This window comes from Rhodococcus sp. 06-221-2 (assembly GCF_002258365.1).
GTDB lineage: Bacteria > Actinomycetota > Actinomycetes > Mycobacteriales > Mycobacteriaceae > Rhodococcoides > Rhodococcoides fascians.
In genome coordinates, this window is the sequence record NZ_NOYJ01000038.1 from 54,962 (window position 1) to 110,511 (window position 55,550).

Here is a 55,550-nt window from a genome sequence, read left to right on the forward strand (position 1 = left end):
AAGAACGATTCGTGGCGACTCGGCGATACTGCCGGCTCGTACTCGGGCAAGCACGGCGATCCTGTTCGCTTCGTCCAGATGTGGGTCGTGCCCGACGAGCAGGGCATCACCCCGGGCTACGAACAGCTCGAGATCGACAACGAATTGCTCAGCGGCGGTCTGGTTCCCGTCGCATCCGGCATGCCCGACCATGCCGATCACGCCGCCATTCGCATCCAGAACAAGTACGCCGCCATGCACGTGGCGCGCCTACAGCCCGGGCAGGCTCCGGTGGAGATTCCCGATGCACCGTTCGTACACATCTTCGTGGCCGAGGGTGAGGCGATGCTCGAGGGAGTCGGACCCCTCGCGCAGGGCGACGCCGTGCGCGTCAGCGGAGGCGGCGGTCAGAAACTGAGCACTGCCAGCGGTGCCGAAGTGATCGTCTGGGAGATGCACGCCGCGATCGCCGGTTAATCGGTCTCTCGGTGTGGGCGGAACGAATGCTCCTCGTGGTCGAGTTCGTGTTCGAGGCTGCGCATGCTGTTGTCCGGTAGCCGGCCGGCATCGCGCCAGCAGAGCAACTCTTCTCGCTCCACATCGAGGATTCGGCGGCGCGTACTCATCGCAGCAATCTGTTCCGGTGAGATGACCGCGTCGCCGACGTCCGTCTCGTCGAGATGATCGAGTCGACGGTGGTACCGGTCGATGCGATGCTCGAGCTCGCTCCGCAGGATCTCCCGGCCCTCGTCGTCGAGGTTCTCTTCGTCGGCGATGCGATCGAGCTGTGACAGTGCAGCTTTGGCCGATCCCTCACGTGCTTCGTTTCGCAGACGCGCCTCAGCGGCGGGGTCCGCGACGACGTTCAGCTTGCGCACCAGTGGAGCGAACGTGAGGCCCTGTCCAAGGACCGTCACCAGCACGACGAGAAATGCGCAGAACAGCAACAGGTCTCGGCTCTCGAACGGCTCGCCCGAGTCGATCGTCAGAGGGAGCGTGAACACCGCGGCGACGGTGATGACGCCGCGGGTGCCGGCCCAGCTCATCACCACCGCCTCGCGTGGGGACAGCCCGGTCGTGAGCAACCACAGCGGACGCAGTAGGAGCACGCCGGCCAGAGTGACCGTGACCGCGAGGGCGATGGTCGTTCCCGAGTAGGCCGAGAGGCCGCCGACCACGGTGGGCAACTGCTCACCGATGAGCAGAAATACGAAGCCCTCGAGCAGCAGATCTATCAGTCGCCACACGGCGCTGGTCTGCAGTCGGCTGGCCCCGGAGATGGCGTGGCGGGTGTGGTGCCCGATCACAAGAGCCGCGACGACCACGGCGAGAACACCCGAGGCGTGAACTTCCTCTGCCGCCAGGTACGCCACGAACGGCGTCGCCAGCGACACGATGTTGAGCAGCAGCGAATCGTGAACGTAGCGCTGTACGAGGCGAATCAGCAGGGCGACGACCAATCCGACGACGATGCCGCCGGCCGCCGCCAACACGAACAACCCACCCGCGTGGACGAAGGTCATGTCCTGACTGGATATTGCGGCGATCGCGACGGTCAGCATCGTCAGCGCCGTCGCGTCGTTCAGCAGTCCCTCACCTTCGATGAGGGTGACGAGTTTCGGTGGGATACCGGCGCGACGGCCAACCGCAAGGGCGGCGACCGGGTCCGGCGGCGCAACCGCGGCACCGAGCGCCATACCGGCGGCCAGGGTGATGCCCGGAACGAGCAACCACATCCCGACGCCCACGAGGGCAGCGGTCGCCACCACGAGGGCGACCGACAGACTCAGGATCGTCCAGACGTTGCGGCGGATCGCGATCAACGAGGAGTTCAGCGCGGCGCTGTAGAGCAGCGGCGGAATCACCAGAGTCAGCACGACTTCGGGGTCGAGAACGATGTCGGGCAACGCCGACGCCGAGACGGCCAGGCCGGCCAAGGTCAACAACGCGGCCGCGGGCAGCGCCGTCTTCTTCGAGATCACCTGCGCGGCGACGATCAGACCCGTCGCCGCCAGGACCAGGCCCAGAGTTTCTATCACCCGGCTGTATTCCACCAGGTCAGGGGTTCAAACTATCTCTTCAGCCCGAACATCTTCGCAATCGTCTTCTCCATGAATGTCGCCGGCAGCAACCGTCGCGCCAGAAACACGACCGGTGCGTTGCTTCCCCTGGCGTACAAGGGTTTCGGCTTGTCGGCCTCGATGGCCTTCAGCACCACTTCGGCGACGTCCTCGGCGGAGATTCCGGTTCCCTCCTTACGATCCAATGACGAGATCGCTGTGTGGAAGTCATCTCGGTGGACCGAATCCGCTGCGATGTACTTGGTGCGGCGTTCGCTGATTCCGGTGTTGATCGATCCCGGCTCCACGGTGGTCATCCACACGCCGAACGGAGAGAGTTCCAGCCGCGCGGCGTCGGAGAATCCCTTGATGGCTGCTTTCGTCGACGCGTACGAGGAGCGGTAGGCGAGCGGAAAGCTCGCAAGCATCGACCCGACCATGACGATGCGGCCGTACCCGCGCTCACGCATGCCGGGAATCACGTTCTGCGACAGCGTCACTGCGCCGAACACGTTCAATTGGAACAATCGCTCGATGGCGTCGGTCGGCAGTTCCTCGAAGGGCCCGGACTGGCTCTCGCCCGCGTTGTTGACCAGAACGTCGACGGCGCCCAGCTCGGCAACGAATGCGCCGATCGACGTGGTGTCGGTCAGGTCCAGAGCTCGATACTCGACGCCTGCTGCCCGTTGATCGGAGGTTATCGAATCCGGATTCCGAGAAGTGCCGATAACTCGGTAGCCGCGGGCAACCAGCGCCGACGCGACGGCCCTTCCGATGCCCGACGAAGCTCCGGTGACCACTGCGGTGCGATTCATGCCCAGATGGTACCGATGCAGTCGGTTCGTAGCGCATGACGAAACCGCCCATACCGGCTAGTCTGTTACCCATGCAAACGAATCCTCCCGCTTTGCTACTCGAGCACATGTGCATGGCCTTCGGCCCCAAGATTGCGGTCGACGACCTCTCGTTGATGGTTCCGCCCGGGTCGATGTTCGGGTTGGTCGGCCCCAACGGTGCTGGTAAGACGACATGTCTGTCCATGGCGGTCGGGCTGCTCAGACCGCAGTACGGCCGAAGCCTCGTTTTCGGGCGTGACGTCTGGGCCGATCCGATCGCGGCGAAGGAGCTGCTCGGCGTGCTGCCCGACGGACTGACATTGCCTTCCCAGTTCACCGGCCACGAGCTACTGACCTATATCGGTCGACTGCGCGCGATGCCGGAGGACGTCATCGCGCAGCGTCGCGACGAGCTGCTGAACGCGTTGGGTCTCGCCGATGCCGGCGGAACCGTCATCGCCGACTATTCCGCCGGAATGACCAAGAAGATCGGACTGGCGTCGGCGCTGTTGCACGGGCCTCGCCTCTTGGTGTTGGACGAGCCCTTCGAAGCCGTCGATCCCATCTCGTCGACGACGATCCGCAACATCCTGATTCAGTTCGTTCGCTCCGGTGGCTCGGTGATCCTGTCCAGTCACGTCATGGCCCTCGTCGAACGGCTGTGCTCCCACGTCGGTGTCATCACCGGTGGTCGAGTCGTGGCGGCGGGAACGGTCGACGACGTCCGCGCCGGTGGCACCCTCGACGACGCCTTCGTGCGCCTCGTCGGCTCCCGAGACCAGAACCCGGACGGCTTGTCCTGGATGCGCTCGTGAAGTCGGTCGGTCGCACCGTCCTGCAGATGCGAATCACGCTCTACCGCAGGCAGTTCAAGGGCGGACAAGCAGTGGTCAAGACCGTGTTCGGGTTGCTGGGGCTGGCCCTCGCGGTTCTCGCATGCGTGATGGCGGCCCGAACCGACGCGTCGCAGGTATTGGTGGGCGGCACCGCAAGCCTCGGACTGACCCTGACGGGCCTGAGTTGGGTGCTCTTCCCGGTGCTGTCGGGTATCTCCGACGACAACATCCAGCCCCGCCACTTCCAATTGCTGTCCGTCGATCCTGCGCGACTGGCCCGTGCGCTGCTGACCACGTCGGTGATCGGCATGGTGGTTCCGCTGACAATCGTCGCGACGGCATCCATTCCGATCTACGCTCTGTCGCGGTCGGTTGCCGCAGTGCCTCTGGCGCTGGTGGCCTGGCCCGCGACGGTGGTGTTCTTCGTGACGCTGTCACGGGTGGTGACACTGGCCATGTCGCAACTACTCAAGAGTCGCCGCAGCCGCGAGTTCGCGTTGCTGGCGTTCGGCGCTGTCTTCGGAGGCCTGTACTTCCTGCAGTTCCCCATCACGCAGAATCTCGATCGTGTGCTGTCGGGTGAGGTGACGTGGCCGCTCACACTGGCCCATTCGATTCCCTTCGGCTGGGGTATCACCGGCGTCGATGCTGTGCTGGAGGGCAATTGGCTGTTGGCGATCGGCGCGGTGGTGGGATTGCTGCTGCTGGACGTCACACTGGTGTGGGCCTGGCAGCGACTGGTTCTACGCCACTTCGAGGGGCGAGTCTCGACGTCGTCGGGATCGACCCGTAAGCAGACCGCAGAGAAGGGCCGCGACGGTGCAACAGGGTGGCGGGCAACGCGCGTCGGCGCGGTAGTGACGCGAGAGCTGTCTCTGTGGCGCGGTGACATGCGTCGTCGGAGTCAGCTGCTGTCGGTGCTGATTTTCGCGGTGCTGGCCGGCATCGGCCCGCTGGTGACCGACTCGATTCCGTTCAGCGCAGCCTGGGGTGCGTGGATCGCGATCTTCATGGCGATGGGTGCGGGATCGAATTCGTACGGTCTCGACGGTGGTTCGATGTGGCACCTGGTGATGATTCCGCAGGCTCTCCCCGACGACATCCGTGGTCGGCAGATCGCCTGGTTGCTGGTCGCGACCCCCTTCGCGATCGTGCCGGTCGTGGTGGTTCGAGTGTTCGGTGATCTCGGGCTCGACCGATGGGAGATCCCTGTTGCCGTGACGATCTCGATGCTCGGAGTCAGCGCCGGTCTGACCGCCGTGAACTCCGTACGCGGTGCCTACCCGGTGCCCGAAGCTACGAAGTCGTTCTCGATGAACACCCGAGGGTCGTTCACCGGAAATGCATTCGTATTCCTCATCCTCGGGATAGTGGTCCTGGCCGTGTCGGTCGTACCCGCACTGGTTCTCGCACTGCTCCTTCCGGGAGCGTGGACGTATCTGTCGATCCCGGTGGCCGTAGCGATCGGCTGGCTGGGGATGTGGTGGGGCGCGCGAATGGCAGTCGGCACGCTGGTTCGTGACTCCGACAGAATCCTGAACTCGGTGATCTCACGGTAGTGCGCGGATCGCCCGACACGGGTTGCCTGCAGCGAACGTATGCGGCGGTACGTCGCGGGTGACGACACTTCCGGCTCCGATCACCGAGTTCTCTCCGATCGTGACTCCGGGACAGACGATGACGCCTCCGCCCAGCCAGACATTGTCTCCGATGGTGATGGGAAGGGCGCTCTCCCAACGAGATCGACGAGCGTCATGGTCTTCCATGGGATGCAGCGCAGTCAGTAGTTGCGCACGTGGACCGATCGAGACGTCGTTCCCGATGGTGATGGGCGCGCAGTCCAAAAGAATGGCGTCGTAGTTCAGAAAGCTGTTGGACCCGATGGAAATGTATGTGCCGTAGTCGCATTGGAAGCGCGGCATGATCCACGAGTCTGATCCGATGGAACCGAGTAGCTCGCCGAGCAGTTCACGTCTTTCTGCGTCCTGGTCTGCCTCGGTTGCGTTGAATCTGTCGAGCAGCTTTCCACACGACACCCGAGACGCCACCAGGTCGGGATCACTGTCTCGATAGAGTTCGCCGCGCAACATCCGGTCCCGATTCTCGCTCATGGACCCGACACTATCGAGCGGTCGGCTTCTCGAACAGCGCCACGCTGAACCACGAACTGCCACCGTCGAAGTCGCGACGGCCGACGTGCTGGAAACCCTGCCGAACGTAGTAGTTGCGTAGATCGGTGTTGGTCTCGGCGCAGTCCAGCCGTAGCAGCCCTCGCCCTTCCTGTCGGGTCCGCTGCGACGCCCACTCGAGCAACGACGTCCCCAGTCCCGTACCGGCTTCGCTTCTGTCGATCACCAATCCGTGCACATAGCCTGCGTCGTCGTCCGGCTCCGGCCAGATGGCAGGATCGGCCCAGATCAGTCGTAGGGCTCCGACAATCGGGCCACCGGGGTGGCGTCGGGCGATGTGGAACTGCCCTGCCTCGATCTGGGCCGCAACAGTCGACAGCGGTACCTCGCGCGGTGCCCACTGAGCGATTCGCCGGGCGGCCAACCAGTCCTCGGCGGCGTGCCGGAGGTCGAGTATCGTTGCTGCGTCGGCGGCAGACGCGAGTTCTACGGTGAGCACCCTGCCATCGTACGGAGGTGACGAGTCCTATGGTGAACGTGCTTGTGGTCGAAAGTGATTCGGACCGTAAGGCCTTCCCGTCGATCGGCGGAGTCCACTTCCGGAGCTGCACGATCCCCGAACTCGTCGATGCGGTGTCGTGGGCGGAGGTTCTACTGTTTCGCACGTTCGAGGCAGTCGACCTGCAGGATGTGTGGCCGCACGCCGACAAGCTTCGCTGGATTCATGTGTCGAGCGCCGGGGTCGATCGGGTGCTGGATCCGGTGCTGCGGGACAGTCCGTGGGTGCTGACCAACTCCGGCGGCATTCTCGACCGTGCGATCGCCGAATACGTCGCTGCAGGCGTTCTGGCGTCGATGAAGAAGCTGCCCGAAGCGCTTCGGCGACAACGTGAACGGGTCTGGGAACATCGCCTCACCAGTGGAATCCACAATCGGAGGGTGCTGGTCGTCGGTCCGGGTTCGATCGGCCGCGCCATCGGTCGCGTTCTCGGGGCACTCGGCATGCGTGTCGACGCGGCCGGCACATCCGAGCGGCCGGGAGATGCGGAGTTCGAGAGAATTCGTTCGGTGTACGAGTTACCGTCCTACGCAGGTGAATACGACGTGGTGGTGCTGTCCGCGCCGCTGACCGAGAAGACTCGCGGGCTCGTGAATGCAGAGGTCCTCGGGGCGATGCGTCACGACGCGGGGCTGGTCAACATCGCCCGTGGGCCCGTTGTCGACGAACAGGCCTTGTGCGAGGCGTTGAATTCCGGGGCGATCGGATGGGCTGTGTTGGATGTCTTCGAGGTCGAGCCACTCCCGGCGTCGAGTCCGCTGTGGGAGCTCGACAACGTGATTCTGACGGCGCATCTGGCCGGTGACGCCGACGACTTCGCCGATCGGCTGTGGACGCTGTTCGAGGACAATCTCGATAGGTACCGGCGGAACGAGTCCCTGGTCAATGTGGTGGACAAGCAGGCGGGCTACGTCCGCCGGTAGAAGCCGACGTCAATCTATGTGTAACACGCCGTCGCGTGTATTAGTGTCGGTGGAATGCGTGAGATAAACCACTCGGCGGTCGCGTCGACACCCCGCGATGCGGCTTTCGCCTACCTCGACGACTATCGAAACGTCCCGCGGTGGATGTTCGGGATCACGCGGTTCGAGCCGAGGAGTGAGACCACCTCCGGTCTCGGGGCGACATACGACGCAACCATGCAGATCGGCCCCAAATCGTTGAATTCGATCGTCCGCGTCACCGAATGGGTCGAGAACGAGCGACTCACGCTCGAATCGGTCGAAGGCCTGTCCAACTCCTCGACCTGGTCTTTCACGGACCTGGATGAGGGCCGGACCCGCCTCGATGTCATCTTCCGTTACAGCCTGCCCGGGGGCATCGCCGGTAAAGTTCTCGGGGCCGTCGTGGAGCCCGTCGTCGGGCAGGCGATTCGGCACACCGAGTCCACTCTCCGATCGCAGCTGGAAGCGGCCGAACATCGGTAGTCCCGGATAATCGGTACTCTGGCTAACGTGACGGACGAGCCGAAGCGACCCCGCGGATTGACCTTCGGCAGAGTCGCCGAGGAGTACGACCGGGCTCGCCCTGGATACCCGGCGGCGCTGTACACGGATGTTCTTGCCGGCGGTGCGACCCGCGTGTTGGAAGCGGGAGCCGGCACCGGAAAAGCCACCGTCGCGTTGGCCGAACGCGGCGCTTCGGTGGTTGCGGTCGAGCCGGATTCGGGTATGGCCGAGGTGATCCGACGCCGCACCGAGAACATGGACGTCGATGTTCAGGTCTCCCGGTTCGAGGACTTCGTCGGTGCGCCGTCATTGTTCGACGTCGTTGTGGCCGCTCAGGCGTGGCACTGGGTGGACCCCGATCGAGGAGCCGCGGTGGCGGCTCGTGCGTTGGTCCCCGGGGGATCACTTCGGTTGTGGTGGAACATGCCCGGTCAGCTCGACGGACCGGTGTGGGAGTCGGTACGGGCTGCGTACATCGCCACCGAGCCGGACGCCGCACCGCTGTTGGCGCACTCCCTCGGCGTGCAATCCGAGACCGCGGTACCCCGCGCGGCCGGCTTCGGCCCCTGGTCCACGTCGACGTACGAGTGGGTTCAGCGTTACTCCGCGGACGAATTCTGCGCCATGGCCGCGACGTACTCGAGTCACCTGATTCTCACCGACACACGTCGGCAGGAAGTGCTCCGAGCGGTTCATGCGGCTATCGACAGCCACGGCCACCTCGATTATCAGTACGTCACACAGATGATGACGGCGACTCGAGGCTAGGCCACCGTCGTGGTGCAGACGACGAATTGCCGTGCTTCGTAGGCGAATCCGCCTTCGGGGCAGTCGTTGGGGTCCGCGGTACCGGTCTTGATCTCGGTGACCTTCTCGACGCTCGTCGCGCTGGGGTCTGCGCAATCGACGCGGGCGGGCTCGTCCATTCCGGTACTCGGCACGCTCATGCAGCCGTCGATCACCCAGTCGACGTCGAGGCACAGTGCGCCCTGCTCGACACCGTTCAGAGTCTCGTAGTACGTCTGATTGACGTCGGTGGGGCACTGCTCGTTCTCTGCGGCTTTGGCGATGACCTTGTAGTTGGACTCCATGCTGCCGCATTCGGCGTTGTCGATTTCGGCGGCCGTCATCGTGCCACCGAGCTTGACGCACTGGCCGATCTCGACGTCGATGTCGGTGGAGCCACCGGCGTCGATGCCTTCCTGGCCGGACACGTTGTCGGTGGTGGTGGTGGGGGCTGCGGAGCTGCTGGAGGCGGTGGTGTCTGCGGCAACGGCAGTGCCGGCGTCAGACGACGAACAGCCCGCGGCGAGCATCAGCGTGAGGGCTGCACCCGCGGCGAGAAGGCCTCGAGATAGTGCGTGCATCGTGGCATGACCTTTTGGACTCGTCCAGGCGAAGGAGCATTCCTTCGTCGGCAGCCCCGCGGGCCACCGATGAAAGATTCTCGACCATCCGGGCGGTTTTGCAAAGTCACGAACGGAACACGATGCGCGCCACCCACTTGGTGTTGTGCACACCGGGAAGTGCGGGAACGATGACGCGTGCCGGGTAGCCGTGATCGAGCGAGAGATCGACGCCGTTGACTTTCAATGCCAACAGTGAATCGGGATGGAGCGCTTGATTACCCTGCAGCACAGCACGACCGAATGGGCCACCCTGTTCTATCGAGATGACTTCCGCGGACCTGGGTGCGGGTACACCTGCCAATGCTGCGAGTTCGGCCAACGGAACGCCCGTCCAACTCTGCGTGGTCGACCATCCTTCGACACAGGCGATGGGAAGTTCGGCGGTGTGCTGAGTCATCGACAGCAGCCTGCCGCGGGAGAGAACCACCGGTTCCATGTTCTCCGAAGTACTTTCGACGGACAGTGTCCAGTCTGCGCCCGTCTGTTCTTCGGTGACCCCGGCCGCCTCGGCAGTGCGATTGATCTGAAAGTCGTTGGGCCCGTCGCCGTACGACCGTCCCCGCGGAAGGAGAATTGCTGCCTTGCGTAGGACGCCGCCGACGGTCTGCCCCACCGTCAACACGGCCACGAAACCCATTCCGGCGGCGACCAATCCGATCGCACCGCGTCGGCTCATGGTCTGGTGTGGCCGGCTCGGCGCTTCGTTGCGGGCGCGCAAGACGTCCATCAACGATTCCGATCGAAGGGTCCGCCACATCAGCGGCACCTTGAGGCCGAGGTGCACCAGGAATCCGGCGATGAACACCCAGGCACCGAAGTAGTGAGCGGCGTAGAAGTCGAAGCCGAACACGTAGTCGTATTGGATGTTCAGCACGCCGGTCACGATCTCGAACAGCAGGCCTCCGACGAGTGCCAGCAGCGACAGTCGTTCGAGTGCATGTGCCGGCGACCGCACCGGCGGCAGTTCGACGAGCTTGGGCATCACCGACCAGAGCTTGGCGATGACGAGCGGGACGATGATCAGGCCCAGCCCGACGTGCAGGCCCTGCGTCAGCTGGTACAGCCAGGCCGGGTTCGTCGGCCAGTCGAAGAACGGTAAGCGCAACCACCCGACGGCACCTGGTTTGGCCTGGCCGAACTGCGGCCCGTACGCACTGTAGGACAGTAAGCCCGTCAGAATCACGATCGGCAGCGCAATGAGCAGCACCGCGCCGAACACCGACGTCAACCACGTGCTGCGCAGCGGACTGCGAAAGCGCGCGAGCGGGTTGGGTGCGTCGGCCATGTATGGCATTCGCTGCCCGACCCGTCCCGGATGTGTCGCGGCGAGTTCCCCTTCCTGTTCCATGGCTCGGTAGAAGGCCTCGGCATCCTCGGCCGTCGACACCTTGGGGCGGCTCGACGCCCATCGGCGGAACAGCATTTCGTATCGGTCGCCCAACGCCGAGGGCAGTGCCGGATAGTGTGCCGCGATCTCGGCCGCTCGTTTGTTCAGCAACGCCGCTCGGACGGTGTCCACTGTCGCAGAATCGAATTCGGCGGGCAGTGGCCCACCTGCCACGAGAGCGCGCACCAACTCTTCTTGACGGCGCGCCAGGTCGTCGTTCACCTCGCGTACCCGGACGTCCGTACCCCGGTGATGCGATCGAGTCCCGCGGCATCCGCGATCGCATCCAGTTCTGCGAGTAGCTCGGCCTCGGGTGGATAGTGACCGTCGCGTTCGAGCATCAGGGGCGTGCGATGCCCAGCCGTCGCAAAGGTTCGTAGTAGTTCGAGGACTTCGTCGGGCACCGGCGCAGTGTGGGTGTCGTGGTAGATGCCGCCACGGACCGTGCCACCGGCGATGTGGCAGTAGGCAATTCGATCCAGCGGCAGGCGTTCGAGTTCGGTCCACGGGTCGCGGCCTCGATTGAGTGCGTTCGCGTACACGTTGGCGATGTCGAGCACCAGGCTCACGCCGGTCCGCTCGACGAGTTCTGCCAGGAACTCACTCTCGGTCAATTGGTCTTCCGGCCAATCGAAGAGGGCTGCAATGTTTTCCACCGCCAGCGGAACCGGCACACCATCCTGCGTTCGTGCGATGTTTCGCGCGAGCGCCGTCAGGGCTTCGTGGGTGCGTGGTACCGGAAGCAGATGACCGGCCTCGATGCCGTCGGCGCGGACGAAGGCGATGTGCTCGCTCACCAGCGGGGATCCGAGCATGGATGACACTCGTGCCAGTCGGTCGATACGGTGCTGTTCCACCGGCTCGGCACCGCCCAAGGACAACGAGATTCCGTGCGTGACGACGGGAACTCCCAATGCGACGAGGCGATCGGGTGCCTGCTCACCGATCGATTCGGCGATGACCTCGCAGAACGCCAGCCCCGGGAGTTCCGAGACGATGCCGGATATCTCCGAGCGCCAACCGATTCCGAGCCCGACGGGCACTGTGTCGCTGTTCAACCTCCACACCCTCCGCCGCCGCATCCCCCACCGCCACCGCCGCAACTGCTACTGCCGCCGTCGCCTCCGCTGCCTCCGCTGTCGCCGCCGAAGCCGAACGACGCGGCCCCACCGGCCTGGGCGGTGCCGTAGCTGAGTGCACCGGCCATCGCCGGATCGAGCATCAGCAGGGCCCCTGCTCCGAAAATGGCTGCAGACATTCCGGCACGAGTCGGCCCGTAGGCGGTGAAGGACGGTCGCGCGCGGGGTGAAAGGTAGTCGTTCTCGGCGCGGAGCCGGCGTAGTTCGGTATCGCCCGCAGCTGTCCGACGGCGTCGACGAAGCAGAACCGGCACCGCCGCGAACAGGACGAGCACGATCGCGACGAGAAACCAGACGGGCTTGCCGTTCGCGGTGCCGGCGACGATGCGGGCAATTCCGACTGCGATGACGAAGAGCACCGGGAATACCCGTGTGACAGCGGAGCCGCGTGCGCCGTGCAGCAAACCCTCGTCGACGAGAGTGCTCCGCAGTTGCGCGCAGGTGCCGGACATGTTCGCCACCAGCCTGGAGCGAACCAGGGGTGCTTTACCGCTACCGAGGCGTTCGAGGACGGTGCGGGTGAACCAATCCAGTTGGGAGCGCTCGGTGCCGCTCAGATCGCGGCGTTTCCGCCCCTGCGAGTCGATGATCTCGGCACCGCGAAGTATCGCCAACGACGCCATCACCGCCTGGGAGTCGCTGGTGAGCACACCTACTTCGGGGGGTGTGAGCACGCGGCCTGCCGACGTCACCGGGGTCGATCGGTGAGCGGCTATCCAGTTCCCCGCCATCGTCAGGAGTATCGCGAGAACGGCCGCGAGCAGGTACCAGCGGAGAAAATCTGTGCTGGGGATGCCCCAGGTGTCCGAACCGCTCATGGCCACACCCACTTTCCGTCGGATCCAGCATCTGCTGCTCAGTATCGGGCCCGTGGGCGAGAAAGCAACCCCGACGACGTCCCCGCGGGGACGGGTGCACCGGTTTCCCGCCGTTCTTGTCGGCGCCTCGTCGTACTGTCGTCGAACATACATTCGACGAGTGGGGGCATTCATGGTCGAGACTGCAGACATCGAGACGGAGATATGCGCGCTGGCGGGCCAGATCGCGGCTGCATCTGCGCAGTATCTGATCCTGGTCGGTGAGTTCGATGCTCGACGTGGGTGGGCCGCGTGGGAGACGAGGTCCTGCGCGCACTGGTTGTCCTGGCGCGCCGGAGTCGATCTGCATACTGCCCGTGAGCAGGTGCGGGTGGCCAAGGCGATGCGCGAGCTGCCCCTGATCACCTCTGCGTACCTGAGCGGCACGGTGTCGTACTCGAAGGTGCGCGCGATGACCCGTGTCGCTACTGCCGACAACGAAGCGTCTCTGTTACAGAAGGCGCTCGATGCACCCGCCGCGCACATCGAACGTCTCTGCCGTGGTCTGAAGAAGGCGATGAGGCCGACCAGGGCCAACGGCGTCGACCTCGATCCGTGTGTGGGACGGTGGCGCTGGGACGACGAGGACGGCTCGCTCGTGGTGACGGCGCGCTTTCGGCCCGAGGACGGCAAGCGATTTCTGGCCGCCGTGACCAGGGCCGAGTACGAGCGCACTCGCACGGAGGTGGAATCCGAGGGTGACCGGTCGGCCCCGGCACCGCCGAACCCCGTTCCTGCGCTCGTCGCAATGGCGGAGATGGTGTGTGACGCCATCGATTCTCCGGTCGTCTCACCTGCCGCGGAGGTGTTGGTCCACCTCGGCGACAGCACCGAAGCAGGGTGCGATCATGCTCATTTCGACGACGGACCTGGTCTGGACGACGAAACTCTCGCCCAGGTGTTGTGTTCGTCGGTGATGCGAGTCGTCGGTCACGGTCGGCTGGGAAAAACTGTGCGGTGGAGTACCACGGCCAAAGCTCCGAGTCGAACCCAGTTGCGTCAGTTGATCATTCGCGATCGATGCTGCTCGGTGCCCGGGTGCAGGCGCACCCGGTTTCTGCATGCTCACCACGTCACCTACCGCTCGCGGGGAGGTGCGACCTCGCTCGACAACTTGGTCCTGCTGTGCGGCGAACACCATCGAGCACTGCACGACGGCTACTTCCTCATCGAATCCCTCGGCAACCAACGATTCACGTTCCGGCACCCATCGGGAGCAGAGATGGTTCATGCGCCGGCGCTGTCCGGAGACGCGGAGGTCCTCCGGCGGCAATATCAGCACATCGAACCCGACGCCATTGTCCCGAACTGGGGCGGGGAAGGCCTCGACCTCAGCTACGCGACCGACGTTCTGATCACCAACTGGCAGCAGGCTGCATGAAAAGGGGCCGTTCAGGGCAAGTTAGTGTGACGAAGAGACTCGGACAAGAAGCGGTGGGATATGAGCGTCGACAGATCGATGGCGGACGAACAGTCCTGGCCGGTGGAACAATGGCCGAGCTGCGAGGATGCAACCAGGCCTGAGAACGACCCGTTCTACGCCGCGCCCGAGGGCTACGAAACGGCTCTACCGGGGACGATTCTCAAGGTGAGGCCGGTCGAGGTCGCGATGTTCGGCCACGTGCGACAGCGAGTCGACGCATGGCAGCTGCTCTACCGAACCGCCGATCTGGGCGGTATACCGCAGGCCAGTGTGACGACGGTGCTGCGACCGCAGAATGGCGAACCGGTGTTGCTCTCGTACCAGTGCGCCATCGACGGCGTCGCGTCCTCGTGTTTTCCGTCCTACGCGCTTCGACGCGGCTCGAAGGCCCTCGGCGCAGTTCCTCAGTTCGAGTTTCTGCTGGTTCTGCATGCCCTGCGCCGCGGATGGGCCATCTCGATCCCCGACCACGAGGGACCGGACGGACATTGGGGGTCGCCGCAGGAACCAGGATTCTGCACACTCGACGCGATCCGCGCGGCGCTGTCGTTCGAGTCGTTGGAACTGCACGAGAGCACACCCGTCGCATTGTGGGGATATTCGGGCGGCGGGCTCGCGACGTCGTGGGCCGCAGAAATGGCCCCCGAGTACGCGCCGGAGCTCGAACTCGTCGGTGCCGCCCTCGGCTCCCCCGTCGGCGATCCGGGTTCTGCGTTTACCAGGCTCAACGCGACGCTGCACGCGGCTCTGCCGACGCTTGTTGTCGCGGGACTGCGACGCACCTACCCCGATCTCGATCGCGTGGTGCGTCAGTACGTCAGCGAGGACGGAATGCGCATTCTCGATTCCGTCGAATCGATGACGACCGTTCGCGCCGTCAGACGGCTGGCTCGGCACGATCTCGACAACTACATCGACATTCCGCTCGCCGACCTGCTCGCCCTACCCGAGATCGTGCAGGTGTTCCAGGACATCCAGCCCGGTCGCACCGCTCCGTCGGTGCCGTTGCTGGTCGTGCAGGCCGTGCACGACCAGATCATTGCCGTCGACGACGTCGACGGCCAGGTCGATCGGTATCTCGAAGCCGGCGCACACGTGACCTACCTGCGAGATCGGCTGAGCGAGCACCTGTCGCTGCATCCGCTCAGTGCGCCCCTGACCCTCGATTGGCTGGCCGATCGATTCGCCGGCCTTCCTGTTGCCGAACCGGCGACCAGAACGGTGTGGTCGACGGCGTTCTCGTTCGCGGCTGTACGGGGCTTGATGTCTCTGACCTGGACAACCGTCCGAGCATTGACCGTCGGCGTCAGGGCGTAGCTACTCTCGGTGCGATGCAGCGAACCTGGGTACGGATTCTCACCGGAACGATCGCGACGCTGGGCATCGTCACCGGACTCGTCGCGATGGGGGCGTACTACACCGACACCCGCATCAACGTTCTGATCGCGCTGGCATCGTTCGTTCCCCTGATGCTCGTCGCTGTCGTGGTCGGTGCCGTCGTCGCGTTGATCGGTAGGCAATGGATTCTGGCGGCGGTGTCCGCGGTCGTGTTGGCAGCAGCCGCAGTGGCGTACGCACCTCTGTACGTGGCCGACGCGGCATCTCAGGACGAGGCGAGCGGCGATGCCGTCCGGCTGCGGGTGATGCAGGCCAACCTGATGGTGGGCAGCGCCGATCCGTCGGTCGTCGTCGGATCGGCACGCGACAACGCCGTCGACGTCGTGACGATCCAAGAGCTGACCGATGCGTCGGTGCTCGGGCTACGGGATGCCGGCATGGAGCAACTCTTTCCGTACAGCTACCTGCGAGCGTTGCCGACGGGTGGTGGAGGTGCCGGAATCTACAGTCGCACACCGCTGTCCGACAACCGCGAACTGGATGGCTTCGGGCCGGTGAACCTGGCCACCTCCGTCGATGTTCCCGGATCGGAGCCAGTGACGCTCCTGGCCGTCCATCCCGGCCCGGCATACGTCACCCCGGCCGATATCTGGACTGCCGAATTGGACACGCTCCGTAGCGATCTCGAGGCGGTGTCTGCGAGCGGTCCCGTCATCGTCAGCGGTGATTTCAACACTACGTATTCGCACAAGAAGTTCAGGAACCTACTCGATGCCGGATATTCCGACGCTGCAGCACAATTGGGGATGGGGCTGATACCGACCTATTCCACGGACAAAGGCACTCCGGCCGTCGTCGGCATCGACCACATTCTCACCAATTCCGGGCACGCCCGATCGCTGGAAAGAATCGACCTCCCGGGATCGGACCACCACGGTCTGATCGGGGAGATCGAGTTCTCCGGAGTCAGCTGACGCGCGCCGACTGCTTGCGAGACTTGCCGCACTGCAACAGAATTCGCACCTTGGCTGGAGTTCCGTCGAGTGAGGTCACGATGTCGTCACGGGTCCGTGCTGCGGCGTCGGAGACCTGCTCGAGGGACGTGACGGCTGGGTCGAGCGTCGCGACGATCTCGACCACGCGCTGTCCCCTGTCCGAGACAGAGCGACCGGAGGCCGAGACGATTCCGTCGTGACCTGCCAGCGACTTGGCTGCACTACGGGCGGCGGTGCCGAGGTCGACGCTGAGCCTGCCGTCGACCTGCTCTCCCTCCACGTTCGTGACGTCGGCCGACGTGGATCCGAAGGCCACGGTCCCGACCGATCGGCGCGGCAGGTGCGCGAGCAACCACCACAGACCCAGCAGGATCAGCACGACAGCGGCGACGCCGAGAGCCCAGGGCCACCAACCGGCGTCGACGGCGGTGTCGACGAACGCGGCGTCCAGCCGCTCGCGGCCGGGAAGCTCGCCGCGTTCCCACGCGATGGCTCCGCCGCCGAGAGCGATCAGAGCCAGCCCGACGACGGCTGTGCCGGTGCGGTCGAGCGATGCGGTTGCACGTTTCACAGCTGCTGTCCTTTCATGAGGCCTGTCCTGTCGTTCGCACTCGGGTGCGCACCTTGGGTGCCGACGCGAGTGGGCGGAGGGCGTCGTCGACCGACGTCACGACCGCGGACTTCAGAGCCGAGGTGTCGGTACCGGCCACGGTGGATACGGCGACGGTGACCTTCTTGTTGCCTGCCTTGGCGGACGCGGTGTCGACGCCGACACTGTCGAGGGCGGCAGATCGCGCGACGGCAGCGACGTCGCCCTTACGAAGCCAGACGCCCTGCTCGGTGAGAGCACGGTGGGTGCGACGACGTGGGCGAATTGCCACGAACACGAGAACGAATCCGACCACGACGGCGGCGATACCTGCGGGCAGCATCCACTGCTGCGCGGTGAGCCCGTCGAGGTTCGACGCGGCCGGGCCGACCCACTCGGAGCCGTCGAGAGCGCCCAGCTTCAGCAGCGCCTCGCGGCCGAGTACGACTCCGGCGGCGATGAGAACGAGAGCGAACAGGACGGCCGGAACAGCTGCGGTGGGGTTGGCCACCGGCTTCTTGCTTGCTTGCTCTGTCACTGCACTCTCCCTTCTTCGCTGGTGGGCTCGGCCGGTATGCATTCGACGGTCACGTCGACTCGGTCGACGGTGTAGATACCGAGTTCGGACAGGTCTCTGGCCACGGCGGCGCGAACGTTCGCAGCCACTTTCGCCAACGGGGAGGGCCAGGTGACTCCGACGGAGACCTTTGCTCGCACGCGCTCGCCGGTGATCGTCACATCGGCTTTCGGCAGATCACGCCCACCGAGGAGGTGCAGTCCGGGCTGGCGGTCGGTGACGGAGTCGGTGCCGCGGGCCGCCAGAATGGCCAGGCGCTCGACTGCCTTGTGCTTGATCTCCAGGGAACCGCGATCGCCGGGGTCCGCGAGTGACCCCGGGGTTGCTGCCGGTGTCCCGGGGGTCGTGGGGGCTGCTGCTGTGTCAGTCACGACCGCGACCACGCATGATCGAGTTCAGATCCAGTTCACCGTCGATGTAGCGGCCGACGAAGAAACCGAGTCCGCCGAGGACGATGGCGATGAGGAAGCCGGTGAAGCCGCCGGCTGCTGCGGCGATGGCCAGCAGAAGTCCCACGAACAAACCGATGGTTGCAGTGGTCATGGTCTTGATCTCCAGTCAGAGTGTTCGGATGTCGAGAGTTCAGATGTCGAAGTAGTTGCGTCGAGTGACGCGTTTGCGGAGCCGGGCGATGCGTTTCGGCAGTGTGCGCAGTGGCGTCGGTACCGAGGACGAGCGGAACGCTGTCGGTGCGCTGGCAGTGTTGATCGGAGTCGACGGAAGTACGGCGAACCGGCGGTCGACTTCCGCGAGCTCTGCCATGTACCGGGCGGGATCACCACCGATGTCGGGGTGGTGTTCTCGGGCCACAGCGCGCCGGGCCGCCTTGTACGCGGCGGCCCGGTCGCGCGCTGAATGCTCGTTCACCTGGTCAGACTCGCACAATTCAGACCCGCACGACATCCTCGACTGTGACGTGCACGGGCCCGTCGACCATTGCCGCGACGGTGCTACGCACTGCCTCGGCGGTCTCCCGTACGGCGAAGCCGAACTGGAGAGTGACGTGTACCTCGGTGCCGTCGTCTGCGATCCGGATGCCGGCGACGCGGCGTCCGGGTAGATAGGTCGCAGCCTCGCCGAACATGCCGCCGTGCAGCCCGACGACACCGTCGATCGCCTGCACGGCGTCGGCGATGTCCTCGGACTTGTCACGGTCCGTCGGGTTCGGGTCGGTCACTGCACTCGGGTGGAGGCGGTCTCGGTGGTCTCCTCTTCGTCCGAGCCGTCGTCCAGGTAGATGTCGTGAACGACGATGTTGACCTCGGTGACCTCGAGGCCCGTCATGCGCTCGACGGCGTTGATGACGTTGCGACGAATGCCTGCTGCGAGGTCTGCGATCGAGACGCCGTAATCGGCGACGATGTCGATGTCGACCGCTGCCTGACGCTCGCCGACCTCGACCGAGACGCCCTGCGACTGGTTGACGCGGGCACCCGGGATACGCTCGCGCAGGGCACCGATCGCGCGGCTCGCTCCGCCGCCGACGGCATGTACGCCCTGGACCTCACGGGTGGCGATGCCGGCGATCTTCGAGACGACGGTATCGGCAATGGTGGTGCGGCCCTGCGAGCTGACGAGCACGGAATCCGACTTCGTGGTGATGTCGGTCTTGCCTTCGCCTGCTGCGGATACGGTTGCCTTGGTGTCCGTCGTGGAGCTCATGACTGCCTCTCTTCGCTGAGTAGTGGTGCACAGTGTGTGTCAGGAGTTGGTCGTAGCTCGATCACCGAAACGCACGTACAAATAAAGTGACCTACGTCATAGATTATGTCTGGGGGCCCGATGGAGTGGAGAGATGCGTCGGACCGCGTACTCGTCGGCGCAGCCGCGCTCGGCGAGACGGATGCGTTCGAGGAGATCGTGGGCCGATACGGACCGGAGATGTTTCGGTACGCCCGAAACATGCTGTCCGATCAGGGTGCAGCAGAGGAGGTGGTGCAGGACGCGTTCGTCGCAGCGTGGAAGGGGCTCGACAACTTCCGGGGCGATTCGGCTCTGCGCACCTGGCTGTTCTCGTTGGTCTCGCACAAAGTGATAGATCATCGCCGGCGTCGCAGCGTTCCTCCTGCGGAAGACTGGGTATTCGAGCGCAAGAGCACGGGCGCGGGCAGTGATCCCGAGGCGGACGTCGAAGCAGACAGCTTCATGGCCGAATTGGGTGTGGCACTGGCGGAGTTGCCCTATCGGCAGCGGGCCTGCTGGTTGCTTCGGGAGGTCGAGGGCCTGACCCATCCGGAGATCGGCGCGATCATGACGTTGTCCGCAGGAGCAGTACGAGGTCAATTGACCAGAGCACGAGCAACATTGAGCGAAAGGTTGGCGACATGGCGAACCCGGTAGAACCGAATGCGGTTCTCGCGCGTGCTGCCACCGAGCTTCGGGAGGCACCGCAGGAACCGAACTGGGTGGACATCAGCTCGTCCATCCTCGCGAAAGTGCGCAATACGACGCGTCGCACCTGGCCGATCGACAGCGCCTTCCCGGCCGGTTCAGCGGCCGATCCACGGGACTCACTGCGGATCAGCGATCACATCGTCAAGACGACGTTGCGCCGTGCTCTCGCGGGCGTACACGGTGCACAGCCCACCGAGATCGACCTCGACCTCGACGATCACGCCTGCACAGGTCTGTTCGTCGCGGTGATCGGCGTGTACGGCGACGATCTGCAGGCGGCAGGCGAAGAACTGGCATCGATCGCCATCGACGTGGTCGCGGACCTGCTCGGCGTCACCCTCGGCAGGGATGCGGTCGAAATCCGCGTCGACGACATCGAGGAGCGCTAGCGGATCGCGATCGGCCGAGGAGCGCTAGCGTAAAAACTCCGTCATGACCGCAGGTCGTGAGCGTAGGAAAGCGTAAGGAACGCGTTTTCGTTCGCTGGTGGGATCCAAGATCGAGCAATGACCGAATTGCTCTGTCTCACGGTGGCCGCGTTCGTCGCGGTCTACCTGTTCGTCGCTCTCCTCGATCCGGAGAGGTTCTGACGGCGCCATGAATCCTGCTCTGCTTGCCGGTCTTCAGATCGGCATCGTGATAGTCGTGTTGGCGGCGGCGTACGTGCCGCTCGGTGACTACATGGCCCGAGTGTTCGGTTCTACCCACGACACTCGCGTCGAGAGTCTGCTCTATCGGGTGGCCCGGGTGAACTCGTCGTCGGAACAGACCTGGGTCGGTTATTCCACCAGCCTGCTGGGGTTCTCGTTCGCCGGGGTCGTATTCCTGTTCGTACTGCAGCGGATTCAGGGTGTGCTCCCGCTGAACGGTGGCCTGTCGGGGGTGAGTCCGGCGATGGCGTTCAACACTGCGGCGTCGTTCGTCACCAACACCAACTGGCAGTCGTACGTTCCCGAGACCACGCTGTCGAATCTGACGCAGCCGCTGGGGCTGGCGGTGCAGAACTTCGTCTCTGCTGCAGTCGGTCTCGCGGTGGCGATCGCCGTCGTGCGCGGCTTCGTTCGGGTGTCGACGGGCGGTGAGCTCGGCAATTTCTGGGTCGACCTCACGCGCGGGACGCTCCGTATTCTGCTGCCGCTCTCCGTGCTCGTCGCGGTGATCATGCTGACTCAGGGCACTGTGATGTCGTTCTCGTCCGGCTTCACCTCCACCGGTCTCGATGGGCAGACGGTCACCAATGCGCTTGCGCCCGTTGCCTCGCAGGAGGCGATCAAGGAGATCGGCACCAACGGTGGTGGCATTCTGGCGGCCAACTCGGCGCACCCGTTCGAGAACCCGACACCACTGACCAACATCGTGCAGATCATCTCGTTGCTGCTGATTCCGGTGGCCCTCACTCGTACGTTCGGCACGATGATCGGCAACCGCAAGCAGGGCCTGACTCTGTTGGCGGTGATGGCGACGCTGTGGGCGACGCTGTTGGCGGTGACGTTGTTCGCCGAATCCGGTACCCGTGGAGTGGCAGCAACGGCTGCGGGCGCGATGATGGAAGGCAAGGAAGTTCGCTTCGGCATCCCGGCGTCTGCGCTGTTCGCGGTGTCGACGACCGGAACATCCACCGGCGCAGTCAATTCGGCGCACGACAGTATGTCTGCGCTGGGCGGCGGAGCGGTGTTGCTGAACATGCTGTTCGGCGAGATCGCGCCGGGTGGCGTCGGCACCGGTCTGTACGGATTGCTGGTGCTCGCGGTCATCGCCGTCTTCGTCGGTGGTCTGCTCGTCGGCCGAACTCCGGAATTCCTCGGCAAGAAGCTGGGTCGACGGGCCATCACGATGGCCGCGCTCTCGGTTCTCGTGATGCCGATCCTCGTGCTCGTCGGCACGTCGATCACGGTGATACTCGAATCGACGACGAGCTATCAAGGCAACCCCGGCATCCACGGATTCACCGAGGTGCTCTACGCCTATGCATCGGCATCGAACAACAACGGCAGCGCTTTCGGCGGCCTGACGGTGACGAGCGACTGGTTCCAGATCTCCCTCGGTATCGCGATGCTGCTCGGCCGCTTTCTGCCGATCGTCTTCGTATTGGCCCTGGCCGGTTCGCTTGCGACGACCAAACGCAGCGCGCCCAACGCGGGCACGCTGCCCACCGATGGACCGTTGTTCGGCACGCTGCTGATCGGTACCTCCATCCTGGTCGCGGCCCTCACCTTCTTCCCCGCACTTGCTCTCGGACCCATAGCAGAGGCCATGCAATGAACCTGTCACTGAACACCGCTCTACCCGGCGCGTTCCGCAAACTCGATCCGCGTCACCTGGCCCGCAACCCGGTCATGTTCGTCGTCTTCCTCGGCTCGATCGTCACGACGATCCTGTCGATCGCTCAGCCGTCGGTATTCGCCTGGTTCGTCACCGGCTGGCTGTGGTTCACGGTGCTGTTCGCCAACCTCGCCGAATCCGTCGCCGAAGGCCGTGGCAAGGCACAGGCAGCCAGCCTGCGAAAGGTGAAGCAGGACACCACTGCTCGACGACGCACGGCGTCGGGTGCCGAGTTCGTGATCACCGAGGTGGCCGGTGCCGAATTGAAGGTCGGCGACGAGGTCGTCGTCTCGGCCGGTGAGGTCATTCCCGGCGACGGTGACGTCATCGAGGGCATTGCAACCGTCGACGAATCTGCCATCACCGGTGAGTCGGCTCCCGTGGTCCGTGAATCCGGCGGCGATCGGTCGGCCGTCACCGGCGGCACCATCGTGCTCTCCGACGAGATCGTCGTGAAAATCACTGCAGCGCAGGGCGAGACGTTCGTGGATCGGATGATCGCCCTCGTCGAGGGCGCGGCGCGGCAGAAGACGCCGAACGAGATCGCCCTGAACATCCTGCTCGCGTCGCTGACCATCGTGTTTCTCTTCGCTGTCGTCGCCATCGGTCCGATGTCGAATTACGCGGGACAGCAACAGGATCCAATCGAGCTGATTGCCCTGCTCGTCTGCCTGATCCCCACGACCATCGGGGCACTGCTCTCGGCCATCGGTATCGCGGGCATGGACCGGTTGGTGCAGCGCAACGTACTGGCAATGTCCGGCCGGGCAGTGGAGGCGGCAGGCGACATCGACACCTTGCTGATGGACAAGACCGGGACCATCACTTTCGGTAACCGCCGCGCCACCGGCCTGCATCCGGCGACGGGCATCGACGCCGCCGAATTGGCTCGCGCAGCTCGGCTGTCGTCGCTGGCCGACGGCACCCCCGAGGGACGCAGCATCGTCGAACTGGTCGAGCGAGACTTCGAATCCGTCACGGCAGAAGGTGAATCCGAGCGCGGGGAGTTCGTGGCGTTCACGGCGCAAACTCGGATGAGCGGGTTGGATCTACCGGGCATGGAGATCCGCAAGGGTGCAGCGGATTCGGTCTACAGTTGGATTCGCGACGGCGGCGGGACGGCCGATCTGGACGGCACCGTGCACGACATCGCGCAGAACGGCGGCACTCCGCTGGTGGTCGCGGTACGTGAAACCGGTTCTGCTGCTCGCGCTCTCGGTGTCGTCGAACTCTCGGACGTCGTCAAACCCGGCATTGCCGAACGGTTCGCTCAGCTGCGGGCCATGGGCATCCGAACCGTGATGGTCACCGGTGACAATCCGCTGACCGCCAAAGCCATTGCTGCCGAGGCAGGCGTCGACGACTACCTGGCCGAGGCCACTCCCGAGGACAAGCTCACGCTCATCCGGCAGGAGCAGGAAGGCGGCAGGCTCGTTGCGATGACCGGCGACGGTACCAACGACGCCCCGGCTCTCGCCCAGGCCGACGTCGGCGTCGCGATGAACACCGGCACCTCGGCCGCCAAGGAAGCCGGCAACATGGTGGACCTCGATTCCGATCCGACCAAACTCATCGAGATCGTCGAGATCGGCAAGCAGTTGCTCATCACGCGCGGAGCTCTGACGACGTTCTCGTTGGCCAACGACCTGGCGAAGTACTTCGCGATTCTGCCGGCGATGTTCTCCACCGTCTATCCCCAGCTGGGCGGGCTCAACATCATGCACCTGGCGACCCCGGAATCGGCGATCCTGTCCGCGGTGATCTTCAACGCGCTCGTCATCGTGGCGCTGATTCCGTTGGCACTCAAAGGTGTTCGATACACCCCGGCATCCGCGGCTGCGTTGCTGCGGCGGAACCTACTGGTCTACGGCGTCGGCGGCGTCATCAGTCCGTTCGTCGGTATCTGGCTCATCGACCTGCTCGTTCGACTCATTCCAGGGATTGGCTGACCATGCGTTTCGTACAGGGATTTCTCCGTCAGGTCGTCGCCGGCTTCGCAGTGCTGCTGGCGCTCACCGTGATCCTCGGCATCGCGTACCCGGCTGTGGTCTGGGGCATCGGCCGCATCGGCACCGACTCCGCCGAGGGGTCGCCGCTGCGTGACGCACAGGGGTGCGTCGTCGGCAGCTCGCTGATCGGCGTCGATCCGCAGGTGGATCCGGGAGAGCCGGATCCGTTCTTCCACACCCGCGTCACGGGCTCGGTATCGGACGACGACGCGTTCGCGCCCGGTGATCCGGCCGCGGCGCTGCCGACCAATCAGGGCCCGTCGAGCGAGGTACTCGCGTCGTTCGTCGAACAGCGCCGAGCCGCCATCGCAGCCCGGGAGAACGTCGACCCGTCCACCATTCCGGCCGACGCCGTCACCGGCTCCGGATCCGGTGTCGATCCCGATATCAGTCCCGCCTACGCGGCCCTCCAGGTCGCCCGGGTGGCCCAGGTCAACGGAGCGCCGGTGAGCGAGGTGGAGGCTCTGGTCGACGAGTACACCCGCGGCCCGCAGTACGGTGTACTCGGTGCCGAAGCGGTGAATGTCCCGGAGTTGAACCTGGCACTGCGGGACGCATACCGGCCGGGTGAGGAGACAGGCTGTGGCGGACAGGGGTGAGCTGCGGATCTATCTCGGTGCCGCGCCCGGCGTCGGCAAGACCTTCGCCATGCTCGGCGAAGCTCGTCGGCTGCAGGATCGCGGACGTGACGTGGTCGCGGCCGTCGTGGAAACGCACGGCCGGGCGCGAACCATCGAGGCACTCGAGGGCATCGAAGTTCTGCCGATGGCCACCGTCCGTTACCGAGGAGCCTCGGCGCAGGAACTCGATCTCGACGCGGTCCTGACGCGCCGCCCCGAGGTGGTGCTCGTCGACGAGCTGGCGCACACCAACACTCCGGGCAGCGTCCACGACAAGCGGTGGCAGGACGTCGAAGTGCTGCTCGACGCGGGCATCGATGTCATCTCCACACTCAACGTGCAGCACCTCGAATCTCTGAACGACGTGGTGCAGCAGATCACCGGTGTTCCGCAGCGAGAGACGGTTCCCGACAGCGTGGTTCGGGCCGCGGACGAGGTCGAGCTGGTCGACATCACACCGGAGGCGTTGCGGAGCAGGCTGCGGCACGGCAACGTCTACGCCGCCGACAAAGTAGACGCCGCGCTGAGCAACTACTTCCGCGGCGGCAACCTGACGGCTCTGCGTGAGCTAGCACTGCTGTGGATCGCCGACCAGGTCGACGCCGCATTGGTGAAGTACCGCAAGGACAATCGCATCACCGACACCTGGGAGGCGCGCGAGCGGGTGGTGGTCGCGGTGACGGGCGGCCCCGAGTCGGAAACCCTGCTTCGGCGGGCGAGTCGGATCGCCTCGAAGTCCAGTGCCGAACTGATGGTGCTGCACATCGTTCGCGGAGACGGCCTCATGGGCGTGTCCGCACCGCAGATGGGTTCCGTGCGCAAGCTCGCCGCCGGCCTCGGTGCGAGTGTGCACAGCGTCGTCGGGGACGACGTGCCCACCACTCTGCTCGATTTCGCGCGCGGAGTGAACGCCACGCAGTTGGTGATCGGTACCTCGAGAAGGTCACGCGCCGCCCGCATTCTCGACGAGGGTATCGGCGCGGCCGTGGTGCAGAACTCGGGAAAGATCGACGTGCACATGGTCACTCACGCCGAGCAGGCCCGTCGGCGGAGTCTGCAGGTCGATTCGGGGCGTCGACGGGTGATCGCCTGGCTGGCCGCGGTTCTCGTGCCTTGCTTGGCCGCTGCAGTGCTGAGCACGGTCGGTCCCGATTTCGATTCCAGCGGTGAGAGCGCCCTGTTCTTCATGGTGGTGCTGTGTGTGGCGCTGCTCGGAGGTGTTGCCCCGGCAGCACTCTCGGCGCTGATCGCAGGATTTCTGCTGAACTATTTCTTCACCACACCCAGATACAGCCTGACGATCGCCGAGCCGGACAACTTCGTCGTGACAGTCGTACTGCTGCTGGTCGCTGTCGCGGTCGCGGCCCTGGTGGATGCGGCCGCTCGGCGGACGCGTCAGGCACGCCGGGCGACGCAGGAAGCCGAACTGTTGACCCTGTTCGCGGGGTCCGTCCTGCGCGGTGCCGATCTGGGTGCGCTGCTCGAGCGCGCACGGGAGACGTATCGGCAGTCCGGCGTCGCATTGTGGGACAACCAGTCCCGATCCATCGTGGGCAGCTCGGGCGAACACCCGCCGACCGATCGCAACGGGGCCGACACCGAAATCGACGCGGGCGATTTCACGCTGCTGCTCGTCGGCGAACGCACCCGCGCCCACGATCGCCGCGTCCTCGCAGCCGTGGCCAACCAAGCCGCGGGCATGGTGCGCCAAGCCCGTTTGGCCGAGGAAGCCAGCCGCGCCAACGCACTGGCCGAGGCCGACGCGTTGCGTCGAGCATTGCTCTCGGCGGTCAGCCACGATCTGCGAACGCCGCTGTCGGCGGTCAAGGCAGCCTCGTCGTCGCTGCGCAGCACCGACGTTCAGTTCTCGCCCGAGGACACCGACGAACTGCTCGCCACCATCGACGAGTCGGCCGACCAGTTGACGGCATTGGTGACCAATCTGCTCGACTCCTCGCGGCTGCAAGCCGGTGTGGTGCAACCCAGTCTGCGTCCCGTCTTCGTCGACGACGTACTGGCAGGCGCGCTGGTGGGGGCCGACGAGCGGGTGCGGGTCGAGGTGGGTGACGTCGAAGTGCTCGCCGATCCGGGTCTGCTCGAACGAGTGCTCGCGAACCTGGTGGCGAACAGTGCCCGCTACGCCCCCACCGGCGAGATCACCGTGCGCGCCGCAGTGCACGGTGACATGGCCGCCATCTCCGTCGTCGACCACGGCCCCGGCATCACCGCCGGGGCCGAAGCGACCATGTTCGACGCGTTCCAACGCCTCGGCGATCGCGACAACTCGGTGGGGGTCGGACTCGGCCTGTCGGTGGTGCGAGGATTCGTGCGGGCCATGGGCGGTACCGTCACGGCGTCGGACACCGTCGGCGGAGGGCTGACGATGACGGTCGAGTTGAAGGCGGCGAGCAGGTGAAGGTACGGGCGCTCGTCGTCGACGACGAACCACAGATCGTGCGGGCGCTGCGGATCAATCTGAACGTCCGCGGATTCGAGGTCGTCAGCGCGGCTACGGGTGGGGAAGCACTGCGGGTGGCCGCGAACTTCCACCCGGACATCGTGATTCTGGACCTCGGTCTGCCCGACATCGACGGTATCGACGTCATAGCAGGTCTGCGCGGATGGACCGATGTGCCGATTCTGGTGCTCTCGGCGCGCACCGACTCGGCCGACACAGTCGAGGCACTCGATGCCGGAGCGGACGACTTCGTGACCAAGCCGTTCGGCATGGACGAGCTGTTGGCGCGGCTCCGCGCGGCCCTGCGCCGCGGTCCGCAATCGGTGCCGGACCCCGTCGTCGAGACCGCGGACTTCACCGTCGACCTCGCTGCCAAAACCGTTGTTCGGCAGGGCGAGAACGTGCACCTGACGCGCACCGAGTGGGGGGTGCTGGAGTTGCTCGTCCGCAACGAAGGAAAGCTGGTGTCGCAGAAGGAGATTCTGCGTACCGTGTGGGGGCCCGGGCATGAACGCGAAACGCATTATCTGCGAATCTATCTCGGCCAACTACGGCAAAAGTTGGAACGAGACCCGGCGGCACCGGTACATCTGATCACCGAAACCGGCATGGGCTATCGATTCGTGAGCTGAGCGCTACCCGCGCCCGCACCTATCCACCCAGTACCTCACCTTCGCGGCGTGGGTCCGCTCCGCCGATCCAGCCACCGTCGGTGCGTTGCAGCGCGCTCAGCCCGCTCGACTGGTCGGCAACCGAGACCTGGTGGCCCTTCTCGCGCAGCGTCACCACGACCGGATCGTTCTCTCCGGTCACGTTGGGATGTTCGCCGCCGTAGTTGGTGGACGGGGTGTTGGCCGCCCCGAAGTCGACCATCGACACCGCCTGCTGCGGGTCCATTCCCCAATCGAGCAGTCCTACCAGTGTTTTGACGACGAACTGGATGATGACAGACCCGCCGGGTGAGCCTGCGACGAGAACGAGATCTCCGCGTGTGCCGTCGTCGCCGCGGTCGAACACCAGGGTCGGGGCCATCGAACTGCGCGGACGCTTGCCGGGCTCGACACGGTTGGCCATGGGAGTTCCGTCCTCGGCCACCGGCGCGGCGGAGAAGTCGGTCAGCTGATTGTTGAGCAGGAAGCCGTCGACCATGTGGAACGAGCCGAAGGCCGACTCGACAGTTGTCGTCATCGAGGCCGCGTTGCCCTCGCCGTCGACGATCGAGATGTGGCTGGTGCCGTGCTCGGGATCGGTGGACGAGGCGAACTGCACCGGTCCGAAGTCGCCCGGTTTCGCGGTACCCATCGACTTGCCTTCGTCGATCAGTCCTGCTCTGCTGCTGAGGTACTCGGGGTCGAGCAGGGTGTCGGGCGAGCCGCCGGGTAGGGGTACGAAATCCGGATCGGCGACGTACTTGTCGCGATCGGCGTACGCCAGACGCTCGGCCTCGGAGATCAGATGCACGGCCTCGGCGGTCGGCTTGCCGCCGTTGGCATCCATATCCGTCGGGGCGTACTGCGCCAGATCGAAGTTCGACAGAATGCCCATCGTCGACGCCACCGCGATGCCGCCGGAGGACGGCCCCGGCATTCCGCAGATGTCGTGATCGCGGTACGGCGTGCACACTGCGGTACGGGTCTTCGGCTCGTAGCCGGCGAGGTCGTCCACCGTGATCTGCCCCGGGGTACGGCCGGCGGTGGTATCTGCTGTCGCGTCGACGATCGCCTGGGCGATGTCGCCGGTGTAGAAGGCATCGGCACCGTCGGTTGCGATGGTGGACAACGTCTTCGACATCGCCGGATTGTTCAGCACCGTGCCGGCAGGCTTACCGGTTCCGTCGGGCTGCAAGAAATAGTCCTTGGACGCCGGGTCGAGCGCGAGCTTCGGTGCCGAGTCCGCGATGGACGAGGCCATGCGCGGGCTGATCTCGATTCCGTTGTCGGCGAGCTCGATCGCGGGTCGGAACAGATCCCCCCACGGCTTGTCACCGTGATCCTCGTGCGCCTGCTCGAGCATGCGCACAACGCCCGGCACGCCGATCGATCGGCCACTGGACCGCGCATCGGGTTGCGGCACAGTGCGGTTGACGTCGTCGATGTACCGCAGGTAGTCGCCGGTGGCACTCATCGGCGCGGTCTCGCGGCCGTCGTAGCTCTGCACCTCGCCCGACGCGGCGTCGTAGTACATCAGGAAAGCGCCGCCGCCGATTCCCGACGACTGGGGTTCGACGAGCCCGAGCACGGTCTGCGCCACGATGAGGGCGTCGGCCGCGGTGCCGCCGTCGCGTAGTACCTCGCATGCGGCCTCCGTGGAGACCGGGTTGGCGGTGGAGACCGAGTACGACGGCGTCTCCACCGGAGTCATGTTCGACCGATATCCGGTCGCCACTTCCGGATTGGTGGAGATGTCACCCGAGCCGGTGCTCGGGGTCTTTCCTACCGGGGTGCCGCCACTGGCACCGAGTACGCAACTGTCCGCCGCGGCGGTGTCGGTACCGGCGTCGTCGCTACTGCTGCACGCGACGAGCGGCACCAGCAAGAGAGCACAGGCGAGGGCGGTGTAGCGAACAGGGCGCATTCCGGTTGCAGACACCGCTCGACGCTAACACCGTGGTCACCGTTGCTGCGCGGATTCGAGAAGCCAATGCGCGATGGGGGCGGGCCTGCCGTACAGATAGCCCTGCGCGAAACGGCAGTCGAGTTGCTCGATGATCGCGGCCTGTTCCTCGGTCTCGACCCCCTCGGCGACGGTCGTCACGGAAAGCGCGGACGCCATGGCGGTGATGGCGCGAATCAGCTGGACGTCGGAATCGGAGACGCCGATCTCGTGGACGAAGGACTTGTCGATCTTGAGCAGCGCAATCGGCATCTTGCGCAACCGGTTCAGCGAGGAGTAGCCGACACCGAAATCGTCGAGCACGATGAGTACGCCCATGGCGGCGAGCCGATCGAGCACGGTCTTCGCTGCGCCGACGTCGTCGATCAGAACACTTTCGGTGATCTCGAGCGCCAGGTCCGCACCGGCGACGCCGAAGGTATCGAGCACCCGTTGGACGATGCCCGGCAGCGAGTCGTCGCGCAGCTGCATCGGCGAGACGTTGACCGACATGGTGACGTCCTGCCCGTTCGCGCGCAGTGTCACCAGATCGGAGATCGCGGTGCGCAGTACCCACTCACCGATCTCCTCGATGAGATTGGTCGATTCGGCGATCGGGATGAACTCGTTCGGCGTCCGTACTCGGCCCTGCCAGTTCCAGCGCACGAGCGCCTCGTAGACAACGGTCTTGCGGGACTTCGTCGCGACGATCGGTTGGTAGTAGACCTCGAGTTCTCCGCGCCGGATCGCGCCGCGAAGTGCGGTGGCGGTCTCGATCGCCGATGTTGCTCGCGCACGCAAGGACTCGTCGAAGAACGCGTAGCGAGACGCCCCGAGAGATTTCGCGTGATACATCGCGGTGTCGGCCTCGCGGATGGCGTCGTGCAGTCGTTCGGCGTCGGCGATGCCCACCGAGGCCGAGACGTAGGCGGTGGCAGCACTGAGCGGGAACGGCTCACTCAGTCGTTCGATGATGCGGCGCGCCAACAGTTCCGAACCGGAACGGTCGCGGCGGGTGAGCACCACGAACTCGTCGCCGGCATAACGAACGACGGTGTCGGCGGCACCGACGGCCGCGCGGATGCGACGTGCCGCGGCGACGATCAACTCGTCTCCGACGCGGTGGCCGTACGAATCGTTGACCATCTTGAAGTTGTCGAGGTCGACGAACAGAGTGCAGGTGCGTCCGGGTCGCTGAGCGCGTTCGTGTCGGGCGTACTCCGCGTCGAGCGTCGTGCGGTTCGGCAGTCCGGTGAGCAGGTCGTGTGCCGCGAGGTAGCGGGCATGCTCTTCGCCGGTCTGCACTCGGGCCAGGGCGCGTTCGCCGCGGAGGAAAGCGCCGACCAGGATCGAGGCGAGCAACAGCGAGCGGACGATCAGGTCGCCGGTGGAGACCGCCGAACCGAGCAGCGGCACGGTCGCGCAGACCACCAACAACAACACCACGAAGACCACCCGACGGCTGCTGTGGGCGGGTGCGGGGGTCTGCCGGTGCGACACCGTGCGCATCGACGGGTCGAGCGCTGCCATCGCCAGCGACAGGTACGCGAACAGGTAGATGCCGTCGAGCAACCCCGAGGACGGAGCGTCGTCGGTCGTCGCCGCGAAGGCGTAGGACACGTCGCCGACGAATGTCGCCACCAGGGCGAGCAGCGCCCAGAACAGCGCGGCGGAGCGGGGTTTCGAGGAGAAGAGCAGATATGTCGTCAACGTGATCAGCGCCGCGTCGATCGCCGGATAAATCCCGTTCACCACCGTCGACACGGACGAACGCGGCAGGTCGAGGGCCGGAGAGATCAGCAGCAACCACGACAGGAACAGTGTGCCGAGGAAGATCAGGCCTGCATCGACGAGTGGGGTGATGTCGTCGATCGATCGGCGGTCTCGGATCCACCGAGACAGGGCGTATCCCACCAGGGCGTACCCGGTGAGAGTGAACAGATCCGGAAGCAGCGAGAACGATCGATCCAGCGCGTTCGGGTCGCTGCGAAACGAGACTCCGAACATGAACAGCACCGAGGCTCCGAACAGAGCCCACCAGCATCGGGCGTCGCTCGGGCGGTAGCGACGAATTGCCGCACTGATCGCCACGACCGATCCGACGGCGACGACAGCCAGAACGCCGGCACGCACGTCGGCACTGCCCTGGACGAACACCGTCACCGCGACGACGGCCACAGCAGCCAAGAACGCGGTCCGCACCGACGGCACGGCGAAAGGTGCAGCGGCCTTCGCATTCATCGAAGGACCCCACTTCCCCTCGCGTGCGGACTCGCACCGTCCCGACTGACGCCATCATCGGTGAATATACGTCTTTGCCTGCACAAACGGTGATCAGGGTCACTATTTGCCCTCGAACAAACCGCGACTCCACCGACCCTCGGGGAACAGGCGTCAACCAAGGGTTGACGATCGACGACCGTCAACCTAAAGTTGACGCATGACAGAATCGACGAAGATCACCAATCCAGTCCGACTCGACGACCTGATCGCCGCCATCGAGAAGGTGCACACCGACGCACTCGATCAACTCTCCGACGCGGTGATCGCCGCCGATGCGCTCGGCGACATCGCCGACCATCTGATCGGCCACTTCGTGGATCGAGCGCGTCGGTCCGGTGCGTCCTGGACTGCCATCGGCGCGTCCATGGGCGTCAGCAAGCAGGCGGTACAGAAGCGGTTCGTGGCCAAGGGCGGCGACGACCCTGCCGAGCTCGACGCCAGCCAGGGCTTCTCTCGCTTCACTCCGCGCGCACGAAATGTGGTGGTGGGGGCGCAGAACGAAGCCCGGGCGACGAGCAACGACCACATCACCACGGGCCACTTGATCCTCGGCCTGCTCGGCGAGCCCGAGGGCTTCGCCGCGAAGCTGCTGGGTGCGCAGGGGCTCACCGACGAGCAGATCCGCGCCGCGGTGACGGCGACGCTGCCCGCACCGGCCGATCCCCTGCCGGCGCTGATTCCATTCGACGCCGGTGCCCAGAAGGCACTGGAATTGACCTTCCGTGAGGCGCTTCGGTTGGGACACAACTACATCGGCACCGAGCACATCCTGTTGGCGTTGCTCGAGAACGAGGATGCCACCCTGACCGAGCTCGGGGTCCGCAAAGACGCCATCGAGAGCGGACTGGCAACCGCGCTGGGAAGCTGATGAACCGCCGTCAGGAGGCCATTGCTTCGGCCTGCTCGACGGCGAACCGAACGTCCTCCTCGATGAGATCACCGTTGATCGCGGCACCGGCCTTCACGCCTGCCGCAGATGCCGCGACGACGGTGTCCATGGGTGCCGCTACGTTGCCGGCCACCCACACTCCTGGCACGGACGTCGCCCCGACCGGGTCGGCCTCGATGTAGGTGCCCAGGACGTGCCCGTTCATCACCATCTCGGTTGTCTCGAGTCCCAATGACTCGAGAACGTCCGCGCGGGAAGTGAAGTTGGGGCCGACGACCACGGCGTCGAGCGCGACGGCGACGCCGTTCGCCAACGTGACGCCGACGATGGCGTCGTTCTCGACGTCGACTCGCGTGATCTCTTCTTCGACCACGACGATCCCGCGGGCGCGCATCCGCGTCAGATCCTCGGGGCTCAGTTCCGTTGCAGTGTGGGTGAAGACGGTGACGTTCTCGGACAGCTGACGCCACATCTGGGCCTGGTGTCCGGACATGACGCTGCCGATGATGCCGATCGCCCGGTCTCGGACCTCCCACCCGTGGCAGTACGGGCAGTGCAGTACATCGCGGCCCCAGCGCTCGGCGAGCCCCGGAATGCTGGGAAGAATGTCGGTGAGACCGGTGGTGACCAGAACGCGACGGCCTCGAACGACGGTGCCGTCGGCGAGGGACACGTCGAACCCGGAGTCGGTCCGCACCGCCGACGTCGCGGTGCCGTCGACGATGCGGACGCCGTAGTGCTCGGCCTCGATACGGCCGAGGCGAACGAGCTCGAGCGGAGATTCGCCGTCGCGCGTGAGGTAGTTGTGCGAATGGGCGGCCGGAGCGTTGCGCGGATCGCCGGCGTCGATGATCGTCACGGATCGGCGCGAGCGTCCGAGAGCTACCGCGGCGCTGAGCCCGGCGACTCCGCCGCCGACGATGATCGCATCGACGCGGACATTCTCGGTGGGCGCTGGGGCGTTATCTGAAGTCATGTCTGCAGTGTGCAGACGGGACTACCGCCTTGGCAAGATAAATTGCCAAAACAGCAACTCGTGAAAGACGAAAGTACCTCCAGGCGGTGCTCGCACTCGAAACGAGGTAGCTACCCCGTTTTTCGGCGCCTTGACAACGTCACCGGTCGCCATCGCCAGCCGTAAGCGCGGATCCACCGCTTGAACAGGCTGTTCGGTTGCGGTGTACTGGTCGGCAGGAACAAGTTGGGGGCGCTATGGGGAATTTCCACATCGGGGATACGGTCGTCGCTATCCGAAATCTGGGCCGCGTGCGGTGGCGAAGCGGCATTCCCAAGGGAACCGTGGGGATCGTCGTAGGCATCGACTGGCTCGGCGACGCTCGAGTGGACTTCACCGCCGACGCATCGATGCGAGCGCGCGGAGAAGCGCTGGAACACATCGTGGCCGACGGTGACGTCCGAACGGTGCGCGCCGCGCCTCGCCGCTTGTTCGGCTAGTTGCCGTCGGTTCGCTCGTCGTCGGTGGCCGGTCCGGTTTCGATGGCCCCGCCCTCGCTGGACCAGTCGTTGGTGTCTGCGCCCGCAGCCGGGTCGGACTGCACGTCCTTGTCGGCGTCGGGGGCAGAGTTCTCGTCGTGCTTCGGATCAGTCATGTGTGCGGTGTACCCGTGCGGTGCCGGACGAACCGTCGGCACCGCACGGATGGCAATCTGCCGGTCCTACAGTCCGAAGGGCAGCGTTCCCGGTGCCAGCTCGAAGCCGCTGCTACCAGCAGAAATGGAGCCGAAGCCGGCCAGGATCGCGTTGATGAAGTTGGTGATCATGCGATGTTCCTTTCCTTCGATGTGTAGACGTACTCGTGGGACAACCCGGTCGAGGTTACCGGCCGCGGTAGCGTCGAACCTGTGAGGAACCCTGGGATCTACGTCGGGATTGCTGTTGCCGTGAGCCTGCTTGCGGCGTGTTCTTCGCCCAGTGCACCGGACGCCGACGTCCCGGACACCCCGGCTTCGGTGCCACTGAACTATGTGGCGCTGGGTGATTCCGCGGCGTCGGGGCCACGCATCCCGGAGCAGGTGGGTGTGCCGGGCTGCGAGCAGTCCGACTCGAACTACCCGCACGTCGTCGCGGCTCAGCTCGAGGTCGCGTCGTTCGTCGACGTCACGTGCGGCGGGGCCGTGACCGAGAACCTCGTCTCGACGCCCCAGAGCACCTCCAGCGGGGATCAGCCCGTCCAACTCGACGCGGTGACGCCCGAGACCGATCTGGTCACGGTGACGATCGGTGGCAACGACATCGGGCTCGTCTCGACCGCGGTGGGTTGCTTGACGTTCGCGAATTCCTCGACAGGCAACGTCTGCAAGGACCGGCTCACCGCCGGCGGCGTCGACACCGTCGCCGCCGCCATCGCGGACAAGGCTCCGGGTTGGGGCGCGATGCTCGACGCGGTGGCCGAGCGTGCGCCCGACGCGCGGATCCTCGTCGTCGGATACGGAACGTATCTCCCCGACGGCGGCTGCTTCCCGACCCAGCCGGTTCTCCCCGAGGACGCCGACTACATCCAGAGCAGCATCACCGCCATGAACCAGGCGCTGAAGACACAGGCCGAGGAGCACGGGGCCGAGTTCGTCGACACCGAGGCGCTCAGCGTCGGCCACGATGTCTGTGCGGCAGTCGATCAGCGGTACTTCGAGGGCGTCATCCCGGAGAACCCCGCTGCGCCACTGCACCCGACGGCAGCCGGCATGGCCGCCATCGGTGACGAGGTCGCCTCGATCGTGCGAAGCGAATAGGTGTCCACGGGAAGGTAACTGGCTCTACCCAGGCGGTCGACTATCGGGAAGTGTCGACCGTATGGTCTCGTGGTCTGCAGTATTCGGCGTGTTCGCCGTCGCCCTCGTGTTGGTTCTGACACCTGGTCCCAACATGATCTACCTTGTCTCGCGCAGCATCTCGCAGGGGCGGCGGGCGGGAATGGTGTCCCTCGCAGGTGTGGCTGTCGGCTTCCTGGTCTACCTGACGGCGACCAATCTCGGCTTGGCTGCAGTGTTCACGGCCGTGCCTGCGCTGTACGTCTCGGTCAAGCTCGCCGGTGCCGCCTACCTCGGTTGGCTTGCGGTGCAGGCCCTACGCGGAACAGTCTCCGCCTTCGAGCCGACTGCGCTGCAGCAGGATTCGAACCGCAGGCTGTTCATGATGGGGCTGGTGACCAACCTGCTGAACCCGAAGATCGCCATCATGTACATCTCGGTCATTCCGCAGTTCGTCGATCCTGCTGCCGGACCCGTTCTGCTGCAGGGTTTCGCACTCGGCGGCGTGCAGATAGCTGTAGCGGTTGTGATCAACCTGGCCATCGTGGTGCTGGCCGGATCGATCGCCCGATTTCTCGCCGTCCGGCCGACGTGGCTGAAGGTGCAGCGTTACCTGATGGGCACAGTGCTCGGGTTACTGGCGGTCCGTGTCGCTACCGACGGCGGGCGACCGCTCCCGGCGTGATCGACGCGTGGCACGCAGATCCGGATCCAACCGTCGCCGTATGCCTTCGGATGCAGCCGGCCCCGGAAGGAACTGCGCGTGGCTCTCGCGCAGAGTCCTTCCTGTCTCGCGGTCGACGAGGACCGGATCGATCGGTCGGCCATCTCCGTCCACCAGCACCACCCGCCGATCCCGTTGCGGCACATGCTTGTTTCCCCATGCATACAGAGCGACGATGACCGTGCTGAGTTCACGGGCCCGCGCCGTCGGTACGTACTCGTGGCGCGGGGGGTGCTCACTGTATTGCACCTTGGTCAGCATCCCGCCGTCGACCAGGCCTTTGAGTCTGCGCGCCAACATGTTCGGAGCAATACCGAGATTGGACTCCAGCTCGTCGAAGCGAGAGAAGCCGTCGAGCACATCCCGCAGGATCAGCAGCGTCCACCATTCGCCGACCTGCTCGAGCGCCCCGGCGATGGGGCACTCCATGTCCGCGAAACTACGGCGTTGCATTGCTACTTTCCAGGGATGACGAGCAAGGAACTCGTCCCGGTCGCGACGACCCTGCCGGTGTTGTCGACCACCGAACCCTCGGTGAAGATCACTCGCGAGCCGCTCTTGACCACGGTCCCCGTGGCCGTCAAAGGTCCGCTGTGAGAGTGCACCGGGCGTTGGTAGCTGACGTTGATGTCGATGGAGGTGTACCCGGTGCCTGCCGGGAGCGTGGTGTGGGCCGCGCAACCGAGGACTGTGTCGAGAAGCGTGCACACCAGACCGCCGTGCACCATGCCGATCGGGTTGTAGTGCGCCTCGGACGGTTCGCACTCGAACACCACTTTGCCGGTTTCGACCAAGACCGGGGAGAACTGCATGAGGGCGGCGATGGGCGGAGGTGGCAGCTCGCCACTGACCAGCGCACGCATGGCGTCGAGACCGCTCATGGTGGACGCAGTCTTCAGCACCTCGGCGGGGTCGACCCACGAGAAGGTCTGCGATCGTCGTTGCTCATCAGTGATCATGTGTCTCGCCTGTCCTCGAGTAACTATCACCATGATAGTCAGCTGCTCAGGATAGTAACCCCTGATCGCGGTAGGCGCGCCAACCGCCGTACTCGGTGATGTCGGCGCCCTTCTCGGCCGCGTCGTGGGCGCAGCAGAACCCGGTGACCCAACGTCCGTCCGACAACTCGACGGGACCGAGGCCCATCGGCGCGGGCAACCCGGCGAGGAAGGTGCCGAGCGCGGCGGCGGACATCCGGTACAGCTCTCCGGCTATGGGTGCGCCGTCCCCTTCCCGCCGCACCAGACCGGGCTTGGGCGGTGTGGTGTGCAGATCCACGAGTCGATAGTCCGCAGACGTGGTCACCTCGCCGCTGAACCGTGCGCCCCGATCGGTCAGTTGGCTGTGCACCGGGAACCCGCGCAGGTGTGCCCCGACGGCCAGCACCTCGATGCCGTCGTCGATCAACGAGGGTGACGGCGCTTCGCTCAGCCGAGCAGCGAGGTCGACGGCGATCTGATCCTCGAATGCAGGCACGACGAACATCACTCCGAATGGAGTGCCGTCGGGCGTCGGGGCGCCGGGAACGGCCACCGCAGCCATGTCGAGCAGGTTGCAGAAGTTCGTGAACGTGCCGAGGCGTCGGTTGATACCGATCGGATCCGCCTGCACTGCAGCGATACTCGGATGTTCGGTGGTGGTGGGCAGCAGCAGACCGTCGACGTCTCGTAGCATTTCGCGGGCAGCCGTCTTGGCCTGGGTGAGCGTGCCCAGATCGTCCACGTACCGGTGCGCGGACGGGCCGGCTGCAGAGCGGACGATGGCAGCGACCGTGGGATCGGCACCGTCCGGAGCGGTGTCGAGAAATTGCCCGACGGCCGAATAGCGCTGCGCCACAATGGCTCCGTCGTACAGCAGTGTCGCCGCATCGAGCAGCCCCGAGATATCGACCTCGATGTGGGTGAAGCCCTTCTCGGCCAGGCCTGCGACCGTCTCCTCGAATGCCCGACGGTATGCCGGGCTCAGCGATACCAGATCCGTGGCACGCGGAACGGCGACCCGGGGTTCCGGCGACGCGGCCAGTCGTACGTCGGCGGGCCAGGCCCGGCTGCGTGGATCGGTGGTGGTCGGACCGGTCATCACTTTGATTGCTGCCGTGGCACTGTCGAGATCGTGGGCCAGAACGGTGACGCAGTCGTAGTCGGCGCAGGCGGGAACGACGCCGGTGTTCGGCACGATCCCCAGTGTCGCCTTGATGCCGACGAGTCCGTGGAACGCGGCGGGAACTCGCCCGGATCCGGCTGTGTCGGTGCCGATTCCGATGTCCGCGATCCCCAGTGCCACCGCCACTGCCGAGCCGGAACTGGACCCGCCCGAGACCAGCGTGGGGTCCCAGGCGCAGCGCACTGCTCCGTAGGGGCTGCGGGTGCCGACCAGTCCGGTGGCGAATTGGTCCAGGTTGGTCTTGCCGAGTATCAGAGCGCCCTGGCTCGTCAATCGCTCGATGGCGACGGCGGAGACTGCTGGTGTGTAGGCGAATTCGGGGCACGCCGCAGTAGTGGGCAGACCGGCGACGTCGATGTTGTCCTTGACCGCAACCAGCACGCCGGCGAGCGGCAGATCTGCACCTGCCTCAAGTGCGCGTTCGAGCGCCACCGCCTCGGCCAGTACGTCGTCCTCGTCGCGCAGGGTGATCCACACCTCGGGTCGGTCGACCTCCGCGATTCGCTTGTACGCCTGCAGAACTCGTTCTCGTACCTCAGGCAGCATCGATCTTGCCTCTCTTGTCGAATTCTCCGGCTGCCGACCACGCGTCCCGCTCGGCGCCGAAGGCCACGGCCTGAGTCGCGCGGAACTCCGCGATGGATTCGGCGTTGGACTCGAGGAAGTTCTCGTGCTCGGCGAGCGAGAACTCACCGTCGGTGATCTCGACTCCACCGCCTCGGCCTGCCGCGAGATCCGCGCGCAGGTCCATCAGCTCCTCGGGTTCGACCGAGTACCAGGAGATTCGGTCGAAGAACCGCAACAGCCACGGGGTTCCTTCCTCGAACGGGCCTCCGCTGTACGTGGCACTGTGGTTCCACACCTGCGTGGTTCGGCCGACGAACTGGTATCCGCCGGGACCCTCCATGCCGTAGATGCAGAGGTATGCCCCGCCGATGCCGACGGCATTCTCCGGCGTCCACGTGCGTGCCGGGTTGTACTTCGTCGTCACCAGGCGGTGACGCGGATCCAGCGGAGTCGCCACCGGGGCACCGAGGTACACGTCACCGAGCCCGAGCACCATGTAGTCCGCCGCGAAAACGGTATCGAAAACGTCTGCGACGGAACCGAGTCCGTTCATCCGCCTGATGAATTCGATGTTCCAGGGACACCACGGGGCGTCGGCACGCACGCCGTGCATGTACCGCTGAATTGCTTCGCGGGTCGACGGGTCGTCCCACGAGAGCGGGAGCCGAACCTGACGGCTGGGGACCACGAGTTCCGAGGCGGCAGGAAGATCATCCTCGACCTCGGCGAGCAGACCCATCAGCGAATCGATCGACAGCACATCGGGATTCACCTTGACCTGCAGTGAGCGGATGCCGGGGGTCAGATCCAACAGGCCTCGGGGCGCGATGGCTTCGACACGCTGATGCAGCGCGTGCACCCGTGCTCGCAGGGTGAGGTCGAGTTTCATGTCGCCGTATTCGACCAGCACGTTGTCGTCCCCAGATCGCCGGTAGGTGACGCAGGTATCGGCGTCACGCCGAGCGATGACGCCGTCGTCCCCGTCACCGCCGGCGGAGAAGACCGCGGGTAGTGATGCGCGCCGAGCGAGGCCGAGCGATCCCAGCGGCGCGGTGGCTGCAGCCCGGACCGGCACGAATCGGATGGTGTCACCGGGCCGAAGCTGGCCGAGCTTCCAGCGTTCGGCCGCGACAACGGTGACAGGACAGACGAATCCGCCGAGACTCGGGCCGTCGGGGCCGAGCAGGATCGGGGTGTCGCCGGTGAAGTCCAATGCCCCGACGCTGTAGGCGTTGTCGTGGATGTTCGACGGGTGCAATCCGGCCTCGCCGCCGTCGGCGCGAGCCCACTGCGGCTTGGGTCCGATCAGCCGAACTCCGGTGCGATCGGAGTTGAAGTGGACCTCGTAGCGGGTGGCGTAGAGGGTGTCGATGTCGTCGCGGGTGAAGAACTCGGGTGCTCCGTGTGGGCCTTCGGTGACGGCGATGTCCCAGTTGGACGTCAGCACCGGCAGGTGTTCCATCGGGATCGGTCCGAGGACGGCTGAGTTGTCGGAGCGGCCGGCCAGTCCGATGATGTCTCCCTCGCCCAGGATGCCGCCGCGATGTCCGCCGAACTTACCGAGCGTGAATGTCGCTGCGCTGCCGAGGTAGTCGTCGACGTCGAGGCCGCCCTGGATCAGGACATACACCCGCAGACCGTGTCCGGTGGTGGTGCCCACATCCAGTGTTGCTCCGGCAGGTACCAGAACCGGTCGCCACTGCGGGGCCGGTCGGCCGTCGATGCGCACCGGCACTGCGGCACCGGTGACGCAGACGTAGGTGTCGGCGTCGAACGTCAATGCCGGTCCGGCCATGGTCGATTCGAGGCCGGGTGCGCCCTCGGGATTGCCGAGCGCGGTGTTGCCGAGCCGGAACGACAGATCGTCCATCGGTCCCGACGGCGGCACGCCCACCTTCCAATATCCGACGCGTCCCGGCCAGTCCTGCACGGTCGTGATCATGCCGGGCCGCTGCACGGTCATCTTGGCGGCCTTACTGTTCACAGCGGTCATGATCGCGTCACGATCATCTGCACTGCGGTGGGCTCGAACCCGTTGCAGGGGTTGTTGATCTGCGGGCAGTTCGAGACCAACACCAGGGTGTCGATCTCTGCACGCAGCGAGAGCGTCTTACCGGGGGCCGACAGACCGTCGACGATGCCGAGGGTGCCGTCGGCGTCGACGGGGACGTTCATGAAGAAGTTGATGTTGGGGGCCAGATCTCGCTTGCCGAGTCCCCACTTGGAACCCTCGATGAGGAAATTCTCGACGCACGCGTGCTGGTGCTGGGTGTGATGGCCGTAGCGCAGGGTGTTCGATTCCTTGGAGCACGCACCGCCGACGGTGTCGTGGTTGCCGACCTCATCGTCGATGATCGTCATCAGCGGTGTCGAATCATCGCTGCGGAGAACGGTTCCGGTGGTCAGGAACAGGTTCTGTTGCGCGGTGACGGTCGCGGCCGCGGAGTATCGCAGTGAGTGATCGTGTGCGGCGTACAGCAGGGTGTCCACGGCCTGATTGCCGTAGAGATCGACGATGGTCAGGACGTCACCGGCCTCGACGATTGCCGACCAGGGGCCGAACGCGGGAGCGATCTCGTCTCTCACTGTCACCGTGTTCACTGTGCTGGTAGTCATTGCGCTGCCTTCCATGCGTTCTCGGTGTTCTGCACTGCGCGCTGGTATTCCGGCTCGGTGTTGTCGAGTGTGAGCAGCTCTTCCGGTGCGCGCCAGGCCAGTACGTCGAGTGTCGTCGTGTCGTACTCGGGACTGGGGTTCAGTGGGTGAGCGGTGTTGGCGAGCAACACGATCACCGGCAGGTGGATCAGCAGATCCACCGAGCGGCCCGGTCCGGCCGAGCCGGTGCTGACGAGGCTTCCGTCCGCGGCGACGGTGACGCCGTGGAAGAACGACAGTGACGGTCCGACGTCGCGCGGCTCGAGTCCGTGCTTGGCCGCGGCAAGGGTGAACAGCTCGCGGCCTGCCGGAGCGGACGAATGCGGTCCGCTCACTCCGTATTTGGCGATGTTCGTCGCCGTGGACGTGGTACCGCACAGCGCGTCGTGGTGACCGGAGGTGTCGGCGACGATGGTCGCCAGCACGCGGCCCTGATCCGAGAGCAGGGGGTGGCCCGCGCTCAGGTACGCCTGCCACGGAACCTTGACGGTGTCAGCGGTGTTGAGACGCTCCCACGGTGCGTCGACGCGAAAGAGCAGCAGGTTGGCACAGGCGGCACCGTCGACGTCGACGAGGCGCAAGCGGGTTCCGCGAGCCAGAACCTTCGTGGTGTAGCTGCCGCCGGGCACCGATTCTGCCCACGTCAGTTCCGACACGCCCTCCGGTGCTGTGGGGGCCGGTGCGAGGGTCGCCTGGGACCGCGCGTGTTCCTTGGCCGAATGGGTGGTTGCTGTGCTCATGGTGGTTCAGGCTCCGATCGTGACGGGCTTCGGGTGGGCTTTGCCGCGGGGCAGGCAGGCGATGCCCACGACGATCACTGCGAGGACGGTCAGGGGTGCGGCCCAGCGCAGCAGCGGGAATTCGCCGGTGGGGTCGAAGATTTCGGCTCGTGGCCACGAGAGGTTGACCACCATGAGCCCGCCGTAGAGAACTGCGGCGATGTTGACCGGCAGGCCGAGTCGGCCGAGGGTGAAGAGCTTCTCGCCGTCGGCGTCGTGCATGATGCCGCCGTGCGGCCAGCCCTTGAGTCGCTGGATCAGCAGCGGGACGGTCACCATCATGTAGGCGAGGTAGATGAGCACGATGCAGACGCTCGACAGGGTCGTGAAGATCGCGGAGTTCCCGACGTTCACGGCGAGGATGGCTACGCAGGCCAGGCCGATCAGCACCGAGGGTGCGATGGGAGTTCCGGTGCGCGAGTTGACCTTGGCCAGTGCAGCGGATGCCGGCAGTCGTCCGTCGCGGGCCATGGAGAACATCAACCGGGAGGCTGCGGTCTGGATGGCGAGGGTGCAGATGAACACGGCGATGGCGACGTCGACGAGCAGGACCTTGCCCCACGGCGAGGTGAGAATCGAATCGATGACGTACGGAAGTCCCTGCGTCGCAAGTTGACCGTCGGTGAGACTGGGTGCGGCCATCAGTGCGCCGACGATCATCAGGCCACCGCCGAGTGCCGATGCCGAGAGGGCCAGGCGGATGGTGCGCGGTGCGACGCGTCGGGGATTGCGGGTTTCCTCGGCGAGCTCGCCCGCCGAGCCGAAGCCGACCATGACGTAGGCGGCCATCAGACCCGAGACGATCCAGGCCCCGATGTAGCCGGGATCGGCTCCGGCACTGCCGGTGTCGAAGACCACCTGCGGGCCGCGCTCGGCATGGGTGAAGAACACCAGCACGAGAGCGATGACGCCGACGATCTCGCAGGTGACGCCGATGCTGTTGATGCGCGACATCCAGTTCACGCCGATGCAGTTGATGGTGGTGGTGAGTACCAGCAGGATCGATCCCAGCACAACGGCATTCGCGGCTCCGCTCGAGGAGGTGAGCGCGGTGTCCTCACCGATGAACTGGAATCCGCCCCAGATGCTGGGGAGTACGACCTGCAATGCGATGGCGGCGGCGGAGGCGGTGACGATCTGCGCGATGATCATGAACCACCCGGCGAACCAGCCGACCAGTTCACCGCCCATGCGCCGGGACCAGTGGTAGATGGCCCCCGAGATGGGATAGCGCGCGGCGAGTTCGGCGAAGTTCAAGGCGACCATGAACTGGCCGAGGAAGACCAGCGGCCAGGTGAGGAAGAAGGCCGGGCCGCCGAAGCTGAACCCGAGGCCGAAGAGTTGGAAGATGGTGGTGAGGATCGAGACGAACGAGAAGCCGGCGGCGAACGACGCGTACTTGCCGAGGCTACGGTGCAGCTGCTGGTCGTACCCGAGGGCAGCAAGATCCGAATGGTCCGTCGTACGAACCGGTTCCGATCCCGCGCCGGGGGCCGGCAATGTTGTCGAGCTCATGTTCACTCCTACGGGCGAGGTGGGTGGTGAGTGACCGCCCGCTGCATCGCCGAGGCGGGTTTCTGTCAGTTGATAGTTTTCGGCACCGCCGTTCCCGGGCGGTGTCCGTCGTGAAACAAGCTCGTTTCGTCTATTTCGATCAGATGACAGAAATCTCACCGTCACGTGGACCTGACAAGATGCAGTCATGACCGGCGCAGGCAGACCACGGCTGAGCACAAAGAAGCGGGCAGGAGACACCGCTCGCGAGGAAATACTCGACGCGGCAGCCGAGCTGTTCACCACTCGGGGCTTCACCAACACCTCGACTCGCGTCATCGCCGACGCCGTCGGATTGCGTCAGGCCTCGCTGTATCACCACTTCGCCACCAAGGACGACATCCTCGACGCACTTCTCAGCGGCACCGTCGACGCGCCGTTGGCCCTTGCGCAGCGAATCCGTGATTCCGGGGCCGAGGCCTCGACCCAGATGTACGCGCTCGCCTACTTCGACGCCGGGCAGCTGGCTGCGTCCACCTGGAATCTGGGTGCGCTCTATCTGCTGCCCGAGTTGCGCAGCGAGCGCTTCGAGACCTTCCGCGACCACCGCTACACGCTCATGAGCCTGTATGCGGCCATCGCGTCGGACACGCTGGTTGAACTCGGCTCCGAGCGCCGACCGGGCACGGAAGACCTGCCGTTTCGTCTGGTGGAGACCGTGGTGAACGCGCGTGCTGACCGCGAGAACGGACGGCGCGACCCGACGGTGGATGCGGCGGGGATTGCCGAGGCCGCCCTGCGGGTGCTCGGCTGGACCGCGGATGTCAGCGCGTTGCACGAGAGTGCGGAAGCCCTGCTCGAGGCGGTCGTCGGAATAGTCGAGGATTCTCGCTCCTTGCATTCGACATGACATCGATAGCAATAGTCGGAGCAGGTGCAGGTCTCGGAGCAGCAGTGGCGCGTAAGTTCGGCGCGGAGGGCTTCTCGGTCGGCCTGATATCCCGCAACCGGTCCCGTGTCGACGCACTCGCTGATCAGCTCGCTGCCGACGGTGTATCCGCCAAGGGATTCGTCGCCGATGTGCGCGATCCGGCCTCCATCGCCGCAGCGCTCGAGCAGGTCACCGAAACCCTCGGCCCCATCGAGGTGCTGCAGTACAGCCCGCTTCCGCAGAAGGACTTCATGCGGCCCGTGCTCGAGACCACCCCGGCCGACATGGTCGGTCCGGTCGAGTTCTCCATCTACGGACCCATCGCCGCCGTTCATCAGGTGCTGCCGGGAATGCGCTTCCTCGGCGAGAACAAAGGCACCATCCTGTTCGTCAACGGCGGTTCCGCAGTCAAGCCCGGTCGTACGGTCACCGGCACGTCCATCGCGTTCGCCGGCCAGGCCGCGTACGCGCAGCTGCTCAACGAGGAGTTGGCCGACGAAGGAATTCAGGTGTCGCAGTTGATCATCGGCGGTGCCATCGACGGCAAGGATCCGAAGAAGAGCCCCGAGGCTCTCGCCGAGCAGCTGTGGAGCCTGCACACCAAACGGGATCGCTTCCGGGTTCAGGTCGCCACGGATTAGGGTTGCGTCCATGACGTCGCTGCCCGACTGGGCTCAGAGCCTGGACCTTGCACCCCATCCGGAGGGTGGTTGGTTCAAGGAGACCTGGCGCAGCGAGGTCACGATTCCACACGCGTCTCTGCCCGACGGCTACCCGGGGTCACGTGCGGCAGGGACGGCAATTCTGTTCCTGCTCATGCCCGGTCAGCAGTCGGCCTGGCACACCGTTCGCGGCACCGAGATGTGGCTCTATCACCGGGGCAGTCCGGTGCAACTAGACCTGGGCAGTGATGGAACCCAGCCGGGTGAGGTGACCACGCTGCTGGTTGCGCCCGAGTCTCCGCAGCAGATCGTGCCACCGTCGGTGTGGCAGCGGGCGCGGCCGGTGGGCGAGGAGCCGAGCTTGGTCAGTTGCATCGTCACCCCGGGATTCGATTTCGAGGACTTCCGGCTCGAGGACTCCCATGGGTAGGAAGCGTGAGTCCGCTGGAGGGCTGAAGCCCGGCCTGTTCGAAATCGACTCGGGCACCTGCGAACTGGTGCGCGATACCTTCTCCGACGACGGGTGGGTAGTCAACGTCAACGACGTCCCGAGCTCGCACATCGACATGAACGACCCCACGGTGCTCGAGTTCGAGTACATGCGGTGGATCTCGGGACTGGTTCGAGCGCAATGGGATTCGAGCTTCCCGCTGCGGGCTCTGCATCTCGGGGGCGGAGCGTGCACACTGGCGCGCTCGTTCACCGCGGAGTTTCCCGGTGCGCGTCAGGTGGTGGTGGAGCTCGACGGGAAGCTCTCGGAGCTGGTTCGTGAATGGTTCGACCTCCCTCGGGCACCGCTGCTGCGTATCCGCGTCGGCGAGGCACGGGCCGTCACCGAGACGCTGAGCGAGAACAGCCGAGACCTGATCGTGCGAGATGTGTTCTCCGGAGCCACAACTCCGACCCCGCTGCTCACCGCCGAGTTCACCGAGCATGTTCGACGCGTTCTCTCGCCCGGCGGCATGTATGTCGTCAACTGCGGTGATCGACGCGATCTCTCGCTCGCGAAGCAGGAGGCGTCGACCATCGGAAGTATATTTCCGCACACGGCGATCGTCGCCGATCCGGCGATGCTCAAGGGCAGGCGCTACGGCAACATCATCATTGCCGGCAGTGACGTCCCGATCGGGGACTCCCCGGCTCTGGCGCGGGAGCTTCTCGGCGGAGCAGTCCCGGCGCATGTGTGGTTGACCGAGCAGGTGCGGTCTTTCGCCCGCGACGCGAGAGTGTTGAAAGATTAAGGCGCTGGGATGTTGCTCGCGAGATCTTTCGCGAGGCGTTCCGCGGCCGAGATCAGCAGGGGTACGAACTGCTCTGCCGACTCGAGCGTGACCCGAGCGGTGGGCCCAGCAATGGACATCGCCGTGAGCGTCGGAGCGCCGATCACCGGAACGGCGAAGCAGCGCACTCCCACTTCCTGCTCACCGTCGTCGACGGCGTACCCGCGTTCGCGGATCAGTGCGAGATCCTCGAGCAACGCATCGAGTGTGGTGATGGTGTTGACGGTGCGTGGGGCCATGCCGAGGCGGCCGACGATCGCGCGGACGGCGTCGTCGTCCAACTGCGACAGCAATGCCTTGCCGACGCCGGTGGAATGCGGTAACACGCGCTGACCGACCTCGTTGAACATCCGCATCGCGTGTTCCGATGGGACCTGCGCGACGTACACGGCCATGTCGTCCTCGAGAAATGCCATGTTCGAGGTCTCGTGGGTGATCCGCACCAGCTCGGCGAGATACGGCTTGGCCCATCCACCGATGAGCTTGGACGCGCTGTCACCCAATCGAATCAGTTTGGTGCCCAATGCATATCGGCGTGACGGCAAACGCCTGACGTAGCCGAGGGAGACAAGGGTGCCGATCAGTCGGTGCACCGTCGGCATCGGCAGGTCGGTGCCCTCGGCGAGTTCGCTGATGCCGATGGATCCGCCCGAGGAGGCCATGATGTCGAGCAACTCGAACGCTCGCTCCACGGACTGCACCCCGCCGCCTGCCGCCACAGTCCACCTCGCACCGTCGTAGTCGTACCCGTCCCGAAGAACTCTACTGGTGATGCCGCGTCGCCACCGGCGGTGCAGCGGTCACCACCGAGGGCGAGGGCTTCTGACCCTTCGTGATGACGTTGAACAGGATGTTCAGCACGACGGCCACGATGCTCGCGGCGCTGATGCCCGAGTCGAGCACCACGTGGACCCAGTCGGGGAAGGCCGCGTAGAAGCCCGGCACGGCGATGGGAATGACCCCGAACCCGATCGCCACGGCCACGATGACGAGGTTGAGATTGCCGTCGAACTCGACCTTGGACAGCGTCCGGATACCGCTGGCCGCCACCGAGCCGAACAACACGATGCCCGCGCCGCCGAGTACCGGCAGTGGAACCGATGCCACGACGAGCCCGAGGATGGGGAAGAGGCCGAGGAACAGCAGCACCGAGCCGCCGGCTGCGACGACGTAGCGACTCTTGATTCCGGTGACGGCCACGAGTCCGACGTTCTGGGCGAACGCACTGGCCGGGAAGGTGCCGAACACGGGAGCGATGGTGGTGGCGACCATGTCTGCTCGCAGTCCGTCGCCGACGCGTCGGGCATCGACGTCGGTGCCGACGATCTCGCCGACGGCCAGGATGTCCGCGGTGGTCTCGGTCATGATCACCAGGATGACGACGACCATCGACATGATGGCTGCCACCTGGAATGTCGGTGCTCCGAACGCGAACGGCTCCGGGAAGCTGAAGATTTCACCGTCACTCACGCCGGAGAAATCGGCCTTGCCGACCAGGACAGCGAACACTGTGCCGACGATGATGCCGATGAGGATCGACAGGCGCGAGAGCGTGCCCTGCACGAGCCGGCTGACGAGCAGAACCACCACGAGGCTGAACGCCGCGAGCCCGATGTTGGACATCGAGCCCCAGTCGGCGGCCTGCTGATCACCGCCCATCGCCCACCGAACCGCAACGGGCAGTAGCGAGATCCCGATGACGGTGATGATCGTGCCGGTCACCACCGGTGGGAAGAAGCGAACGATCTTGCTGAAGAACGGGGTGATGAGGATGCCGATGGCACCGGCGGCGATGATGGCTCCGAACACCGAGTTCAGTCCACCCGGGCCGCTTGCGATTGCCACCATCGTCGACACCGATGCAAACGAAATTCCCTGTACCAGAGGTAGCTTGGCACCGAAGTAGGGCACTCCGAGTGTCTGCAGCAACGTGGCCGCTCCGCTGACGAACAACGCGGCCGAGACCAGCAGCGCGATCTCGGTGCCGGTCAATCCCGCTGCGCCGCCGACGATCAGAGGTGGTGCGATGACGCCGCCGTACATCGTCAGGATGTGTTGCAATCCGTAGACGTACGACCTGCCGATCGACAAACGCTCGTCCTCGGGACGGGCGGGGTCGTGCGGCGCATGGGTCTTGGTCGACGCGCGTTTCGTCAGCTTCATGTCGGCTCGCTCCTAGCAGAATCCGGGCACGGTATCCCAGGCGCGGCCTGCGTCCGGGGCATCGTCGCGTTCCACCGTGGCCTCGATCAGACCGTAGGGGCGATCCGCGACATAGAAGACCTCACCGGGGTTGTCGAGTCCGAACGGCTCCAGATCGACGAGGAAGTGGTGGATGTTGGGCATCGAGAACTTGATCTCGCCGATCTCGGGATGCGCCTCGAGTACCTGCTTGCCCATCTGGAACAGGCTCTGCTGCAACGCAAGAGAGTGAGTCGATGCGAAGGCGTCGAGCATGATCGAACGGACGTCGTCGAAGGTCTTGTCGAAATCGAGATCGGTGGTGAGGTACCGCCAGCGGGCGCTGACCGACGTCGCGAGAATTCGGTCGGTGGTTTCCTTCAGCGTGGTGTAGCGGTCCTTCGGGTAACCCCAGAACTCCGACGCCGTCGAGTTGAGGACCACGAGGTCGCTGATTCCGGAGACGATGGAGATGTTGTCGCCGTCGACCGTGACGATGGTGTTCCGCTTCTCGTCGCCGGCCTTGACGAAGGAATGGTCGTAGCCGTCTTGACCGTTCGCGATACGCGACCACTGGTATTGCTCGATTTCCCAGCGACCGCCGGTGATCCAGTGGAAGTTGCCGGTGAAGTGCGCGCCGAGACGGAGTGCGAAGTCCTCGATGGCACCGATGCCGTCGCGGGCGAAGGCGTAGACGGTGTTCTTCTGGGTATCGGTGGCAACGACGTGGGCGTTGTCGCCCTCGGTGTGCACTGCCTCGAGGTCGCCGCGCAGTTGCGAGGTGACGCTGACGTCGGTGATGCGGTGGCGGGGCGTCTCGCGGTCGATGCGGACAAGTCTGCATTCGGCCTTGCCGTACTGGTTTGCTCCGAGCACGATGGTCATGGGTTCTAGCTCCCTCGATAGGTGGTGAAAGCGAACGGGCTCAACAGAAGTGGGATGTGGTAGTGCTGGTCGGGTGCGGTGATCTCGAAAGTGACGACCACCTCGGGGTGAAAGCATTCGGTGTGCTGGGCCGCGAAATACGCGCCAGTTGCGAAGGTGAGCCGGTAGGTGCCCGGCGTCAGTTCGGTGGGGCCGAGCGCTCCGACCCTGCCCTGCTCATCGGTGACGGCGTCGGCAACGTGGATACCGTGGTGATCGGCAAGGACGATCGAGACACCCTGCGCAGGAACGCCTCGCGCCGCATCGAGTACGTGGGCGGTCACATGGCTCTTCGGGTCAGACATCGCCGAGACTTCCTGTTGCGCGAATCTCGGCGATCTCCCGCAGTTCGTGTTCGACGACGACGGCCTCGGTCTCGGGGTCGTTGCCGAGCCTGCTGTGCAGAGCATCGAGAACTGCGTGGGCATCCCGGCCGGCGGCCCTGATCAGAAACACCTGCCCGAACCGGTTCTCGTAGGCCAGATTTCCTGCTCTCAGCCGCTGTTCGACGGTTGCGTCGGAGATGTCGACGCCGGATTGTTCGGCGCTCGCGTAGTCCGCACTTGCATCGTGATTGTCGGGTTTCTCGCCGATGCGCGGATGTACCGCAAGTGCGCGGTGTACTTCGTCGGCCGTCAAGGGTGCGGCAGCGTGATGAACGGCGTGACGCAGGGCCTGCATGTCGGTGAACGGGCGGGCGCTGATAACTCCCTCGACCCAGCGAGGCACGTCGAGGCAGAGCGAGAGCGTGCGTACCGCATCGGTCTCGGAGGCCGTGTTCAGATCGGCAACGGCTCCGTGTGCCTCTGATTCCGTATTACGAAATTTTGATTCCACCAAACGAGCGTGACACCGATCACACCGACTGTCAAGGGTTGATCCATGGCAGTCCATGTCGAGCCTTTCGGTGTTGCTGCACTGCGGAATTCGGCGGTTCGCAAGGGCCGCCTGGGCGTACGGGTCTTGACAGAGCTACGTGGCGCACGCCACACTCGAAACACATTACGGAATCAATATTCCGTATGACGGACTTTAGCTACTAACACTCGCCCCCTAGGAGGCACCACTTCATGACGGAACTCTTCTGCAACGGCGGTGCCATGCGCGGCGGCAGCCTGCACCACAACGTCTCCTCGCACCCGTTCGTGGGCACGGTGCGCACCACACCCAACTACCGGTTCTTCTCCGTACGGGACGAATTCCCGGCGCTGTTGCTCGATCACACCGCCGGTGCGGCCATCGAAGGCGAGCTGTACGACATTCCGCTCGACGACATCCGAACAGCGTTCCTCCCGGACGAACCACCGGAACTCGAACTCACCGTGGTGGCGCTCGAGGACGGTCGCTCGGTCCTCGGCGTCGGCTTGCGGCCCGGGGTGCTCGACGCGCAACCGGATGAGCTGACCGACATCACCTATGCAGGCAGCTGGCGTCGATACCGCGGACTGCCGCAACCTCAGAACTGAAAGGCACTGCGCATGAATATCTTTGCTGATTCTCGACTCCAGTACACCGTCAACTGTTCGATCCTCTTCACCGATATCCCCCTCCTCGATCGCCCGCAGCGTGCCCGCGACGCCGGCTTCGACGCCGTCGAATTCTGGTGGCCGTTCTCGAACCCGGTCCCGTCCGATGCCGACGTCGATGCATTCGTGTCGTCCGTCCGCGATGCGGGCGTACAGCTGACCGGCCTGAACTTCGCCGCAGGAGACATGCCGGCCGGTGATCGCGGAATTCTCTCCGATCCGGCGCAGGTACAGGCGTTCCGCGACAACATCGACGTCACCGTCGGAATCGGCGAGCAACTGGGCACCAAAGGATTCAATGCCCTGTACGGCAACCGCATCGACGGTGTGGATCCCCTGGATCAGGACGAGGTCGCCATCGAGAACCTGGCCGCCGCAGGCAGAGCCGCCGCGAAGATCGGCGGCGTCGTCCTGGTGGAGCCGGTCAGCGGCGCACCCGCCTACCCGCTGAAGTCCGCCGCCGGTGCCGTCGCGACCATCAGGCGCGTCGCCCGCGAGCAGGACGTACACAACCTGCGTCTGCTTGCCGACCTCTACCACCTCGCCGTCAACGGAGACGACGTTCCCGCAGCACTCGAGGCCCACCACGACCTGATCGGGCATGTACAGATCGCCGACTCCCCGGGCCGCGGTGAGCCGGGTACCGGCAGCCTCGATCTCCGCGGGCAGCTCACCGGTCTCGCAGCTCGGGGTTACGACGGCTACGTCGGACTCGAATACAAGGCCACCCAGCCGGATCCGTTCGCGTGGCTCGAACTGGCCACCACTACCAAGTAGGGATTTCTCATGAGCACCATTGCATTCATCGGCCTCGGAATCATGGGCAGTCCCATGTCCGTTCACCTCGCGAAGGCCGGCCACCAGGTGGTCGGCTACAACCTGACCCCCGATCGCACGGGTCCTCTGGTCGAGGCCGGCGGTACCGCTGCCGATTCGATCGCCAAGGCCGTCCACGACGCCGACATCGTCGCGATCATGGTCCCCGACTCCCCCGATGTGCAGGACGTTCTCGCCGGTGAAGGCGGTGTGTTCGACAATGCTCCACGCGACGCGCTGATCATCGATTTCTCCAGCATCCGTCCCGACGTCACCGCCACACTGGCCGCCGACGCGACTGCGCGCGGCTTCCGGATCCTCGACGCCCCCGTCTCCGGCGGTCAGGCCGGTGCCGAGAACGCGACTCTGTCGATCATGGTCGGTGGCAGTGCCGACGACTTCGCTACGGCCAAGCCGATTCTCGACGTCGTCGGCAAGACCGTCGTGCACGTGGGTCCGAGCGGATCCGGGCAGACGGTCAAGGCGGCCAACCAGTTGATCGTGGCCGGCAACATTCAGGTGCTCGCCGAGGCGATCGCGTTCCTCGAGGCCTACGGCGTCGATCTGGCTGCGTCGGTAGAGGTTCTCGGCGGCGGCCTCGCCGGTTCGGCCGTGCTGAACCAGAAGGCGCAGAAGATGCTGGACCGCTCGTTCGAGCCCGGGTTCCGTATCGATCTGCACCACAAGGATCTCGGAATCGTCACCTCGGCTGCGCGTGAAGCGGGTGTTGTGATCCCCATGGGCGCAGTGCTGGCGCAGCTGATGGCCTCCGCCCGCGCCAACGGCGATGGTGGACTCGATCATTCGGCGCTGTACCGCGGTGTTGCTCGCCTCTCGGGCTCCCCGATCACAAGCAAGGACAACTGATATGGCCAGGATGCGCGCGGCTGATGCCGCAGTGAAGATTCTCGAACTCGAAGGTGCAACAACCGTATTCGGCTTGCCCGGTGCTGCGATCAACCCGTTCTACGCGTCGATGCGCAATCACGGCGGGATTCGCCACGTGCTGGCCCGCCACGTCGAAGGTGCCTCCCACATGGCGGAGGGCTTCACCCGTGCCGCACCGGGCAACATCGGTATCTGCATCGGCACCTCCGGCCCGGCCGGAACCGACATGATCACCGGGTTGTATTCGGCCATGGCCGACTCGATTCCGATCCTCGCCATCACCGGCCAGGCCCCGGTCGCGCGGCTGCACAAAGAAGATTTCCAGGCCGTCGATATCGCGTCGATCGCAGCACCCGTCACCAAGATGGCGATGACGGTGCTCGAACCGGCTCAGGTTCCCGGTGCATTTGCGCAGGCGTTTCATCTGATGCGGTCCGGTCGCCCGGGACCGGTGCTGATCGATCTGCCCATCGACGTGCAGTTGGCCGAGATCGACTTCGATCCCGACACCTACCAGTCGCTACCGGTGCACAAGCCCGTCGCCTCGCGTGCTCAGGCCGAGAAGGCCATCGACATGCTCCTGGCTGCCGAGCGCCCGTTGATCGTGGCCGGCGGCGGAATCATCAACGCCGATGCGTCGGACCTGCTCGTGCAACTCGCCGAGATCCTCGACGTTCCCGTCATCCCGACGCTGATGGGCTGGGGAACCATACCCGACGATCACCGCCTCGCGGCGGGCATGGTCGGTCTGCAGACTGCGCACCGATACGGCAACGCAACTCTGCTGGCCTCGGACTTCGTACTCGGCATCGGAAACCGTTGGGCGAACCGGCATACCGGGGGCTTGGACACCTACCGCAAGGGCCGGAAGTTCGTCCACGTCGACATCGAGCCCACTCAGATCGGACGCGTCTTCGCGCCGGACTACGGCATCATCTCCGACGCCAAGGCGGCCCTCGAGCAGTTCGTCGCCGTCGCCGAAGAGCGTCGCGCGGCAGGCTCGCTGCGTGATCTCTCGGGCTGGGTCGAGGACTGTGCGGCGCGGAAGCGCACGATGCATCGGCGTACCCACTTCGACAACGTGCCGATCAAGCCCCAGCGCGTCTACGAGGAGATGAACAAGGTCTTCGATCGCGATACCCGCTACATCAGCACCATCGGGCTCTCGCAGATCGCGGGCGGTCAGTTCCTGCACGTCTACTCCCCTCGCAACTGGATCAACTGCGGGCAGGCCGGCCCGCTCGGCTGGACCATTCCCGCGGCGCTGGGTGCGGTAGCTGCCGATCCGACGGCGAATGTCGTTGCACTGTCCGGAGATTACGACTTCCAGTTCATGATCGAGGAGCTGGCCGTCGGTGCGCAGTTCAATCTGCCGTATGTGCATGTGGTGGTGAACAACTCGTACCTCGGGCTGATCCGGCAGGCGCAGCGTGCGTTCGACATGGACTTCTGCGTGCAATTGGGATTCGACAACATCAACCACCAGGACACGTTGGACACTCAGCCCGGTATACCCAAGGGCTACGGCGTCGACCATGTGCAGGTCGCAGAAGGCCTCGGCTGCAAAGCACTCCGGGTCACCGAGCCCGATCTCATCGGTGAGGCGCTCGCGCGGGCCAGGACTCTGGCCAACGAGCACAAGGTTCCCGTCGTCGTGGAAATCATCCTCGAACGGGTCACCAACATCTCGATGGGCACCGAGATCGACAACGTCGGTGAGTTCGAGGAACTGGCCAACACGTCGGCGGACGCACCTACCGCTCTGCTCCTGCTGGACTAGAGATGACGCGAATTCTGCTGGCTCCCGACAAGTTCAAGGGCTCGCTGTCCGCGGCCGGGGTCGCTCGGGCGTTGGCCGAAGGTCTGGTCGCGGGCGATCCGTCCCTCGAGACGGTGTGCCTACCCGTCGCCGATGGGGGTGACGGCACCGTCGACGCAGCCGTCGCCGCCGGATGGGACCGGATCGCAGTCACGTGCTCGGGCCCGACCGGTGAGCCGGTCGAGACGTCGTATGCCCGTCGTGGTGATACCGCCGTCGTCGAACTGGCATCTGCAGTCGGACTC

General features: G+C 65.2%; 61 protein-coding genes (2 of these 61 running past the window's edge). 30 read left to right on the plus strand and 31 right to left on the minus strand.

Translation table 11 applies throughout. From position 1 onward, the window contains the following. Positions 1–456, plus strand: the 3' portion of a protein-coding gene (locus CH281_RS25800) for a pirin family protein (RefSeq protein WP_094695868.1). The gene continues 327 nt to the left of window position 1, outside the view; 456 of the gene's 783 nt are visible here — the last part of the coding sequence; its start codon lies beyond the left edge, outside the window; it ends in the stop codon at positions 454–456. On the opposite strand, the gene CH281_RS25805 is transcribed toward CH281_RS25800, so the two are convergent. Together CH281_RS25805 and CH281_RS25810 are read right to left on the minus strand one after the other, a co-directional pair. Beyond that, positions 453–2,018 carry a Na+/H+ antiporter gene (locus CH281_RS25805; protein ID WP_045841719.1) on the minus strand — a complete coding sequence of 522 codons (1,566 nt, stop codon included), beginning with the start codon at positions 2,016–2,018 and terminating at the stop codon, positions 453–455. The genes CH281_RS25800 and CH281_RS25805 overlap by 4 nt on opposite strands. A 32-nt stretch (positions 2,019–2,050) precedes the next feature. Beyond that, positions 2,051–2,854, minus strand: a complete 804-nt coding sequence (locus CH281_RS25810; protein ID WP_094621846.1) for an SDR family oxidoreductase — start codon at positions 2,852–2,854, stop codon at positions 2,051–2,053. Positions 2,855–2,925: 71 nt separating this feature from the next. Between CH281_RS25810 and CH281_RS25815 the strand changes: the two genes are divergently transcribed. Then, the gene (locus tag CH281_RS25815) at positions 2,926–3,690 is read left to right on the plus strand and encodes an ABC transporter ATP-binding protein (RefSeq protein ID WP_032373463.1); all 765 of its coding nucleotides are present in this window, start codon (positions 2,926–2,928) and stop codon (positions 3,688–3,690) included. Beyond that, positions 3,687–5,270, plus strand: coding sequence for an ABC transporter permease (locus CH281_RS25820; RefSeq protein ID WP_094695869.1), 1,584 nt, complete (start codon positions 3,687–3,689; stop codon positions 5,268–5,270). The genes CH281_RS25815 and CH281_RS25820 overlap by 4 nt, the downstream gene beginning before the upstream one ends. On the opposite strand, the gene CH281_RS25825 is transcribed toward CH281_RS25820, so the two are convergent. Together CH281_RS25825 and CH281_RS25830 are read right to left on the minus strand one after the other, a co-directional pair. Continuing rightward, on the minus strand, positions 5,262–5,822 hold the full coding sequence (locus CH281_RS25825; protein WP_094621848.1) for a sugar O-acetyltransferase: 561 nt from the start codon (positions 5,820–5,822) through the stop codon (positions 5,262–5,264). The genes CH281_RS25820 and CH281_RS25825 overlap by 9 nt on opposite strands. Before the next feature lie 10 nt (positions 5,823–5,832). After that, on the minus strand, positions 5,833–6,339 hold the full coding sequence (locus tag CH281_RS25830) for a GNAT family N-acetyltransferase (protein ID WP_094695870.1): 507 nt from the start codon (positions 6,337–6,339) through the stop codon (positions 5,833–5,835). Between the two features lie 29 nt (positions 6,340–6,368). Between CH281_RS25830 and CH281_RS25835 the strand changes: the two genes are divergently transcribed. The 3 genes from CH281_RS25835 to CH281_RS25845 are packed head-to-tail and all read left to right on the plus strand — an operon-like array spanning position 6,369 to position 8,615. Beyond that, positions 6,369–7,322: a D-2-hydroxyacid dehydrogenase gene (locus tag CH281_RS25835; RefSeq protein WP_032370003.1), complete on the plus strand. Its 954-nt coding sequence runs from the start codon at positions 6,369–6,371 to the stop codon at positions 7,320–7,322. Positions 7,323–7,376: 54 nt separating this feature from the next. Continuing rightward, positions 7,377–7,826, plus strand: a complete 450-nt coding sequence (locus CH281_RS25840; protein WP_032370002.1) for an SRPBCC family protein — start codon at positions 7,377–7,379, stop codon at positions 7,824–7,826. 27 nt (positions 7,827–7,853) lie between these two features. Beyond that, positions 7,854–8,615 (plus strand): class I SAM-dependent methyltransferase, encoded by a 762-nt coding sequence (locus tag CH281_RS25845; RefSeq protein WP_052068790.1) that lies wholly within the window; start codon positions 7,854–7,856, stop codon positions 8,613–8,615. Here CH281_RS25845 and lppU read toward each other — a convergent pair. From lppU to CH281_RS25865, 4 genes are all read right to left on the minus strand, one after another. After that, the gene (gene lppU, locus CH281_RS25850) at positions 8,612–9,214 is read right to left on the minus strand and encodes an LppU family putative lipoprotein (protein ID WP_032370001.1); all 603 of its coding nucleotides are present in this window, start codon (positions 9,212–9,214) and stop codon (positions 8,612–8,614) included. The genes CH281_RS25845 and lppU overlap by 4 nt on opposite strands. A gap of 106 nt (positions 9,215–9,320) precedes the next feature. Continuing rightward, on the minus strand, positions 9,321–10,550 hold the full coding sequence (locus CH281_RS25855) for a molybdopterin-dependent oxidoreductase (RefSeq protein ID WP_052068803.1): 1,230 nt from the start codon (positions 10,548–10,550) through the stop codon (positions 9,321–9,323). 311 nt (positions 10,551–10,861) lie between these two features. Then, on the minus strand, positions 10,862–11,725 hold the full coding sequence (locus CH281_RS25860; protein ID WP_052068789.1) for a DUF692 domain-containing protein: 864 nt from the start codon (positions 11,723–11,725) through the stop codon (positions 10,862–10,864). Then, complete coding sequence (locus CH281_RS25865) at positions 11,698–12,600, minus strand: TIGR04222 domain-containing membrane protein (RefSeq protein ID WP_032370000.1); 903 nt, start codon at positions 12,598–12,600, stop codon at positions 11,698–11,700. Before CH281_RS25865 ends, CH281_RS25860 begins: the two co-directional genes overlap by 28 nt. 160 nt (positions 12,601–12,760) lie before the next feature. Here CH281_RS25865 and CH281_RS25870 point away from each other — a divergent pair, with 160 nt between their 5' ends. From CH281_RS25870 to CH281_RS25880, 3 genes are read left to right on the plus strand one after another with little or no spacing between them, the layout of a single operon-like run. Next, positions 12,761–14,020, plus strand: coding sequence for an HNH endonuclease signature motif containing protein (locus CH281_RS25870; protein WP_179274295.1), 1,260 nt, complete (start codon positions 12,761–12,763; stop codon positions 14,018–14,020). Positions 14,021–14,080: 60 nt separating this feature from the next. Continuing rightward, positions 14,081–15,379: a lipase family protein gene (locus CH281_RS25875; protein ID WP_094695873.1), complete on the plus strand. Its 1,299-nt coding sequence runs from the start codon at positions 14,081–14,083 to the stop codon at positions 15,377–15,379. A 14-nt stretch (positions 15,380–15,393) separates the two neighbouring features. Continuing rightward, positions 15,394–16,374 (plus strand): endonuclease/exonuclease/phosphatase family protein, encoded by a 981-nt coding sequence (locus tag CH281_RS25880; RefSeq protein WP_094695874.1) that lies wholly within the window; start codon positions 15,394–15,396, stop codon positions 16,372–16,374. Here CH281_RS25880 and CH281_RS25885 read toward each other — a convergent pair. The 7 genes from CH281_RS25885 to CH281_RS25915 are packed head-to-tail and all read right to left on the minus strand — an operon-like array spanning position 16,367 to position 19,223. Further along, positions 16,367–16,966: a hypothetical protein gene (locus tag CH281_RS25885; protein WP_052053618.1), complete on the minus strand. Its 600-nt coding sequence runs from the start codon at positions 16,964–16,966 to the stop codon at positions 16,367–16,369. The genes CH281_RS25880 and CH281_RS25885 overlap by 8 nt on opposite strands. A gap of 13 nt (positions 16,967–16,979) precedes the next feature. Then, positions 16,980–17,522 (minus strand): DUF6286 domain-containing protein, encoded by a 543-nt coding sequence (locus CH281_RS25890; protein ID WP_048318883.1) that lies wholly within the window; start codon positions 17,520–17,522, stop codon positions 16,980–16,982. Next, on the minus strand, positions 17,519–17,932 hold the full coding sequence (locus tag CH281_RS25895) for an Asp23/Gls24 family envelope stress response protein (protein WP_179274296.1): 414 nt from the start codon (positions 17,930–17,932) through the stop codon (positions 17,519–17,521). The genes CH281_RS25890 and CH281_RS25895 overlap by 4 nt, the downstream gene beginning before the upstream one ends. Next, the gene (locus tag CH281_RS25900; RefSeq protein ID WP_027495126.1) at positions 17,925–18,104 is read right to left on the minus strand and encodes a hypothetical protein; all 180 of its coding nucleotides are present in this window, start codon (positions 18,102–18,104) and stop codon (positions 17,925–17,927) included. Before CH281_RS25900 ends, CH281_RS25895 begins: the two co-directional genes overlap by 8 nt. A 39-nt stretch (positions 18,105–18,143) precedes the next feature. Continuing rightward, positions 18,144–18,428, minus strand: coding sequence for a hypothetical protein (locus CH281_RS25905; RefSeq protein WP_162182897.1), 285 nt, complete (start codon positions 18,426–18,428; stop codon positions 18,144–18,146). 19 nt (positions 18,429–18,447) lie between these two features. Next, positions 18,448–18,738 carry an Asp23/Gls24 family envelope stress response protein gene (locus tag CH281_RS25910; protein ID WP_094695876.1) on the minus strand — a complete coding sequence of 97 codons (291 nt, stop codon included), beginning with the start codon at positions 18,736–18,738 and terminating at the stop codon, positions 18,448–18,450. Continuing rightward, the gene (locus tag CH281_RS25915; protein WP_027495128.1) at positions 18,735–19,223 is read right to left on the minus strand and encodes an Asp23/Gls24 family envelope stress response protein; all 489 of its coding nucleotides are present in this window, start codon (positions 19,221–19,223) and stop codon (positions 18,735–18,737) included. The genes CH281_RS25910 and CH281_RS25915 overlap by 4 nt, the downstream gene beginning before the upstream one ends. Positions 19,224–19,343: 120 nt before the next feature. Between CH281_RS25915 and CH281_RS25920 the strand changes: the two genes are divergently transcribed. The 8 genes from CH281_RS25920 to CH281_RS25955 all read left to right on the plus strand — a co-directional run bounded on the left by CH281_RS25920 (position 19,344) and on the right by CH281_RS25955 (position 27,996). After that, positions 19,344–19,901 (plus strand): RNA polymerase sigma factor, encoded by a 558-nt coding sequence (locus tag CH281_RS25920; RefSeq protein ID WP_048318882.1) that lies wholly within the window; start codon positions 19,344–19,346, stop codon positions 19,899–19,901. Then, positions 19,886–20,344, plus strand: coding sequence for a hypothetical protein (locus CH281_RS25925; protein WP_045841590.1), 459 nt, complete (start codon positions 19,886–19,888; stop codon positions 20,342–20,344). Before CH281_RS25920 ends, CH281_RS25925 begins: the two co-directional genes overlap by 16 nt. Positions 20,345–20,461: 117 nt before the next feature. Beyond that, on the plus strand, positions 20,462–20,545 hold the full coding sequence (locus CH281_RS25930) for a potassium-transporting ATPase subunit F (RefSeq protein WP_072691966.1): 84 nt from the start codon (positions 20,462–20,464) through the stop codon (positions 20,543–20,545). A gap of 7 nt (positions 20,546–20,552) precedes the next feature. Beyond that, positions 20,553–22,217 (plus strand): potassium-transporting ATPase subunit KdpA, encoded by a 1,665-nt coding sequence (gene kdpA / locus CH281_RS25935; RefSeq protein ID WP_032367713.1) that lies wholly within the window; start codon positions 20,553–20,555, stop codon positions 22,215–22,217. After that, positions 22,214–24,226 carry a potassium-transporting ATPase subunit KdpB gene (kdpB, locus tag CH281_RS25940; RefSeq protein WP_094695878.1) on the plus strand — a complete coding sequence of 671 codons (2,013 nt, stop codon included), beginning with the start codon at positions 22,214–22,216 and terminating at the stop codon, positions 24,224–24,226. The genes kdpA and kdpB overlap by 4 nt, the downstream gene beginning before the upstream one ends. Positions 24,227–24,228: 2 nt before the next feature. Further along, a complete protein-coding gene (locus CH281_RS25945) occupies positions 24,229–24,885 on the plus strand; it encodes a potassium-transporting ATPase subunit C (RefSeq protein WP_032392574.1) in 657 nt (218 codons plus the stop codon). After that, positions 24,869–27,322 (plus strand): sensor histidine kinase, encoded by a 2,454-nt coding sequence (locus CH281_RS25950; protein ID WP_094695879.1) that lies wholly within the window; start codon positions 24,869–24,871, stop codon positions 27,320–27,322. Before CH281_RS25945 ends, CH281_RS25950 begins: the two co-directional genes overlap by 17 nt. Further along, complete coding sequence (locus tag CH281_RS25955) at positions 27,319–27,996, plus strand: response regulator (protein WP_032392572.1); 678 nt, start codon at positions 27,319–27,321, stop codon at positions 27,994–27,996. Before CH281_RS25950 ends, CH281_RS25955 begins: the two co-directional genes overlap by 4 nt. Positions 27,997–28,015: 19 nt before the next feature. Here CH281_RS25955 and ggt read toward each other — a convergent pair whose 3' ends face one another. Together ggt and CH281_RS25965 are read right to left on the minus strand one after the other, a co-directional pair. Beyond that, the gene (gene ggt / locus CH281_RS25960) at positions 28,016–29,938 is read right to left on the minus strand and encodes a gamma-glutamyltransferase (RefSeq protein ID WP_032392571.1); all 1,923 of its coding nucleotides are present in this window, start codon (positions 29,936–29,938) and stop codon (positions 28,016–28,018) included. Positions 29,939–29,974: 36 nt separating this feature from the next. After that, entirely contained in the window at positions 29,975–32,197 is a 2,223-nt protein-coding gene (locus CH281_RS25965) for a putative bifunctional diguanylate cyclase/phosphodiesterase (RefSeq protein WP_032392570.1), read from the minus strand. A gap of 199 nt (positions 32,198–32,396) precedes the next feature. On the opposite strand from CH281_RS25965, the gene CH281_RS25970 reads away from it, so the two are divergent. Next, positions 32,397–33,107, plus strand: a complete 711-nt coding sequence (locus CH281_RS25970) for a Clp protease N-terminal domain-containing protein (RefSeq protein WP_027495137.1) — start codon at positions 32,397–32,399, stop codon at positions 33,105–33,107. Positions 33,108–33,117: 10 nt separating this feature from the next. On the opposite strand, the gene CH281_RS25975 is transcribed toward CH281_RS25970, so the two are convergent. Further along, the gene (locus tag CH281_RS25975; protein WP_052053614.1) at positions 33,118–34,104 is read right to left on the minus strand and encodes an NAD(P)/FAD-dependent oxidoreductase; all 987 of its coding nucleotides are present in this window, start codon (positions 34,102–34,104) and stop codon (positions 33,118–33,120) included. 236 nt (positions 34,105–34,340) lie between these two features. Here CH281_RS25975 and CH281_RS25980 point away from each other — a divergent pair, with 236 nt between their 5' ends. Continuing rightward, entirely contained in the window at positions 34,341–34,583 is a 243-nt protein-coding gene (locus tag CH281_RS25980; RefSeq protein ID WP_032369989.1) for a hypothetical protein, read from the plus strand. On the opposite strand, the gene CH281_RS27085 is transcribed toward CH281_RS25980, so the two are convergent. Then, complete coding sequence (locus CH281_RS27085) at positions 34,580–34,738, minus strand: hypothetical protein (protein ID WP_167669096.1); 159 nt, start codon at positions 34,736–34,738, stop codon at positions 34,580–34,582. The genes CH281_RS25980 and CH281_RS27085 overlap by 4 nt on opposite strands. A 252-nt stretch (positions 34,739–34,990) precedes the next feature. Here CH281_RS27085 and CH281_RS25990 point away from each other — a divergent pair, with 252 nt between their 5' ends. Both CH281_RS25990 and CH281_RS25995 read left to right on the plus strand, forming a co-directional pair. After that, positions 34,991–35,878 carry an SGNH/GDSL hydrolase family protein gene (locus CH281_RS25990; RefSeq protein ID WP_218829796.1) on the plus strand — a complete coding sequence of 296 codons (888 nt, stop codon included), beginning with the start codon at positions 34,991–34,993 and terminating at the stop codon, positions 35,876–35,878. A 61-nt stretch (positions 35,879–35,939) separates the two neighbouring features. Then, complete coding sequence (locus CH281_RS25995; protein ID WP_094695880.1) at positions 35,940–36,581, plus strand: LysE family translocator; 642 nt, start codon at positions 35,940–35,942, stop codon at positions 36,579–36,581. On the opposite strand, the gene CH281_RS26000 is transcribed toward CH281_RS25995, so the two are convergent. From CH281_RS26000 to CH281_RS26030, 7 genes are read right to left on the minus strand one after another with little or no spacing between them, the layout of a single operon-like run. Further along, positions 36,531–37,073: a winged helix-turn-helix transcriptional regulator gene (locus CH281_RS26000; protein ID WP_080729912.1), complete on the minus strand. Its 543-nt coding sequence runs from the start codon at positions 37,071–37,073 to the stop codon at positions 36,531–36,533. The genes CH281_RS25995 and CH281_RS26000 overlap by 51 nt on opposite strands. Before the next feature lie 2 nt (positions 37,074–37,075). Further along, entirely contained in the window at positions 37,076–37,579 is a 504-nt protein-coding gene (locus tag CH281_RS26005; RefSeq protein WP_027495142.1) for a PaaI family thioesterase, read from the minus strand. Positions 37,580–37,625: 46 nt separating this feature from the next. Then, a complete protein-coding gene (gene atzF, locus CH281_RS26010) occupies positions 37,626–39,329 on the minus strand; it encodes an allophanate hydrolase (protein ID WP_094695881.1) in 1,704 nt (567 codons plus the stop codon). Further along, the gene (locus CH281_RS26015; RefSeq protein WP_032407889.1) at positions 39,319–41,343 is read right to left on the minus strand and encodes a 5-oxoprolinase/urea amidolyase family protein; all 2,025 of its coding nucleotides are present in this window, start codon (positions 41,341–41,343) and stop codon (positions 39,319–39,321) included. The genes atzF and CH281_RS26015 overlap by 11 nt, the downstream gene beginning before the upstream one ends. Beyond that, positions 41,340–41,966 carry an urea amidolyase associated protein UAAP2 gene (locus CH281_RS26020; protein WP_032392566.1) on the minus strand — a complete coding sequence of 209 codons (627 nt, stop codon included), beginning with the start codon at positions 41,964–41,966 and terminating at the stop codon, positions 41,340–41,342. Before CH281_RS26020 ends, CH281_RS26015 begins: the two co-directional genes overlap by 4 nt. Continuing rightward, on the minus strand, positions 41,963–42,745 hold the full coding sequence (locus tag CH281_RS26025; protein ID WP_094695882.1) for an urea amidolyase associated protein UAAP1: 783 nt from the start codon (positions 42,743–42,745) through the stop codon (positions 41,963–41,965). Before CH281_RS26025 ends, CH281_RS26020 begins: the two co-directional genes overlap by 4 nt. A gap of 6 nt (positions 42,746–42,751) precedes the next feature. Then, positions 42,752–44,299, minus strand: coding sequence for an amino acid permease (locus CH281_RS26030; RefSeq protein WP_094662428.1), 1,548 nt, complete (start codon positions 44,297–44,299; stop codon positions 42,752–42,754). Positions 44,300–44,486: 187 nt separating this feature from the next. Here CH281_RS26030 and CH281_RS26035 point away from each other — a divergent pair, with 187 nt between their 5' ends. The 4 genes from CH281_RS26035 to CH281_RS26050 are packed head-to-tail and all read left to right on the plus strand — an operon-like array spanning position 44,487 to position 47,112. After that, a complete protein-coding gene (locus CH281_RS26035; protein WP_094695883.1) occupies positions 44,487–45,188 on the plus strand; it encodes a TetR/AcrR family transcriptional regulator in 702 nt (233 codons plus the stop codon). After that, positions 45,185–45,850: an SDR family NAD(P)-dependent oxidoreductase gene (locus tag CH281_RS26040; protein WP_094695884.1), complete on the plus strand. Its 666-nt coding sequence runs from the start codon at positions 45,185–45,187 to the stop codon at positions 45,848–45,850. Before CH281_RS26035 ends, CH281_RS26040 begins: the two co-directional genes overlap by 4 nt. Before the next feature lie 10 nt (positions 45,851–45,860). Further along, a complete protein-coding gene (locus CH281_RS26045) occupies positions 45,861–46,301 on the plus strand; it encodes a cupin domain-containing protein (RefSeq protein WP_032382418.1) in 441 nt (146 codons plus the stop codon). Next, positions 46,294–47,112, plus strand: coding sequence for a spermidine synthase (locus CH281_RS26050; RefSeq protein ID WP_057474529.1), 819 nt, complete (start codon positions 46,294–46,296; stop codon positions 47,110–47,112). Before CH281_RS26045 ends, CH281_RS26050 begins: the two co-directional genes overlap by 8 nt. Here the strand turns inward: CH281_RS26050 and CH281_RS26055 are convergent. The 5 genes from CH281_RS26055 to uraD are packed head-to-tail and all read right to left on the minus strand — an operon-like array spanning position 47,109 to position 51,093. Then, a complete protein-coding gene (locus CH281_RS26055; RefSeq protein WP_032385163.1) occupies positions 47,109–47,870 on the minus strand; it encodes an IclR family transcriptional regulator in 762 nt (253 codons plus the stop codon). The two genes, CH281_RS26050 and CH281_RS26055, sit on opposite strands and share 4 nt — an antisense overlap. Positions 47,871–47,913: 43 nt before the next feature. Further along, entirely contained in the window at positions 47,914–49,314 is a 1,401-nt protein-coding gene (locus tag CH281_RS26060; RefSeq protein WP_094695885.1) for a nucleobase:cation symporter-2 family protein, read from the minus strand. Between the two features lie 12 nt (positions 49,315–49,326). Next, positions 49,327–50,217 (minus strand): factor-independent urate hydroxylase, encoded by an 891-nt coding sequence (gene pucL / locus CH281_RS26065; protein ID WP_094695886.1) that lies wholly within the window; start codon positions 50,215–50,217, stop codon positions 49,327–49,329. 5 nt (positions 50,218–50,222) lie between these two features. Further along, positions 50,223–50,561 (minus strand): hydroxyisourate hydrolase, encoded by a 339-nt coding sequence (gene uraH / locus CH281_RS26070; protein ID WP_094695887.1) that lies wholly within the window; start codon positions 50,559–50,561, stop codon positions 50,223–50,225. Next, positions 50,554–51,093: a 2-oxo-4-hydroxy-4-carboxy-5-ureidoimidazoline decarboxylase gene (gene uraD / locus CH281_RS26075; RefSeq protein ID WP_256984035.1), complete on the minus strand. Its 540-nt coding sequence runs from the start codon at positions 51,091–51,093 to the stop codon at positions 50,554–50,556. Before uraD ends, uraH begins: the two co-directional genes overlap by 8 nt. 233 nt (positions 51,094–51,326) lie before the next feature. Here uraD and CH281_RS26080 point away from each other — a divergent pair, with 233 nt between their 5' ends. The 5 genes in view from CH281_RS26080 to CH281_RS26100 are tightly spaced (at most 12 nt apart) and all read left to right on the plus strand, a layout consistent with a single transcriptional unit that may run on beyond the window. Further along, positions 51,327–51,722, plus strand: coding sequence for an allophanate hydrolase-related protein (locus CH281_RS26080; RefSeq protein WP_032385160.1), 396 nt, complete (start codon positions 51,327–51,329; stop codon positions 51,720–51,722). 12 nt (positions 51,723–51,734) lie between these two features. Then, positions 51,735–52,559, plus strand: a complete 825-nt coding sequence (locus CH281_RS26085) for a hydroxypyruvate isomerase family protein (RefSeq protein ID WP_094695889.1) — start codon at positions 51,735–51,737, stop codon at positions 52,557–52,559. 9 nt (positions 52,560–52,568) lie between these two features. Next, positions 52,569–53,465: a 2-hydroxy-3-oxopropionate reductase gene (locus tag CH281_RS26090; RefSeq protein WP_094695890.1), complete on the plus strand. Its 897-nt coding sequence runs from the start codon at positions 52,569–52,571 to the stop codon at positions 53,463–53,465. A gap of 1 nt (position 53,466) precedes the next feature. Next, the gene (gene gcl, locus CH281_RS26095; RefSeq protein ID WP_094695891.1) at positions 53,467–55,266 is read left to right on the plus strand and encodes a glyoxylate carboligase; all 1,800 of its coding nucleotides are present in this window, start codon (positions 53,467–53,469) and stop codon (positions 55,264–55,266) included. 2 nt (positions 55,267–55,268) lie between these two features. Then, positions 55,269–55,550, plus strand: the 5' end (the start) of a protein-coding gene (locus CH281_RS26100; RefSeq protein WP_094695892.1) for a glycerate kinase. Its footprint extends 864 nt past the window's final position; only the first 282 of its 1,146 coding nucleotides appear in the window; it begins with the start codon at positions 55,269–55,271; its stop codon lies beyond the right edge, outside the window.

Bases quoted from the DNA above. Each gene is read 5' to 3' on its own strand.
- CH281_RS25965 (WP_032392570.1), bottom strand. From the start codon at position 32,197: ATGAATGCGAAGGCCGCTGCACCTTTCGCCGTGCCGTCGGTGCGGACC.
- CH281_RS26040 (WP_094695884.1), top strand. From the start codon at position 45,185: ATGACATCGATAGCAATAGTCGGAGCAGGTGCAGGTCTCGGAGCAGCA.
- CH281_RS26085 (WP_094695889.1), top strand. From the start codon at position 51,735: ATGAATATCTTTGCTGATTCTCGACTCCAGTACACCGTCAACTGTTCG.
- CH281_RS25995 (WP_094695880.1), top strand. From the start codon at position 35,940: ATGGTCTCGTGGTCTGCAGTATTCGGCGTGTTCGCCGTCGCCCTCGTG.
- CH281_RS25840 (WP_032370002.1), top strand. From the start codon at position 7,377: ATGCGTGAGATAAACCACTCGGCGGTCGCGTCGACACCCCGCGATGCG.
- CH281_RS25865 (WP_032370000.1), bottom strand. From the start codon at position 12,600: ATGAGCGGTTCGGACACCTGGGGCATCCCCAGCACAGATTTTCTCCGC.
- CH281_RS25945 (WP_032392574.1), top strand. From the start codon at position 24,229: ATGCGTTTCGTACAGGGATTTCTCCGTCAGGTCGTCGCCGGCTTCGCA.
- pucL (WP_094695886.1), bottom strand. From the start codon at position 50,217: ATGACCATCGTGCTCGGAGCAAACCAGTACGGCAAGGCCGAATGCAGA.
- CH281_RS25855 (WP_052068803.1), bottom strand. From the start codon at position 10,550: ATGCCATACATGGCCGACGCACCCAACCCGCTCGCGCGCTTTCGCAGT.
- CH281_RS26020 (WP_032392566.1), bottom strand. From the start codon at position 41,966: ATGACTACCAGCACAGTGAACACGGTGACAGTGAGAGACGAGATCGCT.
- CH281_RS25810 (WP_094621846.1), bottom strand. From the start codon at position 2,854: ATGAATCGCACCGCAGTGGTCACCGGAGCTTCGTCGGGCATCGGAAGG.
- CH281_RS26025 (WP_094695882.1), bottom strand. From the start codon at position 42,745: ATGAGCACAGCAACCACCCATTCGGCCAAGGAACACGCGCGGTCCCAG.
- CH281_RS25915 (WP_027495128.1), bottom strand. From the start codon at position 19,223: ATGAGCTCCACGACGGACACCAAGGCAACCGTATCCGCAGCAGGCGAA.
- CH281_RS25825 (WP_094621848.1), bottom strand. From the start codon at position 5,822: ATGAGCGAGAATCGGGACCGGATGTTGCGCGGCGAACTCTATCGAGAC.
- CH281_RS25970 (WP_027495137.1), top strand. From the start codon at position 32,397: ATGACAGAATCGACGAAGATCACCAATCCAGTCCGACTCGACGACCTG.
- CH281_RS25980 (WP_032369989.1), top strand. From the start codon at position 34,341: ATGGGGAATTTCCACATCGGGGATACGGTCGTCGCTATCCGAAATCTG.
- CH281_RS25920 (WP_048318882.1), top strand. From the start codon at position 19,344: ATGGAGTGGAGAGATGCGTCGGACCGCGTACTCGTCGGCGCAGCCGCG.
- CH281_RS26060 (WP_094695885.1), bottom strand. From the start codon at position 49,314: ATGAAGCTGACGAAACGCGCGTCGACCAAGACCCATGCGCCGCACGAC.
- CH281_RS26050 (WP_057474529.1), top strand. From the start codon at position 46,294: ATGGGTAGGAAGCGTGAGTCCGCTGGAGGGCTGAAGCCCGGCCTGTTC.
- kdpA (WP_032367713.1), top strand. From the start codon at position 20,553: ATGAATCCTGCTCTGCTTGCCGGTCTTCAGATCGGCATCGTGATAGTC.
- lppU (WP_032370001.1), bottom strand. From the start codon at position 9,214: ATGCACGCACTATCTCGAGGCCTTCTCGCCGCGGGTGCAGCCCTCACG.
- CH281_RS26080 (WP_032385160.1), top strand. From the start codon at position 51,327: ATGACGGAACTCTTCTGCAACGGCGGTGCCATGCGCGGCGGCAGCCTG.
- CH281_RS25875 (WP_094695873.1), top strand. From the start codon at position 14,081: ATGAGCGTCGACAGATCGATGGCGGACGAACAGTCCTGGCCGGTGGAA.
- kdpB (WP_094695878.1), top strand. From the start codon at position 22,214: ATGAACCTGTCACTGAACACCGCTCTACCCGGCGCGTTCCGCAAACTC.
- CH281_RS26035 (WP_094695883.1), top strand. From the start codon at position 44,487: ATGACCGGCGCAGGCAGACCACGGCTGAGCACAAAGAAGCGGGCAGGA.
- CH281_RS25835 (WP_032370003.1), top strand. From the start codon at position 6,369: ATGGTGAACGTGCTTGTGGTCGAAAGTGATTCGGACCGTAAGGCCTTC.
- CH281_RS25925 (WP_045841590.1), top strand. From the start codon at position 19,886: ATGGCGAACCCGGTAGAACCGAATGCGGTTCTCGCGCGTGCTGCCACC.
- CH281_RS26015 (WP_032407889.1), bottom strand. From the start codon at position 41,343: ATGACCGCTGTGAACAGTAAGGCCGCCAAGATGACCGTGCAGCGGCCC.
- gcl (WP_094695891.1), top strand. From the start codon at position 53,467: ATGGCCAGGATGCGCGCGGCTGATGCCGCAGTGAAGATTCTCGAACTC.
- CH281_RS25975 (WP_052053614.1), bottom strand. From the start codon at position 34,104: ATGACTTCAGATAACGCCCCAGCGCCCACCGAGAATGTCCGCGTCGAT.
- CH281_RS27085 (WP_167669096.1), bottom strand. From the start codon at position 34,738: ATGACTGATCCGAAGCACGACGAGAACTCTGCCCCCGACGCCGACAAG.
- uraH (WP_094695887.1), bottom strand. From the start codon at position 50,561: ATGTCTGACCCGAAGAGCCATGTGACCGCCCACGTACTCGATGCGGCG.
- CH281_RS26005 (WP_027495142.1), bottom strand. From the start codon at position 37,579: ATGATCACTGATGAGCAACGACGATCGCAGACCTTCTCGTGGGTCGAC.
- CH281_RS25900 (WP_027495126.1), bottom strand. From the start codon at position 18,104: ATGACCACTGCAACCATCGGTTTGTTCGTGGGACTTCTGCTGGCCATC.
- CH281_RS25860 (WP_052068789.1), bottom strand. From the start codon at position 11,725: ATGCGGCGGCGGAGGGTGTGGAGGTTGAACAGCGACACAGTGCCCGTC.
- CH281_RS25880 (WP_094695874.1), top strand. From the start codon at position 15,394: ATGCAGCGAACCTGGGTACGGATTCTCACCGGAACGATCGCGACGCTG.
- CH281_RS26045 (WP_032382418.1), top strand. From the start codon at position 45,861: ATGACGTCGCTGCCCGACTGGGCTCAGAGCCTGGACCTTGCACCCCAT.
- CH281_RS26030 (WP_094662428.1), bottom strand. From the start codon at position 44,299: ATGAGCTCGACAACATTGCCGGCCCCCGGCGCGGGATCGGAACCGGTT.
- CH281_RS26000 (WP_080729912.1), bottom strand. From the start codon at position 37,073: ATGCAACGCCGTAGTTTCGCGGACATGGAGTGCCCCATCGCCGGGGCG.
- CH281_RS25930 (WP_072691966.1), top strand. From the start codon at position 20,462: ATGACCGAATTGCTCTGTCTCACGGTGGCCGCGTTCGTCGCGGTCTAC.
- atzF (WP_094695881.1), bottom strand. From the start codon at position 39,329: ATGCTGCCTGAGGTACGAGAACGAGTTCTGCAGGCGTACAAGCGAATC.
- ggt (WP_032392571.1), bottom strand. From the start codon at position 29,938: ATGCGCCCTGTTCGCTACACCGCCCTCGCCTGTGCTCTCTTGCTGGTG.
- CH281_RS25815 (WP_032373463.1), top strand. From the start codon at position 2,926: ATGCAAACGAATCCTCCCGCTTTGCTACTCGAGCACATGTGCATGGCC.
- CH281_RS26090 (WP_094695890.1), top strand. From the start codon at position 52,569: ATGAGCACCATTGCATTCATCGGCCTCGGAATCATGGGCAGTCCCATG.